The 57,302-nt window shown below is 36.6% G+C and carries 64 protein-coding genes (1 of these 64 running past the window's edge); 26 read left to right on the forward strand and 38 right to left on the reverse strand.

Translation table 11 applies throughout. The annotated features are described in order from the left end of the window. Positions 1-386 precede the first annotated feature (386 nt). Positions 387-1,286, reverse strand: coding sequence for a DMT family transporter (locus ACFQU5_RS18130; protein ID WP_390291088.1), 900 nt, complete (start codon positions 1,284-1,286; stop codon positions 387-389). Between the two features lie 106 nt (positions 1,287-1,392). Between ACFQU5_RS18130 and ACFQU5_RS18135 the strand changes: the two genes are divergently transcribed. Further along, complete coding sequence (locus ACFQU5_RS18135; RefSeq protein WP_390291090.1) at positions 1,393-2,118, forward strand: MgtC/SapB family protein; 726 nt, start codon at positions 1,393-1,395, stop codon at positions 2,116-2,118. A gap of 13 nt (positions 2,119-2,131) precedes the next feature. After that, positions 2,132-3,133 carry a cation diffusion facilitator family transporter gene (locus ACFQU5_RS18140; protein WP_390291093.1) on the forward strand — a complete coding sequence of 334 codons (1,002 nt, stop codon included), beginning with the start codon at positions 2,132-2,134 and terminating at the stop codon, positions 3,131-3,133. A 227-nt stretch (positions 3,134-3,360) separates the two neighbouring features. On the opposite strand, the gene ACFQU5_RS18145 is transcribed toward ACFQU5_RS18140, so the two are convergent. The 3 genes from ACFQU5_RS18145 to pruA form a co-directional block, all read right to left on the reverse strand. Further along, complete coding sequence (locus ACFQU5_RS18145) at positions 3,361-4,524, reverse strand: iron-containing alcohol dehydrogenase (RefSeq protein ID WP_390291096.1); 1,164 nt, start codon at positions 4,522-4,524, stop codon at positions 3,361-3,363. 128 nt (positions 4,525-4,652) lie between these two features. Next, entirely contained in the window at positions 4,653-5,897 is a 1,245-nt protein-coding gene (locus tag ACFQU5_RS18150) for a Glu/Leu/Phe/Val family dehydrogenase (protein ID WP_390291099.1), read from the reverse strand. Between the two features lie 240 nt (positions 5,898-6,137). Further along, positions 6,138-7,685, reverse strand: a complete 1,548-nt coding sequence (pruA, locus tag ACFQU5_RS18155; RefSeq protein ID WP_390291101.1) for an L-glutamate gamma-semialdehyde dehydrogenase — start codon at positions 7,683-7,685, stop codon at positions 6,138-6,140. A 58-nt stretch (positions 7,686-7,743) separates the two neighbouring features. On the opposite strand from pruA, the gene ACFQU5_RS18160 reads away from it, so the two are divergent. Further along, on the forward strand, positions 7,744-8,364 hold the full coding sequence (locus ACFQU5_RS18160) for an AAA-type ATPase lid domain-containing protein (RefSeq protein WP_390291103.1): 621 nt from the start codon (positions 7,744-7,746) through the stop codon (positions 8,362-8,364). Positions 8,365-8,890: 526 nt separating this feature from the next. Here ACFQU5_RS18160 and yugI read toward each other — a convergent pair. After that, the gene (gene yugI / locus ACFQU5_RS18165) at positions 8,891-9,262 is read right to left on the reverse strand and encodes a S1 domain-containing post-transcriptional regulator GSP13 (RefSeq protein WP_390291106.1); all 372 of its coding nucleotides are present in this window, start codon (positions 9,260-9,262) and stop codon (positions 8,891-8,893) included. Positions 9,263-9,498: 236 nt separating this feature from the next. Between yugI and ACFQU5_RS18170 the strand changes: the two genes are divergently transcribed. After that, complete coding sequence (locus ACFQU5_RS18170) at positions 9,499-9,711, forward strand: helix-turn-helix domain-containing protein (protein WP_390291110.1); 213 nt, start codon at positions 9,499-9,501, stop codon at positions 9,709-9,711. Between the two features lie 155 nt (positions 9,712-9,866). Here ACFQU5_RS18170 and ACFQU5_RS18175 read toward each other — a convergent pair whose 3' ends face one another. Beyond that, positions 9,867-10,127, reverse strand: coding sequence for a DUF1871 family protein (locus ACFQU5_RS18175; protein ID WP_390291113.1), 261 nt, complete (start codon positions 10,125-10,127; stop codon positions 9,867-9,869). Positions 10,128-10,201: 74 nt separating this feature from the next. On the opposite strand from ACFQU5_RS18175, the gene ACFQU5_RS18180 reads away from it, so the two are divergent. Continuing rightward, complete coding sequence (locus ACFQU5_RS18180; RefSeq protein ID WP_390291116.1) at positions 10,202-11,383, forward strand: MalY/PatB family protein; 1,182 nt, start codon at positions 10,202-10,204, stop codon at positions 11,381-11,383. A 113-nt stretch (positions 11,384-11,496) separates the two neighbouring features. Here ACFQU5_RS18180 and ACFQU5_RS18185 read toward each other — a convergent pair whose 3' ends face one another. Genes ACFQU5_RS18185 through ACFQU5_RS18220 form a run of 8 tightly spaced genes read right to left on the reverse strand, consistent with a single transcriptional unit; the run spans position 11,497 to position 18,647 of the window. Continuing rightward, positions 11,497-12,864 carry an MmgE/PrpD family protein gene (locus tag ACFQU5_RS18185; RefSeq protein WP_390291119.1) on the reverse strand — a complete coding sequence of 456 codons (1,368 nt, stop codon included), beginning with the start codon at positions 12,862-12,864 and terminating at the stop codon, positions 11,497-11,499. A 21-nt stretch (positions 12,865-12,885) separates the two neighbouring features. Further along, positions 12,886-14,061 (reverse strand): acyl-CoA dehydrogenase family protein, encoded by a 1,176-nt coding sequence (locus tag ACFQU5_RS18190; protein WP_390291122.1) that lies wholly within the window; start codon positions 14,059-14,061, stop codon positions 12,886-12,888. Between the two features lie 44 nt (positions 14,062-14,105). Next, positions 14,106-14,636 carry a MaoC family dehydratase gene (locus tag ACFQU5_RS18195; RefSeq protein WP_486395328.1) on the reverse strand — a complete coding sequence of 177 codons (531 nt, stop codon included), beginning with the start codon at positions 14,634-14,636 and terminating at the stop codon, positions 14,106-14,108. A gap of 20 nt (positions 14,637-14,656) precedes the next feature. Then, positions 14,657-15,805 (reverse strand): CaiB/BaiF CoA transferase family protein, encoded by a 1,149-nt coding sequence (locus tag ACFQU5_RS18200; protein WP_390291125.1) that lies wholly within the window; start codon positions 15,803-15,805, stop codon positions 14,657-14,659. Between the two features lie 18 nt (positions 15,806-15,823). Further along, entirely contained in the window at positions 15,824-16,300 is a 477-nt protein-coding gene (locus ACFQU5_RS18205; RefSeq protein ID WP_390291369.1) for a PaaI family thioesterase, read from the reverse strand. A gap of 54 nt (positions 16,301-16,354) precedes the next feature. Further along, complete coding sequence (locus ACFQU5_RS18210; protein ID WP_390291128.1) at positions 16,355-16,906, reverse strand: Fe-S-containing hydro-lyase; 552 nt, start codon at positions 16,904-16,906, stop codon at positions 16,355-16,357. Positions 16,907-16,918: 12 nt separating this feature from the next. Beyond that, positions 16,919-17,764: a fumarate hydratase gene (locus tag ACFQU5_RS18215; RefSeq protein WP_390291131.1), complete on the reverse strand. Its 846-nt coding sequence runs from the start codon at positions 17,762-17,764 to the stop codon at positions 16,919-16,921. A 34-nt stretch (positions 17,765-17,798) separates the two neighbouring features. Continuing rightward, the gene (locus tag ACFQU5_RS18220; protein WP_390291134.1) at positions 17,799-18,647 is read right to left on the reverse strand and encodes an HpcH/HpaI aldolase/citrate lyase family protein; all 849 of its coding nucleotides are present in this window, start codon (positions 18,645-18,647) and stop codon (positions 17,799-17,801) included. Between the two features lie 156 nt (positions 18,648-18,803). Here ACFQU5_RS18220 and ACFQU5_RS18225 point away from each other — a divergent pair, with 156 nt between their 5' ends. The 6 genes from ACFQU5_RS18225 (at position 18,804) to ACFQU5_RS18250 (ending at position 25,197) form a co-directional block, all read left to right on the forward strand. Then, on the forward strand, positions 18,804-19,463 hold the full coding sequence (locus tag ACFQU5_RS18225) for a GntR family transcriptional regulator (protein ID WP_390291137.1): 660 nt from the start codon (positions 18,804-18,806) through the stop codon (positions 19,461-19,463). Between the two features lie 418 nt (positions 19,464-19,881). Beyond that, positions 19,882-20,547: a response regulator transcription factor gene (locus ACFQU5_RS18230; RefSeq protein ID WP_390291140.1), complete on the forward strand. Its 666-nt coding sequence runs from the start codon at positions 19,882-19,884 to the stop codon at positions 20,545-20,547. 585 nt (positions 20,548-21,132) lie between these two features. After that, entirely contained in the window at positions 21,133-22,164 is a 1,032-nt protein-coding gene (locus ACFQU5_RS18235; RefSeq protein WP_390291143.1) for a DctP family TRAP transporter solute-binding subunit, read from the forward strand. Positions 22,165-22,227: 63 nt separating this feature from the next. After that, positions 22,228-22,725: a TRAP transporter small permease gene (locus ACFQU5_RS18240; RefSeq protein ID WP_390291146.1), complete on the forward strand. Its 498-nt coding sequence runs from the start codon at positions 22,228-22,230 to the stop codon at positions 22,723-22,725. Further along, entirely contained in the window at positions 22,706-23,977 is a 1,272-nt protein-coding gene (locus tag ACFQU5_RS18245) for a TRAP transporter large permease (protein WP_390291149.1), read from the forward strand. The genes ACFQU5_RS18240 and ACFQU5_RS18245 overlap by 20 nt, the downstream gene beginning before the upstream one ends. Positions 23,978-24,063: 86 nt before the next feature. Next, positions 24,064-25,197 (forward strand): MFS transporter, encoded by a 1,134-nt coding sequence (locus ACFQU5_RS18250; RefSeq protein ID WP_390291152.1) that lies wholly within the window; start codon positions 24,064-24,066, stop codon positions 25,195-25,197. Positions 25,198-25,310: 113 nt separating this feature from the next. On the opposite strand, the gene ACFQU5_RS18255 is transcribed toward ACFQU5_RS18250, so the two are convergent. Together ACFQU5_RS18255 and ACFQU5_RS18260 are read right to left on the reverse strand one after the other, a co-directional pair. Continuing rightward, positions 25,311-25,514, reverse strand: coding sequence for a hypothetical protein (locus tag ACFQU5_RS18255; RefSeq protein ID WP_390291155.1), 204 nt, complete (start codon positions 25,512-25,514; stop codon positions 25,311-25,313). A gap of 22 nt (positions 25,515-25,536) precedes the next feature. Continuing rightward, positions 25,537-26,124 (reverse strand): peptidylprolyl isomerase, encoded by a 588-nt coding sequence (locus ACFQU5_RS18260; RefSeq protein WP_390291157.1) that lies wholly within the window; start codon positions 26,122-26,124, stop codon positions 25,537-25,539. Positions 26,125-26,462: 338 nt separating this feature from the next. Here ACFQU5_RS18260 and ACFQU5_RS18265 point away from each other — a divergent pair, with 338 nt between their 5' ends. Together ACFQU5_RS18265 and ACFQU5_RS18270 are read left to right on the forward strand one after the other, a co-directional pair. Next, positions 26,463-27,680, forward strand: coding sequence for an MFS transporter (locus ACFQU5_RS18265; RefSeq protein WP_390291160.1), 1,218 nt, complete (start codon positions 26,463-26,465; stop codon positions 27,678-27,680). A gap of 105 nt (positions 27,681-27,785) precedes the next feature. Then, positions 27,786-29,633 carry a transglycosylase domain-containing protein gene (locus tag ACFQU5_RS18270; RefSeq protein WP_390291163.1) on the forward strand — a complete coding sequence of 616 codons (1,848 nt, stop codon included), beginning with the start codon at positions 27,786-27,788 and terminating at the stop codon, positions 29,631-29,633. A 36-nt stretch (positions 29,634-29,669) separates the two neighbouring features. On the opposite strand, the gene ACFQU5_RS18275 is transcribed toward ACFQU5_RS18270, so the two are convergent. Beyond that, on the reverse strand, positions 29,670-30,233 hold the full coding sequence (locus tag ACFQU5_RS18275; RefSeq protein WP_390291166.1) for a DUF5366 family protein: 564 nt from the start codon (positions 30,231-30,233) through the stop codon (positions 29,670-29,672). Between the two features lie 216 nt (positions 30,234-30,449). Here ACFQU5_RS18275 and ACFQU5_RS18280 point away from each other — a divergent pair, with 216 nt between their 5' ends. The 7 genes from ACFQU5_RS18280 to mnhG are packed head-to-tail and all read left to right on the forward strand — an operon-like array spanning position 30,450 to position 36,166. Further along, on the forward strand, positions 30,450-32,813 hold the full coding sequence (locus ACFQU5_RS18280) for a Na+/H+ antiporter subunit A (protein WP_390291371.1): 2,364 nt from the start codon (positions 30,450-30,452) through the stop codon (positions 32,811-32,813). Continuing rightward, positions 32,810-33,232, forward strand: coding sequence for a Na(+)/H(+) antiporter subunit B (locus ACFQU5_RS18285; RefSeq protein ID WP_390291169.1), 423 nt, complete (start codon positions 32,810-32,812; stop codon positions 33,230-33,232). Before ACFQU5_RS18280 ends, ACFQU5_RS18285 begins: the two co-directional genes overlap by 4 nt. Beyond that, complete coding sequence (locus tag ACFQU5_RS18290; RefSeq protein ID WP_390291172.1) at positions 33,232-33,573, forward strand: Na(+)/H(+) antiporter subunit C; 342 nt, start codon at positions 33,232-33,234, stop codon at positions 33,571-33,573. The genes ACFQU5_RS18285 and ACFQU5_RS18290 overlap by 1 nt, the downstream gene beginning before the upstream one ends. Further along, positions 33,566-35,056: a Na+/H+ antiporter subunit D gene (locus ACFQU5_RS18295; protein ID WP_390291175.1), complete on the forward strand. Its 1,491-nt coding sequence runs from the start codon at positions 33,566-33,568 to the stop codon at positions 35,054-35,056. Before ACFQU5_RS18290 ends, ACFQU5_RS18295 begins: the two co-directional genes overlap by 8 nt. Continuing rightward, positions 35,057-35,536: a Na+/H+ antiporter subunit E gene (locus ACFQU5_RS18300; protein ID WP_390291178.1), complete on the forward strand. Its 480-nt coding sequence runs from the start codon at positions 35,057-35,059 to the stop codon at positions 35,534-35,536. After that, a complete protein-coding gene (locus tag ACFQU5_RS18305; RefSeq protein WP_390291181.1) occupies positions 35,533-35,814 on the forward strand; it encodes a Na(+)/H(+) antiporter subunit F1 in 282 nt (93 codons plus the stop codon). Before ACFQU5_RS18300 ends, ACFQU5_RS18305 begins: the two co-directional genes overlap by 4 nt. Continuing rightward, a complete protein-coding gene (gene mnhG / locus ACFQU5_RS18310; RefSeq protein ID WP_390291184.1) occupies positions 35,798-36,166 on the forward strand; it encodes a monovalent cation/H(+) antiporter subunit G in 369 nt (122 codons plus the stop codon). Before ACFQU5_RS18305 ends, mnhG begins: the two co-directional genes overlap by 17 nt. 61 nt (positions 36,167-36,227) lie before the next feature. Here the strand turns inward: mnhG and ACFQU5_RS18315 are convergent, their stop codons facing one another. Both ACFQU5_RS18315 and ACFQU5_RS18320 read right to left on the reverse strand, forming a co-directional pair. Beyond that, positions 36,228-36,449, reverse strand: coding sequence for a hypothetical protein (locus tag ACFQU5_RS18315; protein ID WP_390291187.1), 222 nt, complete (start codon positions 36,447-36,449; stop codon positions 36,228-36,230). Positions 36,450-36,546: 97 nt separating this feature from the next. Further along, on the reverse strand, positions 36,547-38,055 hold the full coding sequence (locus ACFQU5_RS18320; protein WP_390291190.1) for a leucyl aminopeptidase: 1,509 nt from the start codon (positions 38,053-38,055) through the stop codon (positions 36,547-36,549). Positions 38,056-38,291: 236 nt separating this feature from the next. Between ACFQU5_RS18320 and ACFQU5_RS18325 the strand changes: the two genes are divergently transcribed. Beyond that, entirely contained in the window at positions 38,292-38,768 is a 477-nt protein-coding gene (locus ACFQU5_RS18325; protein ID WP_390291193.1) for a divergent PAP2 family protein, read from the forward strand. A gap of 162 nt (positions 38,769-38,930) precedes the next feature. On the opposite strand, the gene ACFQU5_RS18330 is transcribed toward ACFQU5_RS18325, so the two are convergent. From ACFQU5_RS18330 to ACFQU5_RS18340, 3 genes are all read right to left on the reverse strand, one after another. Next, positions 38,931-39,260, reverse strand: coding sequence for a YuiB family protein (locus tag ACFQU5_RS18330; protein ID WP_390291196.1), 330 nt, complete (start codon positions 39,258-39,260; stop codon positions 38,931-38,933). A gap of 182 nt (positions 39,261-39,442) precedes the next feature. Continuing rightward, on the reverse strand, positions 39,443-39,940 hold the full coding sequence (locus tag ACFQU5_RS18335) for an NUDIX domain-containing protein (protein ID WP_390291199.1): 498 nt from the start codon (positions 39,938-39,940) through the stop codon (positions 39,443-39,445). Positions 39,941-40,066: 126 nt separating this feature from the next. Further along, a complete protein-coding gene (locus tag ACFQU5_RS18340) occupies positions 40,067-40,441 on the reverse strand; it encodes a HesB/IscA family protein (protein ID WP_390291373.1) in 375 nt (124 codons plus the stop codon). Positions 40,442-40,658: 217 nt separating this feature from the next. Here ACFQU5_RS18340 and ACFQU5_RS18345 point away from each other — a divergent pair, with 217 nt between their 5' ends. Continuing rightward, a complete protein-coding gene (locus ACFQU5_RS18345; protein WP_390291202.1) occupies positions 40,659-41,360 on the forward strand; it encodes a DUF2225 domain-containing protein in 702 nt (233 codons plus the stop codon). A gap of 222 nt (positions 41,361-41,582) precedes the next feature. Here ACFQU5_RS18345 and ACFQU5_RS18350 read toward each other — a convergent pair whose 3' ends face one another. Further along, on the reverse strand, positions 41,583-41,819 hold the full coding sequence (locus ACFQU5_RS18350; protein ID WP_124765504.1) for a NifU family protein: 237 nt from the start codon (positions 41,817-41,819) through the stop codon (positions 41,583-41,585). Between the two features lie 83 nt (positions 41,820-41,902). Here ACFQU5_RS18350 and ACFQU5_RS18355 point away from each other — a divergent pair, with 83 nt between their 5' ends. Next, a complete protein-coding gene (locus ACFQU5_RS18355) occupies positions 41,903-42,232 on the forward strand; it encodes a YuzD family protein (RefSeq protein ID WP_390291206.1) in 330 nt (109 codons plus the stop codon). Positions 42,233-42,345: 113 nt separating this feature from the next. On the opposite strand, the gene ACFQU5_RS18360 is transcribed toward ACFQU5_RS18355, so the two are convergent. Beyond that, a complete protein-coding gene (locus ACFQU5_RS18360; RefSeq protein WP_390291209.1) occupies positions 42,346-43,419 on the reverse strand; it encodes an NAD(P)/FAD-dependent oxidoreductase in 1,074 nt (357 codons plus the stop codon). Positions 43,420-43,611: 192 nt separating this feature from the next. On the opposite strand from ACFQU5_RS18360, the gene ACFQU5_RS18365 reads away from it, so the two are divergent. Continuing rightward, positions 43,612-43,848: a YuzB family protein gene (locus ACFQU5_RS18365; protein ID WP_390291212.1), complete on the forward strand. Its 237-nt coding sequence runs from the start codon at positions 43,612-43,614 to the stop codon at positions 43,846-43,848. A 60-nt stretch (positions 43,849-43,908) separates the two neighbouring features. Here the strand turns inward: ACFQU5_RS18365 and ACFQU5_RS18370 are convergent, their stop codons facing one another. Further along, positions 43,909-44,676, reverse strand: a complete 768-nt coding sequence (locus tag ACFQU5_RS18370) for a TIGR01457 family HAD-type hydrolase (protein WP_390291215.1) — start codon at positions 44,674-44,676, stop codon at positions 43,909-43,911. Next, positions 44,673-45,125, reverse strand: a complete 453-nt coding sequence (locus ACFQU5_RS18375; protein ID WP_390291218.1) for a DUF86 domain-containing protein — start codon at positions 45,123-45,125, stop codon at positions 44,673-44,675. The genes ACFQU5_RS18370 and ACFQU5_RS18375 overlap by 4 nt, the downstream gene beginning before the upstream one ends. A gap of 83 nt (positions 45,126-45,208) precedes the next feature. Here ACFQU5_RS18375 and ACFQU5_RS18380 point away from each other — a divergent pair, with 83 nt between their 5' ends. Beyond that, the gene (locus ACFQU5_RS18380) at positions 45,209-45,475 is read left to right on the forward strand and encodes a DUF3055 domain-containing protein (protein WP_107936889.1); all 267 of its coding nucleotides are present in this window, start codon (positions 45,209-45,211) and stop codon (positions 45,473-45,475) included. Between the two features lie 258 nt (positions 45,476-45,733). Here ACFQU5_RS18380 and ACFQU5_RS18385 read toward each other — a convergent pair whose 3' ends face one another. The 12 genes from ACFQU5_RS18385 to ACFQU5_RS18440 all read right to left on the reverse strand — a co-directional run bounded on the left by ACFQU5_RS18385 (position 45,734) and on the right by ACFQU5_RS18440 (position 56,899). Beyond that, a complete protein-coding gene (locus tag ACFQU5_RS18385) occupies positions 45,734-46,084 on the reverse strand; it encodes a YutD family protein (protein WP_390291223.1) in 351 nt (116 codons plus the stop codon). Between the two features lie 44 nt (positions 46,085-46,128). After that, positions 46,129-47,049 carry a lipoyl synthase gene (gene lipA, locus ACFQU5_RS18390; protein ID WP_390291226.1) on the reverse strand — a complete coding sequence of 307 codons (921 nt, stop codon included), beginning with the start codon at positions 47,047-47,049 and terminating at the stop codon, positions 46,129-46,131. Positions 47,050-47,267: 218 nt separating this feature from the next. Continuing rightward, positions 47,268-48,029, reverse strand: coding sequence for a sporulation protein YunB (gene yunB / locus ACFQU5_RS18395; RefSeq protein WP_390291376.1), 762 nt, complete (start codon positions 48,027-48,029; stop codon positions 47,268-47,270). A 66-nt stretch (positions 48,030-48,095) separates the two neighbouring features. Further along, on the reverse strand, positions 48,096-49,199 hold the full coding sequence (locus ACFQU5_RS18400; protein ID WP_390291229.1) for an HD-GYP domain-containing protein: 1,104 nt from the start codon (positions 49,197-49,199) through the stop codon (positions 48,096-48,098). A gap of 57 nt (positions 49,200-49,256) precedes the next feature. Next, positions 49,257-50,618, reverse strand: coding sequence for a bifunctional metallophosphatase/5'-nucleotidase (locus ACFQU5_RS18405; protein WP_390291232.1), 1,362 nt, complete (start codon positions 50,616-50,618; stop codon positions 49,257-49,259). A gap of 77 nt (positions 50,619-50,695) precedes the next feature. Continuing rightward, the gene (locus ACFQU5_RS18410; RefSeq protein WP_390291235.1) at positions 50,696-51,517 is read right to left on the reverse strand and encodes a sulfite exporter TauE/SafE family protein; all 822 of its coding nucleotides are present in this window, start codon (positions 51,515-51,517) and stop codon (positions 50,696-50,698) included. Next, on the reverse strand, positions 51,517-52,374 hold the full coding sequence (locus ACFQU5_RS18415) for a DUF72 domain-containing protein (RefSeq protein ID WP_390291238.1): 858 nt from the start codon (positions 52,372-52,374) through the stop codon (positions 51,517-51,519). Before ACFQU5_RS18415 ends, ACFQU5_RS18410 begins: the two co-directional genes overlap by 1 nt. Positions 52,375-52,629: 255 nt before the next feature. Beyond that, entirely contained in the window at positions 52,630-52,905 is a 276-nt protein-coding gene (locus tag ACFQU5_RS18420) for a hypothetical protein (RefSeq protein ID WP_390291241.1), read from the reverse strand. Between the two features lie 32 nt (positions 52,906-52,937). Beyond that, positions 52,938-54,008 carry a sulfate/molybdate ABC transporter ATP-binding protein gene (locus tag ACFQU5_RS18425; RefSeq protein WP_390291243.1) on the reverse strand — a complete coding sequence of 357 codons (1,071 nt, stop codon included), beginning with the start codon at positions 54,006-54,008 and terminating at the stop codon, positions 52,938-52,940. Between the two features lie 12 nt (positions 54,009-54,020). Further along, positions 54,021-54,902, reverse strand: coding sequence for a sulfate ABC transporter permease subunit CysW (cysW, locus tag ACFQU5_RS18430; protein WP_390291245.1), 882 nt, complete (start codon positions 54,900-54,902; stop codon positions 54,021-54,023). A 14-nt stretch (positions 54,903-54,916) separates the two neighbouring features. Next, on the reverse strand, positions 54,917-55,753 hold the full coding sequence (cysT, locus tag ACFQU5_RS18435; RefSeq protein WP_390291248.1) for a sulfate ABC transporter permease subunit CysT: 837 nt from the start codon (positions 55,751-55,753) through the stop codon (positions 54,917-54,919). Positions 55,754-55,873: 120 nt separating this feature from the next. Further along, a complete protein-coding gene (locus ACFQU5_RS18440; RefSeq protein ID WP_390291251.1) occupies positions 55,874-56,899 on the reverse strand; it encodes a sulfate ABC transporter substrate-binding protein in 1,026 nt (341 codons plus the stop codon). A 385-nt stretch (positions 56,900-57,284) separates the two neighbouring features. On the opposite strand from ACFQU5_RS18440, the gene ACFQU5_RS18445 reads away from it, so the two are divergent. Next, positions 57,285-57,302, forward strand: the beginning of a protein-coding gene (locus ACFQU5_RS18445; protein ID WP_390291254.1) for a phosphoadenylyl-sulfate reductase. The gene runs 684 nt beyond the window's last position; 18 of the gene's 702 nt are visible here — the first part of the coding sequence; its start codon is at positions 57,285-57,287; its stop codon lies off the right edge, out of view.

Raw genomic sequence — 57,302 nt, forward strand, 5'->3', positions numbered from 1 at the left:
CCTGAGCCAGGATCAAACTCTCCATAAAAGAGAAAATTTGATAAAGCTCAAATTTTTGTCAGACATTAATACTAATGTCCGAAAAACATCTGCTGGCATCAATTTCGATGTCCAAAATTTTGTTTCTCTAAATTAATAGAAGAAACTAGTTTCATTAACGTTTTGTTGTTCAGTTTTCAAGGTTCATTTGTCTGTTGTTTTACAGCAACTTTTATATAATAACTCAAACGTTATTTTATGTCAAGTATTTTTTCGCGTTTTAACAACGACTTTTCATATTATAACTTATCCCTAACTCTTAGTCAATCAATATTTCGAAATACTTTTCTTTCAAAAAACGTTGTCGTTAAGGACAAGTAATAATATACTACAATTAATTTTACTAATCAAGTATTTTTCCAAAAAAACTTCTTAATAATTTTTATATCAATAACAAATAGCAAAATACCTACCATTACAATTAGTCCGCCAATAATCTGAGTCGTGATAAGTTTCTCGCTAAAAACAAGATAAGCTAATATCGCTGCTCCAATTGGTTCAAACAATACAGCTACTGAAATAACATTTGTACTTACCCACTTTACAGCCCAATTAAATAAGGTATGTCCTAATAAGTTTGGAATGATTGCTAGTAATAAGAACCAGATCCAAGTCATTGAAGAGTATGGTCCAAATGATTCCCCTTTTAATAGTACATAGAAAAATAAACAAATGGTACTGCTCGAATAAACTACCATTGTATAGGTAATTAAAGATATGCGTTTTCGGACATCTTGCCCGAACAGTAAATATCCCGTAATTAAGCCACATGCAATTAAAGCAAGTAAATCACCATAAAGGGCACTACCACTCACTTTAAAATCTCCCCAGCTTATTAAAAAACTTCCAGCTATTGCAATGATACCTGAAAGGATTGTCTTTGCTGAAAGCTTTTCCTTAAAGAAAAAATATGTTCCGATGAATGCAAATAGCGGTTGTAGGGTAACTAGTACTGTAGAACTTGCAACAGATGTGTAATTTAAAGACTCGAACCACAATATAAAATGAAAAGCTAAGAATACTCCTGCTATAGACGAAAAAATCCAATCCCTTTTTGTTAATTCTTTTAGTTCGTGTATGTATTTATAAAAGAATAAAGGACTCATGATTAATACGGAAAATAATAATCGATAAAATGCAATGACCCCGGAATCTGCTTTTGCTAACTTAACAAGAATTGCAGATAAAGAAATGGAAATAACACCTATTATGATAGGAATGTAAGGATGTATTTTTGGTTTCAACATTTTTTAAACCTCAAATCTTTCTTTTTATTATATTAATAAAACAGGAGACCACTTCATATTCTTTCATTTATAACCAATTTTATCAACAATAAAAGGAGAGGAAATATTGGATATCATTATTTTAAACGAAAGTCTTTCTTATGAAATTATTATTAAATTAATTATTGCAGCTACATTAAGTTTAATAATAGGTATTGAAAGGGAATTAAAAAAGAAACCAGTTGGATTGAAAACCAGTTTAGTCATCGCCACGTTTAGTTGCTTGTTAACTATTATTTCTGTTGAAGCTGCGTATAGTACACCTCCACGTGAGGATATTAATATTACAATGGATCCGCTTCGTTTAGCTGCGCAAATTGTCAGCGGTATAGGTTTTTTAGGTGCTGGTGTAATTTTGCGTAAGGGAAATGATAGTATAACAGGACTAACTACAGCTGCGATGATTTGGGGAGCAGCTGGAATTGGGATAGCTGTTGGTGCAGGGTTTTATATAGAGGCTTTTGTATCGGTTGTAATTGTTGTAGTTGGAATTGAGTTAATCGCTCCGTTCCTATTAAAAATTGGTCCTAAAAAAATACGCATGAAAGAGCTCGTACTGAAAGCACTTTTAAAGGATGAAGAAAACATACACAATTTACTAGCTTTTATGAAGGAAAATGATATGGAAATCGAAAATATTCGTATTCGAGATGTTCAGGTAGCGGCAGATGAATCGTTATTTGAAGTCGATATACGATTTTCAGCATTATTTAAGTCAGATACTATATCAATTTATCGTACTTTGCACACACTATCCTATGTACAAAAAATCGAGCTTGAAAGCTTAGGCTAATGGAGGAAATTTAATGGGCGAATTTTTCAAATTATTAAAAGGTGGAAATAAACCATCTCTAATAGCAGCACTAGTGAACTTATTTTTAGGTATTATTAAAGGAGCAGCTTATTTTTTTACAGGAAATGTCGCAATGTTTGCCGAAATGATGCACTCTCTTGGCGATGCAGCAAACCAATTTTTCGTGTTTATTGGTTCAGCACTTTCTAAAAAGGCACCAACTAAAAGATTTCCAAACGGCTTTGGTCGGGTAGTAAACTTGGTTTGTTTAGGAGCAGTATTGATTGTTGCCATTCTTTCTTACGAAACGATAAAAGAGGGTTGGCATCATTTTAGACACCCCGCCGAAGAATCTGAAGGTATACTAATTGCACTAGGAGTGCTACTAGTCGGATTTATTCTAGAAGCGTTTGTATTGCATAAGGCTGCAAAAGAAGTACTTCACGAGGCTGGTAAAGAAAAAGCAGGGATTATGGCAATTCCACAGTCAATTGCCTATTTAAATCGTGCCAAACCAGCAACAAAACTTGTTTGGATGGAGGATTTAGTTGCAACAGGCGGTAATCTGCTTGCATTCCTTGCAATTGTCATTGCCTATTTCACAGGATTTAATGCACTTGAAGGATTAGTATCAATGATTATCGGTATTATGATGTTCTATGTTGTCGGAAGAGTCTTTCTCGATAACGCTCGGGGAGCTATTGGTGAAACAGATGAAGAGATGCACGTTCATATTGGGAACCTGGTAATGGAGGATCCGCATGTTACAGATATAAGAAGCTTAGAAGTAGTAAAAGAAGGCGAATTTTTACACGTTGAACTGGTCGCTGAAACAGATCCAAATCAATCACTTGCCTATTTAGATGATGTTCGCGATCATTTGATTGAACTAATTATGAGTCAAAAGAATGTAACCAAGGTAACACTTTCCTTTGATGAAGAGGATGGTAAGACCGAGTGGAAACATCATCTGAAAGATAATAAGATTCTTAATGATGAAGTAAATAAACCATAAACATAAAAGAGGTAGAATTTATATTAAGTAATTTAACCCATATGAATTGATTGGAGTGGAGGGACGACCCTTGGGGGAAAAGCTCGAGAGAGACTACAGGGCTCGAGCCGTACACCCCTAAAAGCATCCCTGCAACAGAAATCAATTTAGTGAAAAAAATATCAAATTTCTCAAATGAGAAATTTGATATTTTTTGTTTTGTCCCAATCTCTTCCTTATTCCTTATTTTATAGGGACATTTCTAAAATTGTTCGTACATCTTCTGCTTGCAATGATTTAAATCTTCCAAAAGGTCCATTGATCATTGATTTTTCAACCAGAACATCTAACTGCGAATTATCAATGTTATAATCAGCTAATCGACTTGGAGCTCCAATTGAAGTCCAGAACTCTCTTAAGCGTTCGATTCCTTCTAATGCAACTTCCTCGACTGTTTTTCCTTCTGGGTTTACATTAAACACGCGAGTTGCTAAACCGGCAAATCGTTCAGGATTAACTGATAGGTTATGTTTCATCCAATTTGGGAAGATGATTGCTAATCCTCCGCCATGTGGAATATCATAAACAGCTGAAACGGAATGTTCGATATTATGTGTCGCCCAATCTCCACGCGAACCAATTGAAAGGAATCCATTTAAACCAACAGTACCCGCCAATAAAATGGTTTCACGAAGCTCGTAATTTTCTAAATCATTGAGCAGCTTCGAAGCTGTGTTGATGACCGTTCGCAGTACTCCCTCACACATCTCGTCCGTAATTGGTGTATTCGTAGCGTCATGGAAGTATTGCTCAAATACGTGAGACATGATATCAACCATTCCATATACAGTATGGTTTTTTGGAACAGTAAATGTATAGGTTGGATCAAGTATAGAGAATTTAGGAAATACTAAAGGATGTCCCCAACCGTATTTTTCTTGCGTTTCTTCATTGGAAATAACAGAACCCGAGTTCATTTCAGAACCTGTTGCTGCTAAGGTTAGAATCGTTCCCAAAGGCAGTGCATCTAATACACTTGTCTTCTTAATAACAATGTTCCAAGCATCTTCATCCACTTTCGCACCAGCTGCTATTAGTTTGGAACAGTCTATAACGGAACCTCCTCCAATAGCTAATACAAAATCAATGCCTTCTTCTTTACAAATTGCTATTCCTTTACGAGCTGTTTCTACTCTTGGGTTTGGCTCAACCCCACTAATTTCATAAACATTCATATTTAATTCTTTTAAAATTGACATTGCCTCTTCATAAAGACCACTTTGTTTAATACTGCCTCCGCCATAGACAATTAAGATATTCCGTCCATATTGAGGTAACTCCTGCTTTAATTGTTCTATTTGGCCTTTTCCAAAGTGCAAACGAACCGGGTTGTAAAACGTAAAATTATTCAAAAGATGACTCCCCTTTTTTAAAAAATGAAAAAGCTATGCAAAGAATATCTTTACATAGCCATTTTAGCAGATAGGAAAATATAATTCCTTTTATCTGCATTTGTGTCGATAAGCACTAATCTAAATGTTTATACCCACCCGCGGAAGCGAGATGCTTCAGCAGTACGTCGAACACCAACCATGTAAGCCGCTAAACGCATGTTAATGTTTCTTGTAGTTGAAGTAGTATATACATTTTCAAATGCATCTACCATTTTTCTATATAATTTCTCGCGTACTTCTTCTGCAGTCCAATAATAGCCTTGGTTGTTTTGTACCCATTCGAAGTAAGAAACTGTTACCCCACCAGCTGATGCCAATACATCAGGCACTAGTAAGATACCGCGATCTGTTAATATTTTAGTTGCTTCAGCTGTTGTAGGTCCATTTGCTGCTTCTACTACGATGCTCGCTTTAATATCATAAGCATTTTCTGCAGTAATTTGGTTTTCAATTGCAGCCGGAACTAAAATATCACAATCAAGTTCTAGTAATTCTTGGTTTGTAATTGTATTTTCAAAAAGAGTTGTGACTGTACCGAAGCTGTCGCGACGATCAAGTAAATAATCAATATCTAAACCGTTTGGATCTGTTAATGCCCCATAAGCATCGGAAATACCAATAACTTTTGCTCCAAGATCACTCATAAATTTCGCTAGGAAGCTACCTGCGTTACCAAAGCCTTGAATGACAACACGAGCACCCTTGATATCAATATTACGCTTTTTAGCAGCCTCTTGAATAACTATCGTTACACCCTCTGCTGTAGCACGATCTCTACCTTGAGAACCACCAAGCACGATAGGTTTACCAGTGATGAAACCTGGTGAATTGAATTCATCCATACGGCTGTATTCATCCATCATCCATGCCATAATTTGAGCATTTGTAAATACATCCGGTGCTGGAATATCCTTTGTTGGTCCAACGATTTGTGAAATAGCACGAACATAGCCACGACTTAAACGTTCAAGCTCACCCATTGACATTTGACGAGGATCACAAATGATACCGCCTTTACCGCCGCCATAAGGTAAATCAACAATTCCACATTTTAATGTCATCCACATTGAAAGCGCTTTAACTTCATCTTCACTTACCATCGGATGGAAACGAACTCCACCTTTAGTTGGCCCTACTGCATCATTATGTTGGGCACGATAGGCAGTAAATACTTTTGTTGTACCATCATCCATTTTTACCGGAATGCGAACATGCAGCATCCGAAGTGGTTCTTTTAACAATTCATACATCGCTTCATCATAACCAAGTTTATTCAACGCGTCTTTTATTACATCTTGGGTCGATGTAAAAAGATTTAAATTTTCAGCCATTATTTTCGCCTCTTTAGAAATAGTAATAATTGTTTATTCGCAAACATTGTAACATACTTTAAAACTCAATTGGTTAATAATATTGCCACATTTAAGATTGAATCTTTTTAATTAGATAAACCGAAAAATAATATTAAATTATTAGCATTTTCTATAAAAATATGCTGCATCTAGTTTAAAACTATGGGCTTTGTAAAAAAAGCAGACGCCAATAGTCGCCTGCTTTTATTTTTACTAAAATTATAGAGCTTCAGATACTGATTTTGCTTGCATATGAAGCGTTAGGTAGTCTGGACCCCCGGCTTTTGAATCTGTACCTGACATATTGAATCCACCGAATGGTTGGTAACCCACCGTTGCAGCAGTACATCCACGGTTAAAGTATAAGTTTCCTACATGGAATTCTTCACGAGCTTTTTCTAGGTGGAAACGGTTTGTCGATAATACCGCTCCTGTTAAGCCGTATACAGTATTGTTTGCAATATCGATTGCTTCGTCGAAATCTTTTGCTTTCGCGAACGCAAGAACTGGTCCGAAGATTTCTTCTTGCATGATGCGCGCTTGTGGATCAACGTCTGCAAAAATTGTCGGGCTGATGAAGTAACCTTTTGAATCATCAGCAGTACCGCCTGCAACCAAGCGACCTTCACCTTTACCAATCTCAATGTACTCCGTAATTTTCTTAAAGGCTCCAGCATCATTCACTGGACCGATGTATGTTTCTTCGTTTGTTGGATCACCAATCACTAATTCGTTAGTTAACTCAACAACACGATTCAATACAGTTTGGTAAGCTTCGTCACCCACGACAACTGCACGTGAACACGCAGAACATTTTTGACCACTGAAACCAAATGCACTTGTTACGATGGATTGGGCAGCTAATTCAAGATCGGCATTGTCATCAACTACTATTGTATCTTTACCCCCCATTTCAGCAATTACACGTTTAATCCAAATTTGTCCTTCATTTAATACAGAGGCACGTTGGTTAATGCGTAATCCTACATCACGAGAACCTGTGAAACTGATGAAACGAGTACGTGGATGATCAACTAAGTAGTCTCCAACTTCAGCACCTGAACCAGGAATATAGTTAATTACACCAGCTGGAAGACCCGCTTCTTCCATGATTTCCATGAATTTATAAGCAATTACTGGAGTTGTAGAAGCAGGTTTCAATAATACTGTGTTACCTGTAACAACTGCAGCTACCGTAGTTCCCAGCATGATTGCAAATGGGAAATTCCAAGGAGAAATTACAACGCCCACACCTAGTGGAATGTATGAATATTTATTAATTTGATTTTGATTTTGAGCTAAAGGTTTACCCTGTGCAAGCTCAAGCATTTGACGACCATAGAATTCTAAGAAGTCGATTCCTTCAGCGATATCTACATCAGCTTGCACCCAGTTTTTACCAGCCTCTTTTGTTAACCATGCAGAAAGTTCAAACTTACGGCGACGTACAATTGCAGCTGCTTTGAATAGAACTTCTGCACGCATAACAGGATTAACTTTCTTCCATGTAATAAATGTTGAATCAGCAATTTGCATCGCCTTTTCAGCTAATTCTTGATTTGCTTTCGAAACCGAACCAACTACTTCAATTGTATTTGAAGGGTTATAAGAAACGATTTTTTGTTCAGTTGTAACGCGTTCTCCACCAATAATTAATGGATACTCTTTACCAAGTTCACTTTCAACCTTTTTTAAAGCTTCTAAATAAGCTTGACGATTTTCTTCAACCGAGAAATCAGTTAGTGGCTCACTTTTGTACGGAATCATAAATAATCCTCCTTAAAATAATTATACTTATAGTGCGTGATTTGCTAGAAATACATAAGTGCAAAAAATATTTGCACTCCTTTCACAATCCCATGCTAGGGTACCTGTTTTATTGATTGGTGAATCCGGAACCGGGAAAAATTTAATTACAGAAAGTATTCATCATGGACTAAAACCTGCTAATGAACAATTTGTTACGTTACTTAGCCGAAGAACAAACCAATCCATATTAGAAAAATTCGATAACCTTTTAAAAACTAACAAAACGTACACATTCTTTTTTGAAAGAGTTGAATTCTTATCTATCCCTATGCAGCAGCAACTACTCCAAATTTTAAATAAGCTTTCTTTAGAGAGGCATATGTTTGTCGGAAGTATTGGAGATGATCCAATTGATTTAATAAGTAATGGACAACTACTAAAGGATTTATATTATTATTTTGCATCAATGACTATTTATATACCTCCATTAATAGCACGCAAGGAGGATATAATGCCTTTTGTGAATGATTACTTTAGCCGGCATCGTGAAAGGTTTGCATCAATTATTGATGGATTGTCAGAGGATGTAATTGCGTTATTCCTGCAATATAACTGGACAGGAAACTTAAAGGAATTGGAATTATTATTAGATGAAATTGCCTCTATGATCACGAACGAAAAAATTGTTACTTACTGAAATGCTTCCGCTACATTTCCGTTTTAAAGTGCAGCAGCTGGATGAGATAACTCGTAAACCCGATTTTTTCATCCTACAATCAAGCAAAGAACTGTTACGATTAGTTGATTACTTACAAGAAGCCGGGAAGTATTATTTACAAAACGTACTTAATAAATACGAGGAAATATTACGAAAACAGCTAATGCACTAGGTATGAGCAGACAAATCTACAGTATCGACTTCGAAAATTCAAAAAATAAGATGGTATCTATGAATACAAAAAAACAGAGAGCAACACCTGCCCTCTGTACTGAATGTAGCCAAAGCCGGTAATCGACTTTGGCTACTCGTATTTTAAGGTAATTCTTTAAAAGTAAAGGATACCCCACTTTCTTGAAAACGCTTGCCACAATAGGCGGGCAGGATTGCGAAGACCCGAATAGAACAATATGTTCGTGAGGGGGCGAGCTAACCAGCCAACGCAGTATGAAAGCGTTTTTCAACAGTCTGAACAGAGAGCAGTACTCGCCTGCCCTCTGTTTTTTTAATGTCCCGACTGTTCAATCCAATGTTGTAGTTTGTCTTTTAATGATTTAAAACCATCTGCATCACTTTCATCAACACGATCTTGTAAGGTTTTTCTTGGCTGGTCTTTTTTCTTTAGTGGCGGTGCATCTTGCAACGCACGAGTAGATAAGCTAATTTTATCCGATTTCTCATCGATATCTAAAATTTTAACCTGAATCTCTTCGCCCACTTTCAAGAAATCAGCAACATCCTTTACATATCCATACGTAATTTCAGAAATATGAACTAGACCTTGCGATTCTTCATCTAATGCAACAAACGCCCCATAAGGCTGTATGCCAGTTACCTTACCGGTTACAACTTCACCTACTTCGTATTTTTTTGTCATAAAACGGTTCCTACTTTCCTTATCTACGTAAATGTCATGTTAAATTATAACATATGTCCAGTTCGTGAACAAAGATTCACCTTAATGAATAAGAAATTAATTTCAAAACTATTCGAAAAATCATCTTAACAAAAAAGGGCTTTCCGATTAAAAAATTCATATTTCTGACAAATTATTAGCAGAAGTTATATAATAAAATATAATGTGTAGAACTAGTAATAAGAAAGGGCGTGTTTATGTTGCAACAGAAATTCCATGAACAATTAAAATTTTTAAGAGAAGAGAGAAATTGGTCCCTTGAAGAATTATCGAAGAAGGTGCAAGTTGGCGTTGAAAAATTAGCGCAATACGAAAAAGGTGAACTAATACCTTCTGTGCAAACAGTATTAAAGCTTTCCACTGCATTAGAGGTACCTGCTTCTAATTTAATGGATGGTATTCAAGCATAAGTAAAATGATGAATAGAATTCTAAACAAAATCAAAAAGGATTTCCTTTAAGTGATGTGCCCGCATACTGTAGATAAGCTATCTACAGTAGGTCAAATCATACATTAGAAGGAAATCCTTATTTCGTCTTGCGTACTATTTGAAGCTTCACCTTTCTTACACGATACACTTTGCTTCAAATTTAATTGCAATTAATTTATATGAAATTTCAACACATTTTTCAAAAGGTATCCATTGTTCAAATGAATGCTCGTAAACCTGCTGAATAACCTTTGCAAGATTACTAGGATCATCTATTCCCTGAAGCGCGGCCACTACGTCAGCTGTTTCAGTGTCGTAGCTTTCTTCACCGATATTAAATGGATCCCATTCTTCTAAAAGTTTAATTGCCGCTTTGTTCATTAAGATATTGTCCAAAGTTTTCACCCTATTTTTACGATTATGTATGCTATTATATAATACAGAATTAAAAAAAGAAATGAGGGATACGTTTGTTTAATTTTGATGAGCTTTTTGATCGTAAAAATACAAGCAGTTTAAAATGGGACCAATTCAAGGACCGTCTAAAAATGCAATATAATGTTGAAGATGCTTCAGATATTCTTCCTATGTGGGTTGCCGATATGGATTTTGCTATACCACAAGTTGTCTCAGACGCTATTAAAGAACGTCTTGATCATCCTATCTTTGGTTATTCATATGTAAGTGCTGAATGTAAAGATGCAATTGTTGGTTGGTATGAACGTCGCCATGATTGGCACATTGATCCAGATACATTAATGTTCCATCAAGGTGTTGTACCGGCTTTAGGAACAATTCTCGAAACATTTACACAACCTGGCGATAAAATTTGCATTTCGACACCAGTATATCCTGCATTTTTCCATATACCAAATGCCCAAAAACGCGAAGTTGTGGAATGTGAGTTAGTACTTACTGATAACACACTGAAATTTGATTTTACTGCTCTTGAGGATCAGTTCAAATCAGGCGTGAAGATTTATGTTCTTTGTAGTCCACATAATCCTGGCGGGATTGTTTGGACAAGAGAAGACCTGGAACAATTAGTTAAACTATGTATCGAATATGATGTACTATTAGTTTCAGATGAAATACATGCTGACATTGTTTTTGATGGTTATAAACACATCCCTACTTTAACAGTTAAGGATGCGGACAAAGCGAAAATCATTACTTGTATCGCTCCCACTAAAACATTTAATATTGCTGGTATTCATGCAGCTATTATGGTAGTGCCAGATCAAGAGCTCCGTGAAAAATTAAACGAAGATAAGCAAGCCCATGGTCGTGATGATTTAAACGTTCTAGCTGCTGCCGGTATTCAAGCTGCCTATGAAAAGGGCGATGACTGGGTTGATTCAATGATTGCATATGTATCTAGCAATATGGATTACGTTGTTGAAGAGTTAAATCAACTTGAAGGAATCAAAGTATCAAAACCGCAGTCTACCTACCTAATATGGATTGACTATCGAGAAACTGGATTTTCTGAGAGCGAGATAATGCATCGTCTATTAGAGAAAGGGAGACTTTCAATCGACCCTGGTACAAAATACAGCGAAGCAGGTAGAGGGTTCTTACGTATGAATGTTGCATGTCCTCTGGAAACAGTGAAAGATGGCGTTGAACGATTTAAAAAAGCTTTATTATGATAAATAAAAAGAATTTGGATACTTTGTAACATTAAAGACAAGTTATGTGTACACATATATTAACAGCTACCAAAACATCAATTTTTGGTAGCTGTTTTTTCAAATTACAATATCTAGCGTTTATGAATAACTAAGTTTTTTTTAGCAGTATAACTTTCAACTAGAATCTTGATGGTTGATACTGTTTCTAATGAATTAATTGATTCTGTTAAGTCATCAAAAACACCTATTTTTTCGGTGAGTTTTATAAATTTCTTTACATATTCTTGCTTTGTCAGTGGATTTTCGGGATCTCCTTTAGGAAAACTTGTTACTTTCGTAATTCGATTGCCACCTATCAGATCAATCTCAAGTTTCGCTCCCCATTGATGAGGATATGACTGATTAATAGTTGGCTCGACTATGACTTCAATTTTATTCATTAAATTTCTAATTTCAGGATTATTAAGAGTTTCCTCATTAAAATCATCCAAGCCGCCAGATTTTTTTACAAGTGCTAGAGCTGTACAAAATTGAATACTAAATTTAGCTGCATAGATAGACTGTGGGTCCATGTTATCCGTGATATCAAGTGCTACCTTATACGTTTCCACTTTTATTTTTTCTATGTCTTGAATATTTAATGGCTCATTTTCCATAAGGTCAATTGCTATATCCATAACGTGGTGGGTATGTCTACAAGACGCATGGACCTTGAATGAATTCTCCATTATTTTAAATCCAGCACCTAAACCTTCTGTCACTTTATTTAAATCGTATGCCTCACTCATTGCTTCAAAGAAACCTCTACGGCCTTCCAAGATTTTCGAAGCCCCCGTAAACCCTTTTTCAGCTAATAAGGCACTATAAACGCCATTCATTGCAGCTTTACCGGGGTGTAATTGCTTAGACATAGCGCCATCTTCAATAAACTCCCATAAACCGGCTGCTTGTGTTCCTGCACTACCTAATGCATGGACAATTTGATTTGCCGAAAGATTCAATAATTTGGAAGCAGCAACTGTCGCCCCAAAAGTTCCACAAGTGGCTGTATTATGCCAATAATAATAATGTGAAGAAGTTACAGCCTCACCAATTCGATAACATACCTCATATCCGAGAACTATCGCCAAAATCAAGTCTTTACCGCTTCTATTTTTCCACTCAGCAAGGGCGAGTGCAGCCGGGATTACCACAGTAGCCGCATGAATAATAGAGGCTTTATGAATATCATCCAACTCCACAATATGGCTAGTAGCACCATTAAAAAATGCCGCTTGTGCTACGGAAGTCTTACCGCCGGTTATAAGGGTTGCTTGTTCGTGGCCACCTAGTTCATCGATTAATTCTCTCAGCATTTGAATAGGTGCTTCATTCGAACCTGCAATCGCGGAAGCGAAATAATCTAAAATACAGTGTTTCGTAAACTCGACTACTTCATCAGGCAAATCTTCATATTTCGTCCTTACTACAAAATCTGCAATTATTCTACTAAGCTCCATTCATTCACACTCCCACTCAGATTAATAAGATTTTGGCATGCCCAGAACATTTTGACCTAAGAAAGCAAGAATCATATTGTTGTTTACAGGTGCTACTTGATACATACGAGTTTCGCGGAATTTACGCTCAATATGGTATTCATCTAGAAATCCATAGCCACCAAACGTATTTAAACAAACGTTTGCTGCTTCCCAGCTTGCCTCTGATGTAAGTAGTTTAGCCATATTTGCTTCTTCTCCACATTTCTCATTAGCATCAAATTTACGGGCTGCTTCATAACGTAATGCATCTGCTGCTTTTGCAGAAGCATAGGCATGAGCGATTGGGAATTGAACACCTTGATTTTGGCCGATTGGACGGTTAAATACTACTCGCTCATTTGCATAACGCACTGCTTGATCTATAAAGAAGTAAGCATCTCCAATGGCTTCGGCTGATAGTAAAATACGCTCGGCATTCATTCCATCCAATACATATTTGAAACCTTTTCCTTCTTCTCCTATTAGGCTTTCAAAAGGAACTTTCATATTTTCATACCATACTTGATTGGTTGCATAGTTAAACATTGCACGTACCTTTTCTGACTTGAATGCACCAGGTTGTTTCTCGCGGATTTCACGTAAGTCAATTAAAAACAAGCTTAATCCTTGCGATTTTTTTTCACCTACTTGGTCAATTGGTGTCGTACGTGCCAATAACATTAGTAAATCTGTTTGTAAGACGCGACTAGTCCAGTTTTTATGACCATTAATGATATAGCCATCTTTCGTTTTCTCGGCATATGTTTCAATGGCAGATGTATTCGATCCTGCTTGTGACTCTGTCACTGAAAAAGCTTGGAAACGAATTTCACCGGCAGCAATCCCTGGTAGATATCTTCGTTTTTGTTCCTCAGAACCGTGTTTTAATAACGCTCCCATCGTATACATTTGTGCATGGCAAGCTGCCGCGTGACCACCTGAACGATGTATCTCTTCCAAAATTATACTTGCTTGTGTAATGCCATAGCCTTTTCCACCATACTCTTCGGGAATAAGTACAGATAAATAGCCAGCTTTTGTTAGAGCATCTACAAACTCGTATGGATATTCACGTTCTATATCAAGCTGTTTCCAGTAATCATTAGGGAATGTAGCACATAACTCTCTAACTTCTTTACGTAAAGTTTCAGAATTCACTTTAATTTTAGTGACCATATTTAGCATCCTCCAACTTTATACATTTGATATTGTATCCAATTTTATTTTTTAGAATCTAATACTTTCTTTAAAAGTTCGTTTGTTGCATCAGGCGCATGTTCACGTTTATACACCATCATCGTTCTTAGGAACTCAATTACAATTTTCCCTTCTTGATTATAGCCATAAGTTTTAACCTTGATAATTCCAACATTCGGTCGGGAATTTGATTCACGCTTTTCTAATAGCTCACTGTATGAATAGATTGTGTCCCCTTCAAATACTGGATTCGGTAATCGAATTTCATCCCAGCCAAGATTCGCCATCACGTTTTGCGAAATGTCTGTTACTGATTGTCCAGTTACCAATGCAACCGTAAACGTTGAATCAACTAATGGTTTACCGAATTCCGTTTGAGCTGAGTAAAATTCATCAAAATGAATCGGGTTTGTATTTTGTGTTAATAATGTAAACCAAATATTATCAACTTGTGTGACTGTTCTACCAAGTGGATGCGGATAGATGTCACCTATTTCAAAATCCTCATAAAAACGACCTTTCCAACCTGGTTTAATTTGCATACTATTATTCATATTAATACACCCCTTGTAATTTATTGTTTAATAGTAATATTTAATTCTTCTAAAATCTTTTCTGTATGTTCTCCTACTCGTGGTACACTTCCCATCACAGGCTCTACGCCAGCAATTGTTGCTGGAGGCAGTAATGCTCTGATCTGGCCATTAGGTGTTTCTATATCTCTCCATCGATCACGGGAATTTAATTGTGGATGATTGAAGAATGACCGCATATCATTTAGCCGGGCATTCGCAATTTGTGCTTTGTCTAAACGTGAAGTTAAGATTTCCGAAGTGATGTTGTTAAATTCATTTTCTATTAAGCTTTTCAACTCTTCTTTGTGCTGGTTGCGTTTAAAGTTACTATTATATTTTTCGTTGCCAGCCAAAGAAGGACTCTCTAAGACCTCATTGCAAAATCTATTCCATTCTCTTTCATTCTGAATTCCTAAGAAGACTGATTTCCCGTCTCCACACATGAAAGGACCATAAGGATAAATCGTTGCATGGCTCGCACCTGTACGAGGCGGTTCTTCACCACCATATGCTGCATAATACATAGGATAGCCCATCCATTCTCCCAGCGCTTCTAGCATAGAGATATTTAAAATGGATCCTTTACCCGTATTTTGACGTTGGATCAATGCTGTCAAAATTCCACTATATGCATACATTCCCGCGCTAATATCTGCAATGGATATACCTGCTTTTGAAGGATTATCTTCTGTTCCCGTAATTGACACCAGGCCTGCTTCGCATTGAATTAGTAGATCATAAGCCTTCTTGTCTCGATAAGGTCCACTATCTCCATAACCTGAAATACTACAAATAATTAGTTGAGGAAACTCCCTAGTTAACTCTTCAGGATTGAATCCCAGTCGTTCAATAGCCCCGGGTGCTAAATTTTGAATGAAAACATCAGCTTTTTGTAATAACTTTTTTAAAATCTCTTTCCCTTGTTCTGATTTCAAATCTACTTCGACCGATTCTTTTGATCGATTAATCCAAACAAAATGACTTGATTGTCCATGAACCGTCGTGTCATAATTTCTTGCAAAATCACCAACTTCGGGTCTCTCTACTTTTATCACTCTCGCACCTAAATCTGCTAATTGCCTACTTGCAAACGGTGCCGCGACTGCTTGTTCCAAACTTACAACTGTAATACCTTCCAAAGGTAACATTCGCATCCCTCCAACCTCTTATTTAGAATCGATAAAAAATGTTCCAAAAGCTTTTGCCACTAATTCATCTTCTTCGTTATAAATCGAGCATTCCGCCACTGCTGTCCGATTGCCTAGGTGTAAAATCTCAGATTTTCCGATAACAAAAGGTCCTTTAGCTTTGCGAATATAGTTCATTTTCAGTTCAAGGGTATAGACATCCCGTTTTTCCTCTAACCGATGCATGATATCTTCTGCAATTACTAAATCTGCAAGTGTGTAGAGCGCCCCTCCATGGGCATTTCCATAACGATTACTATTGTTTGTTCCTAAAAACATTTTTGCGCTATTCTCGTTCAGCCAACTAATCTGTAGAAAGTGCCCTAATAAATGAAATGGTCTCTTTTTGATATTTTTATATGCTGCCAACCAACTTTCTAGATTTGCATAGTCTAAATCATTAAAGGTTTCGGTAATTTCATCTATGATACTTTCATTTAATTTTCGAATAAACATCACCTTTTTGACTTATCTAAATTCTTTTTAACTAAACATTAGTTTCTTCAGCTGCTATGCTTCCCTGAATGCGGCAACACCTAATTCATAGTAGTCTTGGCCATTTGCGTCATTAATGACGATTAAAGGCATATTTTCTACTTCTAATTTACGAATTGCTTCAGTTCCTAAATCTTCATATGCAATAACCTCAACGCATTTGATGCATTGGGCAATTAGTGCAGCCGATCCCCCAATGGCTGCAAAGTACACGGCTTTATTATTTATAATGGACTTCTTTACTTCTTCGTTTCGATATCCCTTACCAATCATTCCCTTCAATCCTAAGTCAAGTAAGGATGGCGTATATTTATCCATTCTTTCACTTGTTGTTGGCCCAGCCGAGCCAATGACTTGATTGTCTTTTGCTGGTGTCGGACCTACGTAATAAATTACCTGATCAGTTAATTCAAAAGGTAATGCTTCTCCCGCTAGACAGGCTTCATACATTCTTTTATGTGCTGCATCTCGAGCAGTATAAATTGTTCCACTTAATAAAACGGCATCTCCAGCTTTTAAATTTTCTATCGTTGCTTCATTAAGTGGTGAAGTGATATGAATTGGCAATCGTAGTCCCCCCTATAGAACTGCTTCTTTATGTCTACTAGCATGACAATTTAAGTTTACGGCTACAGGCAATGCTGCAATATGACACGGTTCAATCTCAATCTTTACATCTAAGGCTGTTGTAGAACCGCCCATTCCTTGTGGTCCGATTCCCAACCTATTAATCTCTTGCATAAGTTCTTCCTCTAACTGTGCAATGTCTGGCAATTGACTTCGAACACCCAGAGGTCTAAAAAGAGACTTTTTCGCTAAATAGGCACAACGTTCAAAATTCCCGCCTATTCCAATACCTACAACGAGGGGAGGACAAGCATTGGGACCGGCTACTTTAACAGTGTCAAGAATGAATTGCTTCACGCCATCTACTCCATCGGATGGCTTTAACATTTTGAGTGTACTCATATTTTCAGCCCCACCACCTTTTGCACTCATATGCAAAACTAACTGGTCTCCAGGAACTACTTCGATATGGACAACTGAAGGGGCATTATACTGTTCCGTTTTTTGTCTTGTTAAGGGATGATTTATAATTGAACTTCTTAGAAAACCTGTTTGATACCCTTCTGCTACGCCTTCATTAATGGCATCTATCAAACTACCATCAACAATGTGGCAATCTTGGCCCAATTCCACTATAAATACTGCAACACCAGTATCCTGACACATTGGCACTCGAGTTTTTGTGGCTAATGCTGCATTATCTAATAATTGATTGATGATCATCTTACCTGTTTCGGATTTCTCAGTTTGCTGTGCGTTTTGGAAAGCCTTGATTACATCTTCTCCCAAATCGTAATTAGCGGCCTGACACATATCAGCAACCTTACTAACAATGTCTCGATAATGAATTAATCTCATTGCAAGTCCCCTTTGAACATTAAATATGAACCAATTATTCTATCCCGATTGTACTTTGTCTTGAAATGATTCTTTTAGCTTGTTCATAGACCGGGTAATCAATCATTCTCCCATGATAGGCTACCGCTGCCTTGCCATTTGATAAGGCTTCTTCAAACGATTGAACAATAGCCTTGGACAGCTCAATTTCTTCTTCTGATGGCATATATAATTTATGCAATAATTCAATTTGCTTTGGATGAATTAATAGCTTTGCCTGCATACCCAAAGTTTTGGCATTTTTCACTGACTCAATAAATCCTTCTTCGTTATTAAAATCAATATAAGGACAATCGATTGGACTTTCGATTCCAGCAGCAGCTGAAGAATTAATTAACATTGATTTTGCAAATAAAAGTTCCGTTTCTTTTTTTGAAGGTGTTGCACCAATATCCAATGAATAATCAACAGCTCCAAAAGCTAAACGTTGAATAGATTCATGAGATGCAGCGATTTCATAGGCATTCAAAACACCTTTAGCGCTTTCAATTAATGGAATAATCAAATAATTTTTAATGGAATTTTGCTCAATAAAATGAACTAATTGTTTAATGTCTTCTGCAGATTCACATTTAGGTAACATAATATTTTTAAAATTAGATTTACACACCGCTTCCAGATCATATCTCCAATGTACTGTATCAATTGAATTGATTCGTACACATACTGATTTTTGCAGAAGATCAGCTTCTTTGCCCATAGTAGATAATAATTGCCGTGCATTTTCTTTTTCCTTCTCGGCAACTGCATCTTCTAAATCAATAATAACAATATCCGCATCAGATGTAAGCGCTTTTTTAATAATGCGTTCATTAGACCCTGGTACAAACAAATAAGATTGCATTGTATAAACACCCCCTATATTTACCAAACATTATATATTGTATCCAATATTCAATTCAATAGTTTTTTATATTTTTTTTATAAACTTGATGGTAAAATGAAATTTAATTAAACATTTTATCCAATATCCCACTATTTTTTTGGAGGCAGTGAAGAGATGTCAATGAATATAAAGTTAAATACACAGGATTTAGAAACTATACCAGTAAAAATCTGTCGCGTACTTCGAGAAGCGATTATTAAAGGTGAATTCCTGCCCGGTGAACGTTTAATTCAAGATGAATTGGCAAAATCCCTGGGAGTAAGCCGCATGCCCATTCGTGAAGCGATCAAGCAATTGGAGGCTGAAGGTTATGTCACTTTAGAACCCCATAAAGGAGCTATAGTTAGAGAATTCTCAGTGAAGGAAATTGAAGAACTTTACTTCCTTCGTTCAAAGTTTGAACCCCTAGCTATAAAAGAAAGCTTAAAATTTATCAATTCAAATACAATACAACAATTAGAAAACTTAAATGATGAAATGAACCTTTCAAAAGAAGTAAGTAAATTTATTGAGTTAAATATTTTATTCCACAATCTATTAATAAAAGATTGCCCGTGGGAAAAATTAAATTCATTTATCAAGAACTTATGGACGGGATTCCCCCAACAGACGCCACACTTACTTCCAGACCAGATTGAAGTGTCAAAACAAGAGCATAAAGATATGGTTGAAGCGATTAAAAATAATAATCATCAATTAGTTTGCGATATAATGGAAAAACATATTATTCGCGCTGGTAATCAAGTCATAGAAAATATAAAAAATAATAAATAATAAAAAAAGCAAGGTTTGTAGCCAACAAGTCTTGCTCTTTTACTATTGATCCATGCAAATACTTGTCCTCTGCCACACCCTCTTTTTCTTTAAAGAAGACTTGTAGGACAGGTTAGCATTAGAATTATTCCGAGAACAGCTAGGACCGCTTCTGCATTAAGCCTAGTAATTATAACCGCTTTCTGGAACATTTTTTGTATGTTCATAACTAAAGAAGAAAGGTCATGGATTTTTTCCACTTTTTGCAACTCCCTTCCCTTCCCCCTCTCCTTTCTTTATAATAGGTGAAAATACTAAATATACAAAAATCTAAACAAAGCAAATAATAATATATTTATAGAATTAAATAATAGGACAATTAGCATATCAACTGATTAACAGCGGCACAAATAATTTTAAAAGTCGGGGTGATGGGTATATGACTTTAAAAGTTTTCATAGTAGAGGATGATCCAATGGTTCTTGAAGTGAACAAAAGCTTCTTAAATAGAATAACCGGTTTTAGTGTAACTGGTGAAGCACAAAGTGGTAATGAGGCTTATAAAAAGATCTCTAAAATGAAACCAAATTTGATTCTTTTAGATATGTATTTACCTGATATGTCAGGTATAGAGCTACTTCAAAAAATTCGGAATGAATCTATTCCATCTGACGTTATCATGGTTACTGCAGCAAGTGATGCAAAAACAATCCAGCAAGTTGTTCGTATGGGGGCTTTTGATTATTTAGTAAAACCCTTCCGTTTCGAAAGATTTCAAGAAGCATTACAAAAATATCAACGTACAACGAAGCGAATTCCAAATTCTCAAATCCTGAAACAGGAAGAAATTGATATGTGGTTGGGACATAAAATAAGAGAAGAGATTACCTTGCCAAAGGGATTAAATGAAATAACAATGAAACAAATACTCGATGCATTAATGGAACATAACGAACCAATTACCTCTGAGCAACTTGCACAGAATGTTGGCATGGCACGTGTAACCGTTCGAAGGTATTTAGACTTTTTAGCTAAAAATGAAAAAGTGTTCATTAATTTAAAATATGGAACAGTTGGCAGACCAACAAAGTTCTATTCAAATTAATAGTCTGTAAAAAAGCTTGTGAACAATGTTTACAAGCTTTTTTTAATACAGCAAACATTAATAATCCCACATAGACCATAAAAACCAAAATGTCCAATATGACCATAATATTGTATATTCTTTTCATTCTATTATCATCTAATTAATCTAAATTTTCTGCATTTTGTCGAATATTTAAAACATCTTAAAGTAAATTCTGAATTTGATTGTATCCATTATCCATTTGATTGTATCCATTATCCTAAATACTCTTGTTGTCTCAGCTTAAAATGTGACTACTGGTCCAAGAAAAAATGATAAGGTACCTTTTGCTTTACACCTGTTTGAAAAGATAGCATTTTCAAAGTTCAATTGTAATCCGGTAACTCCTTTTAAAAAGACAGCAAAGAAATGAATGCGCTTTCTTGTTTTGATATCCAAGTTAATGCCTAAGTAATAGCAGAGTCGGTTGTAGCCTTAACTGCTTATGACTTGACATAGCAATCTAGGCTAATACGCTGCAAAAAGATTAACAAATAATTTTGGTTATAAAGAGAGAGTCTCTCTTTTAACAATAAATACTAAATTTTCTAAGGGGGAAAACAAATGAATAAATGGCTTTTACTAACAGTCATTAGCTTACTCTCACTATTATTGGCAGCATGTGGGGGTGCTGCAAGTGGGGAAAAATCAAGCGAAGATTACACTGCGGAAAATCCTTTAATCATCAAATTTTCGCACGTTACAGCGATAGATAGTGTAAAGGGTCAAGCAGCGGATCACTTCGCTCAATTAGTTGATGAAAAAACAGAAGGAAAAGTTAAAGTGGAAGTTTATCCTTCTTCTCAATTATACGGAGACAATGACGAACTAGATGCATTGGCATCTGGAAATGTGCACATGATTGCTCCATCTGCAACAAAAATGGTGAAAATTGACCGACGTTGGCAATTTACTGACATGCCTTATTTATTTGAAGACGAAGAGCATGTTCAAGAATTCTTTGAATCAGAAGCTGCACACGATTTATTGAACTCTGATCAATTATCTGCCAACGATATTAAAGGTCTGACATTTTGGCCGAATGGCTTCAAACATATGTCGAACAACAAACGTCCTTTAGTAACTGTCGAAGACTTTAAAGGATTAAAATTCCGCGCCCAGGCAGGACAAGTGTTAGAAGCACAATTCGAATCTTTAGGTGCTGGTTCAGCAACAATTGCATTTGGTGAAACTTATGCAGCACTTCAACAAGGTACTGTAGATGGTGCTGAAAACCCATATAACAACTTTGATACGATGAAGTTTTACGAAGTTCAACCATATTTATCTTCTACCCAACATGGTCGTGTTGATTATGTAATCTTTGTAAATAAAACTTTCTGGGAATCGATTCCTGAAGATTTGCTAGCACCAGTTGAAGAAGCGCTTGCTGAATCTACAACTTATGCAACGGAATTAGCGGAAGAAGAAAATGAAAAATCATTAGAAAACATAAAAACTTCAGGAGTTGTGGAATTTTATGAAATGACACAAGAAGAACGAGATGCTTTAAAAGAAGCATTACAACCTGTATATGATGAATTTACTGAAGCAATTACACCAGAATTAATTGAAAGTATACAGTCATTAAAGTAGATCTTTAAACGAGTGCCGAAGAGTCGGCACTCCCATTTACCTGATTATAAAGGAGTGAAGTGATTGAATATTCTAATGAAAATTTGGACGTTCCTTGAAGAGGTTTTGGCAGTTATTTTCTTTTCTTTAGGTATTGTATTAATTTTTTACGGAGTGGTTATGCGTTATGTATTAAATGACCCCCAAGCATGGGTTGAAGAAGTTGCCCGCTATGCAATTATTTGGGGCACTTTCTTAGGTTTTGGATTAGCATTAAAGCACAATCAACATATTCAAGTAGATATCCTATATGACAATTTGAGTAAACCACTTCAATTTATGATGAATATTCTAGCGACTTCATTAAGCATCGTCTTCTGCTTAATCTATACATTTTATGGATTCATACTCGTGGAAAATCGTTATTCTTCGGGAATGATCTCACTCGACGTTGGAATCCCTATGTGGATTGTTTACTTAATATTACCAATTTCAGGCATACTTTTCTCACTCCGTTTCGTTGAGAGATTAGTAAACATTCTACGTAGAAAGGGTGAAGAATATGCTAACCCTCTTAATTAGTTTCTTCGTATTATTGTTTTTACGTGTACCAGTCGCGGTAAGTTTAGCGTTATCAACTATTTTTGTATTATTTTTGTCAGATTTTAATATGAATATGATGCCTCAACGAATTTTTACGGCTCTTGATTCCTTCCCTATGATGGCAATTCCCGGGTTCGTATTGGCAGGTGTCATTATGGCTCGAGGTGGTATTTCTAAATATCTAATTGAAGCATTACGCTCATGGGTTGGACATTTACCTGGGGGTTTATCGGTAGTAACAATCCTTGCTTGTGCCATTTTTGCTGCGATTTCCGGATCTTCTCCAGCCACTGCTGCAGCCATTGGGTCAATTATGATACCCGCGATGCTTTCAGCAGGATATGATAAAAAGTATTCTCTAGGTCTTGTTGCTGCTGGGGGTACTTTAGGGATTCTGATTCCGCCTAGTGTTCCGTTGATTATTTACGGTATTACTGCTGAAGAATCAATCGGCCAATTATTTATGGCGGGAGTTATCCCAGGTCTAGGTTTAACTGCACTTTTAATTATTTCAGCAATCTATTATGCGAAAAGAAATGGCTTTAAAGGGGATGAACCCCATACCTGGAGTGAGCGGGGTCGTAAATCATTGAAAGCAATATGGGGAGCTTTTTTACCGATATTAATACTTGGTTCTATTTATTCCGGGGCCGTTACGCCTACCGAATCGGCTGTAGTAGCAATCTTCTACGGACTGGTCGTTTCTGCATTTGTATATCGCGAATTAAAATGGCGAGATTTACGTCCGATTGTTGTTGAGTCTATTAACGTTACGGCGATGATTTTCTTAATTATTGGTGCAGCATCATTATTCGGACTTTATTTAACAAATGAACAAATTCCTCAACAAGTGGGACAATGGATATCTGAAAGCGGGATGAACGAATGGACATTCTTGATTATTGTTAATATCCTATTCTTCATTTTAGGTATGTTTTTGGAAGCAGTGTCTATCATTTTGATTGTTTTACCGATCTTGTTACCAATCCTAGCTCACTTTGATATTAACTTATATCATTTTGCAATTATTATGGTAATCAACTTAGAGTTAGGAATGATTACACCGCCTGTTGGTTTAAACTTATTCGTCGTAAGTGGGATTGCTAAAGAAAAGCTTGGTGTCGTTGTTAGAGGGGTAATTCCATTTATTATACTGATGATTGTGTTTCTAGCTTTAGTTATTATTTTCCCTCAACTATCTCTATGGTTACCTTCCATTACCGGGAAATAAAGTAGGTGTTTCTCCTGTTTACAAAGAAGTCTTCAATACAAAATCGGCAGTTTTGGAAAATTGTACTGAGCCTCGGATTGTCGTCAATGTTTATATTTGCAACATTGTATTCGTTTCAGCCTCTCCTCCCATTACTTACGGAGGAGTTTTCCATTTCTGTTACATACGCAAGTATGACTATGTCGCTTACCTCGTTATCTCTAATAGCGGGCTTAATCGTTTTGGGATTTCTTTCTGATCGAAAAGGACGAGTTTTATTTATAAAGCTGTCCATTTTACTTTCTTTATTATCTATTCTTCTTATTCCTTTTGTTGATTCTTATTTTACGATTCTTCTGTTAAGGATTATTCAAGGGTTTACACTTGCAGGGGTTCCAGCGGCAGCATTAGCTTATATTGCAGAAGAAATTGAAACGGAATCAAGACAACTTGCTACCGCGTTATATATCTCTACGAATGCACTAGGTGGAATGATTGGCCGAATTGTCACTGGTTACCTTTCTGAGCAATATAACTGGCAAGGAGCATTAATTATTTTTGCTATTTTTGGGGCATTTGTTTTCATATTTGTTTTATTTACTCTACCTAAATCAAATAACTTCCAGCCGAGTGTGATGAGTTTTAAGGAAGATTTAAAAGGATTTAGTTATCACTTAATTAACCCTTCCCTTCTTTTAATGTTTGGTCTTGGTGTGATATTACAAATTACATTTACGGGGATGTGGACTTATTTGCCCCTTCACTTATCTTCCCCTCCCTTTTCTTTATCTATGGAATCAATCTCGCTTACCTATTTTGCATATAGTTTTGGAATTATAGGAGCACCTTTAGCTAGTTGGCTTTCAAAACGTTACCAATTAGAAAAGATTCGTATAATAGCTATACTCATTTTAGTAACGGGCATTATTTGTACACTATTTGATGCATTATTCGTTGTTTTATTTGGGCTATGCATTACTTGTTTTGGATTTTTTACTGCCCACTCCTTAACAGCAGCATCAGTCGGTCAAACTGCTATCCATTTAAAAGGAAGTGCTTCCAGCCTTTACCTAGTATCTTATTATATTGGAATAGCATCGGGCAGCACCCTGATTTATCCCTTGTGGGAAGTTTGGAATTGGAACGGAATGAATGTTGTCACAATTACATTATTAATTCTTTATTTAGCATTTTTCTATTACGCCTTACTAAAGCTCAATAGAAAATCTAGAAAAGAATAAAACTAACTTTCCTCAACTTCTTTGACATTCCTATAAATAAAAAATCCAAATCCTGTTTCTGTTGCGCATTTTTAGAAGCAAAAAAGGTCGTCTAGTTAGACGACCCCTTTTTGCTATTTATCTTCCTTGTTATGTTGTTTACTTAAAACATATTCTTCCAATGCTTTTGTTTTAAGCGCTTCTTTTTTTGATACACGTTTCACTACCATGAACACCAACAAACACAAGATAAGAACTGCTAAAAACTCTAATGCTGCGGGAATATATGACGACTTATCCTCTGGAAAATATAGAAATCCTGCATAAAGGATACTCATTTTTCACTCTTCTTTCTAATCGTTAATCGATAATAGTAATCGACTCTATTTTAACATCTTCCAACGGTTTATCGCGCATATCTTTGTCAACGTTCGCAATTTTGTCAACAATGTCCATACCTTCAACAACATGTCCAAATACTGTGTGCTTAAAGTCTAACCAAGGCGTTCCACCATTTTGAGCATATGCCTCGATAACTTCTTTTGGATATTTAGCTTGCTCCAATTGAGCAATCATATTATTTGGTGTATGTTCCATTTGAACGATGAAAAATTGTGAACCGTTCGTATTTGGACCAGCGTTCGCCATTGAAAGAGCTCCACGCAGATTAAATAGACTTTCATTGAATTCATCTTCAAAAGAGTCGCCCCAGATTGATTGGCCGCCCATACCAGTACCAGTTGGGTCTCCACCTTGGATCATGAAATCAGTAATAACACGATGGAAGATGATTCCATTATAGTAACCTGATTTTGCATGTCCTAAAAAGTTTTCTACAGTTTTTGGCGCATGCTCAGGGAATAGCTTAATTTTAACTGCCCCTAGAGTTGTATTCATTTCAACCAATACTTCACCTGGGTTTAATTCTTTTGTCAATTGTGGAAACATTAACTGATCGCTCCTTTTAAAAAATGTTATTTTGGGTATATCTTTAGATAGAAGATTACCATTTGACACCTCGTTACAGTTTAACATAGAACTTTTAAATTTTCCGCTAATATACTTTATAGACTTTCTTCGGGTTTCGAAATAAGTTATACTTGGCAACAATAACAAATTGGAAACAGCCTGTTGCAAATACAGGCTAACTTGACGCTCCGAAGCGAATGTAGCTTTACTGCTTTAAACCGAGGGACAGACCGCAACCTCGAGGGGCTTTGGACTTAACTAAATGAAAAATTATTTATTCGAATTCTAAAACAACTGTTAGGAAGAATGTGATTGAAGTGAGTAACCGAAAGCACAATTTTATTATTATTTTAGTTTCAAATTTTATCGTCGCGAGTTCTATGACGATGATTATGCCCTTTTTATCCCTTTACATTGAAACCTTTGGTGATTTCTCTGAAAGCTACGTCCAAAAATGGGCTGGTTTAATATTTGCTGCCACATTTGTGACAGCATTTATCATGTCTCCAATATGGGGGCGCATTGCCGATAAGTACGGATATAAACCGATTATGATTATTAACTGTTTCGGCATTGCGCTCAGCATCTTTTTGATGGGTCATGTGGAGAATGTCACCCAATTATTCATCTTGCGTATTTTGATGGGGATTGTAACTGGTTTTATTCCTACCTCAATGGCATTTATCAGCAAACATACACCAAAAAATATTGCTGGTAAAACTCTTGGAACCTTACAAATCGGGAGTGTTGGAGGTTCCCTGTTCGGTCCTGTAATCGGGGGATCTTTAGCCGATGCTATTGGATTTAACTTTACTTTTATCTATACTTCTATTGCCATTACTATTGCGGCGATTATTATTATCTTCGGTATCCATGAACCTGAAATTATTCGAAAAGAAAAAAGTACGCTTTATTCTAGAAAGAATATCCTTTGGGCATTGTTTCATCATCCACTTATTTTAAGCACTATGTTGGTAGCATCCTTGATCCAAATCGGAAACTTTAGTATTCAGCCATTATTGTCCCTGTACGTCTCCCATTTAACAACCTCTGAACAGGTTGCCATGCTTGCTGGAATCACCTTTAGTGCAGCAGGAGTTGGGAATATCTTAATCGGCCGATTTTTCGGGAAACTCGCCGATAATATCGGCTACGAAAAGGTCCTAATGTCATTGCTGTTCATTAGTGTTTTCTTTATTGTTCCTCAAGCCTTTGTGACTTCCCTTTGGCAACTAATTGCCTTGAGATTTTTACTTGGCATCTTTTCAGGGGGCTTGATTCCCATTGTGACGGCCCTGATTCGCCGTGAAGCACCAGTAGAAATTCAAGGTGAAGTGATGGGCTATAACCAATCTTTCCGTTTTCTAGGGAATATCATTGGCCCTGTACTAGGTGGATTTATAAGTGGATTTGCAACAATTTCCGCGGTCTTTTACTCAACTGGGCTACTATTTCTTATTGCTGCAATTACTATTTTCATCATCCAAAGATTACCGAAAAAATATTTCGAGGATGTATTAAAAAGCCATATTTAAATCCTGTATAATGAAGTGGAGGTCCTACTAGCGATAGTAGCCTCCTTTTTTATTTGAAATTATGATATTCTTTTGGAGTGTTTGCATTAAGTAGGAGGAATCTAAATGAGACAAATAGTAGGTTTCTTACTAATCCTTTGTTGTTTCCCTTTACTATTTCTTTTTGGCAATAAAATTCTGGCCGAATTCACAGTAGCAAAAGGACATGAGGAAACCATTCAGCACAATATTCAAATACCGGATGAGAAAAGCCAGCTCCCTGTTACAATGGTCGATCGAAACGGAAACGTATTTAGTGAAGAATATGTGGAATGGCGACAACCTGTTGAATTAAAAGATGTTCCGGAAATTATTAAACAAATCTACCTTTTAAGTGAAGATAAAGAGTTTTATACTCATATCGGGTTTAATGTAAGTGCACTTACCCGTGCAGTTGTTGCAAACTCTCAAGGTTCCATTGAACAAGGGGGCAGCACGATTACCCAGCAGCTTGTAAGGATGCGCTATTTATCTGTGGAACAAACCTATGAACGTAAATTAACCGAACTATTTTACGCGTACGAGCTTGAGCAAATGTACGATAAAGAAGAAATTTTTGAAATGTATTTAAATGAAATCTTTTTTAGCAATCAAGTTTATGGAATAAGCGCAGCCGCAACCTTTTATTTTCAAAAGCCTTTAGCAGAATTAAGCATCCCACAGATGGCATTTATTGCGGCCATTCCAAATAATCCATCTTTATACGATCCTATAAAAAACTTTGCGAAAACAAAAGCGAGGCAGGAACGTCTATTAGATATTTTAGCTGATAATAGTATTATAACCTTGGAAGAGGCCTCCATTTATAAACAAGAAGAGATCAGCTTGAATTTGAAGGTAAAAAAACAACAGCAGCCCGCCTACAGTACGTTTGTGCTGGCTGAATTAGAGGAACTTGTTGCAACTGTTGAAGGCTATAAGGAACAGCTCAACACAGCACAAAAAGAAGAGGAAAAAAATAGGATTCAAGAGAAAATTGATTCTCAAATTCAACAATTGCTTCTCTCAGGCATCACTATACATACTGCACTAGACCCTGAAAAACAACAGCAGGATGAACAAATAATTGATGCTATTCTGGGTAATGGCAAATTACAGAGCAGCTCCGTCGTCATCGATAATCAAGCAAGAGAAATAGTGAGTGTTTATGGAGGCAAAGGCTATAAAAAATTCGACTTTCATCGAGCGTATCAAGCCATTCGCCAACCTGGCTCTTCTTTTAAACCTTTGATTGTTTATGGACCGCTTTTTGAAACAACCAACTATTCACCCAGTTCCCTTGTAAGTGGCGGTGAATTCTGTGTGGATCATTTCTGTCCACAAAATTATGGTGGCGGTATTTACGGCAATGTCTCAATTGCTACTGCATTCAAACATAGCTATAACACTTCTGCACTGCGCTTATTAAATGACATTGGTCTTGATGCCGCCTTTTCGTATATCGAAAAATTCAACTTTCAATCGCTGGTACCTTCAGACAAAACCTACGCAGCAGGATTAGGCGGACTCTCATATGGCGTTACAACTCTTGAAATGGCCGATGCTTATACAAGTTTTATAGATGGTACTTATGCTAAAGCAAGAAGTATTCGGAGTGTTACTGATGCAAGCGGCAATGTTCTATATAGTTGGCCGACTAAAAGAGAAACAATCTGGTCTTTGCAAACCGTAAAATATATAAGGTCCTTGCTGCATGATGTAGTTACAAGCGGGACTGGAAAAGGGATCTCTTCCACTTCATCGTATATTGGTGCAAAAACAGGAACAACCAATGATTATAAAGACTTTTGGGTAGCAGGAATGACGGATGAATATACGAGCGCTGTTTGGATTGGCTATGATCAACCTTCCTCCATGCAATCCCTTCAGGATGATAAAATTCATTTTAAAATATTTAATACAATCATGAATTAAAAAAGGCGTGACTTGTACTAGTCACGCCTCTCATTTTTAATTTGCAAATGGTAAACTTGCTAATATACCGTTATAAAGCTTTAATACAACATAACAAATGAATGTAATGAAAATGGTCCAGAAGAGAATTTCAAAGAAAATCAGTCCTACCGTTCCAGGTAATGAGAGGTACTGACTCATCTTATATATGTTATAAATAAAATAACTAAAAATGGTTAGCGCAAATACACAAAGTAAAATGGAAATTGATTGTATACCAAACACTGAAAGTAATGCTCCGAAGAAGAAAATGAGATAACCACCTCTGGCAACACTAATCATCTCTCCATTATTGTTCTTTGAAAATAATAGCATTCCTACTTCATGAATCGTTTCTCCTATCAATTTCAAGGCTGAAAATAGCATAAAAAAACACAGTGCAAATACACTTAATAACAGCAGGCGCAATTCAATATCCGTCAAAAATTCACGTATTCCTGTATAAACGCCAATTGAAGTTAGTAAATCTAATGATTCAGTAACTAAGTAAATTCCGAAGGACAAACTAAATAAGATAACAGAAAATAACGGCAAATAACCATACAAATATGGATTTTTCATGACAAATTCCTCAAAACATATTTTTTCTACCTATTTATAATATCGGCTAAATATTTAATAGTTCAAGTTCATCTCACTTTCATTCAAGTGAAAACACGTATAATAAATGATATAATATTGATTATTCGAGAAATTCAATAAATAATATTTTTAAAGGAGGGATCATTCTTGTTTCAAGTACTTTGTATTTTCATTCCATTAATAGCGGCGCTCTTCATGCCTTTCTTCTTTAAGAAAATCACTTCGATACATACTGGTTGGTTCGTTTTACTAGTACCACTCTTTCTTGTTAGTTACTATTCAATTTTTTTATCGACTATCTCTAAGGGAAATTCAGTTGTTGCGCAGTTAGATTGGATTCCTTCACTTGGAATATCATTCGTATCCTATCTTGATGGGCTAAGTTTGTTATTCTCTCTACTAATCTCAGGAATAGGAGCGCTTGTCGTTCTGTATTCGATTTTCTATTTGGATCGCACAAAAGAACAGCTGCATAACTTTTATATTTATTTATTAATGTTTATGTGTGCGATGCTTGGTGTCGTTCAATCAGATAATATGATGACGCTGTATCTATTTTGGGAATTAACTTCTATATCGTCCTTTTTATTGATTGGGTATTGGTACAACCGTGACAAGTCTCGTTTTGGTGCACTGAAGTCAATGATGATTACAGTAGCAGGCGGAATGATGATGCTAGGAGGATTTGTATTACTATCCATTATGGGTGACACATTCTCTATTAGAGAACTAGTAGCTCAAGCACCTGAACTTGCAACAAACGATTTATTTGTAGTGGCACTTGTTTTGATTTTACTGGGGGCGTTTACAAAATCTGCTCAATTCCCATTTTACATCTGGTTACCAGATGCAATGGAGGCACCTACACCTGTGAGTGCATATCTTCACTCTGCCACAATGGTTAAAGCTGGGCTCTATCTAGTAGCACGTTTCACACCAATCTTTGCCGTGTCGGAGATTTGGATTTGGTTAGTAACTGGTATTGGTTTATTAACATTATTATGGGGTTCTTTCTTTGCACTAAAACAATGGGATTTAAAAGGAATTCTTGCCTTTTCAACTGTCAGTCAACTTGGCCTCATAATGTCTTTACTTGGTGTTGGAGCCATTGCTTTCCACGTAGATGGCGCCCAGGAGACTATTTTTAAATATGCGGCATTTGCTGCGATTTTCCATCTCATAAACCACGCTACATTTAAAGGGAGCTTGTTCATGATAGCAGGGATTGTCGATCATGAAACGGGGACTCGTGATATTCGGAAACTTGGCGGCCTGATGAGCATAATGCCAATAAGCTTTTCAGTGGCTTTAATCGGAAGTTTCTCCATGGCTGGATTGCCTCCCTTTAACGGCTTCTTAAGTAAGGAAATGTTCTTAACAGCAATGCTGTCTATTACAGAATTCGATTTATTCAATTTCTCAACATGGGGAATTTTATTCCCTGTCATCGCTTGGATTGCTAGCGTATTCACATTTATTTATAGTTTTTACTTTGTATTTAGAACATTTACTGGAAAAGGAAAAGTGGAAGAATTACCACATAAACCACATGAAGCACCAGTGGGTATGCTAATCTCTCCAATAATTTTGGCAGTATTCGTTATTACTATATTCTTTATACCTAATGTAATCGCTGATACCTTCATCAAACCTGCTGTTATGGCCATTCAACCGTTCCTTTACAGCAGTCCAGATCAGATTGATATCCACGTTTCGGCATGGCATGGCCATATTACACCTGAATTATGGATGACTCTAGGTATTATAGTACTTGGACTTGTTTTATTCTTAACGTTATCAAAATGGCAAAAGCTGTACGGCTTCTTCCCTTCAAAATTAACGTTAAATAATTTATATGATTTTATCATCTATGAATTATCTGATCGATGGGTTGGAAGATTTTCAGGGCTGTATATGACTGGTTCTATTCGTCGCTATCTAAGTTACATGCTTGGGGCAATTTCAATCATTGTTATCACAACATTATTTATGCAAGATGCGTTTAAGGTAACTCTCGAAGGTGCAACACCAATTCGTGCATACCAGATAATTTTAATAATTGTGTTAGTGATTGGAACGATTACAACTGTTTTTGCAAAATCGAGGATTACTTCCATTGTGGCATTAGGATTAGTGGGATACACAGTATCCTTGTTCTTTGTCATGTTTAACGCACCTGATTTAGCTCTTACGCAGTTGGTCATAGAAACCATTTCTGTTGCATTATTCTTACTTGCGTTTTATCACTTGCCTAAATATAAAAAAGAAGAAGAACGCACTCGTTTTAGATTTGGAAGAGCTTTTGTTTCTATAGCAGTTGGTGCCATGGTGACACTTGTTGCTCTTTCAGCCCATTCACAAAAATTAGTAGACTCCATTTCTGAGTACTACAAGGAAACAGTGTATTCATTAGCTGGTGGAGGAAATATTGTAAACGTTATTTTAGTAGATTACCGCGGATTTGATACATTGTTCGAAATCGCCGTATTATCCATTGCCGGGATTGCCATTTTCGGGATGATTAAGCTACGCTTGAGCAGAAAAGGAGAAAAGCTATGAAAACAAATGATGTCATTATCCAGTTTACTGCGAAAATCGTCTTTTTCATGATTTTCTTCTACGCTGTTCATATTTTCTTCGCAGGTCACTACACACCCGGTGGAGGATTTGTAGGAGGCTTAGTAACAGCGAGTGCAATTGTACTGCTTATCATTGCATTCGATTTAAAAACGGTTCAAACGATTCTTCCGATTAATTATATTTATATGGTAGCAATCGGCTTAATCCTAGCTTTAGGGACAGCTGCAATCTCTATGTTTACTGGCAAACCGTTTTTCACACATTTCTTTGATTATTTCAATTTACCTATCTTGGGCAAAACATCTCTTCATACTGCAGCATTATTTGACTTAGGTGTTTATTTGGTTGTTGTCGGTGTAACGATGACCATTATTCAAACAATTGGGGAGGATGAATAATGGAAATAGTAATGGCATTTGTTTGTGGCTTTCTATTTATGGCTGCAATTTACTTAATTTTATCTCGTAGTCTTCTCCGAATAATTATTGGCACAGGTTTACTGAGTCACGGAGCACATTTGCTGATTTTAACGATGGGAAGCTTTAAGGGCAGCGCCCCTCCTGTTTTAAGTGATGGTGTGACTGATTATGTCGATCCACTACCACAAGCTTTAATCTTGACAGCAATTGTAATTAGTTTTGGTGTAACAGCCTTTTTCCTAGTACTTGCTTACCGTGCATACCAAGAACTAAAAACTGATGACATGACGTTAATGAAAGGAAGTGAGGATCATGAATAACTTTCTTTTATTACCGATTATCATCCCATTTTTCTTCGCGATGATTCTAATGTTTGGACAGAGGAAAATTGCTTACCAGCGCATTACTACCCTTCTTGGGCTTGTGCTTTCGATCATCTGTGCTGCGGGGCTTGTCTTGAATGTATATGAAGATGGTCCGCAAATCGTTACTTTCGGTAATTGGCCAGTACCATTCGGCATTACAATGGTTTCTGATATGGTATCTGCACTTCTCGTGTTAACCACTTTAATACTTGCCTTGTTTATCGTCTGGTATGGTTTTGGATCGATCGGGAAAGAACGCGAACAATTCTTCTATTATTCCGGGATTATGTTTATTCTTACTGGAGTCAATGGAGCCTTTACAACGGGTGATATTTTTAACCTATTTGTATTCTTCGAAGTATTATTAATGTCTTCTTATCTATTGATTGTACTTGGTGGGGAAAAAGCACAATTACGTGAATCAATTAAGTATATCTTAGTGAATGTTATTTCTTCTGCTCTTTTTGTTATAACAGTAGCTTATCTTTATTCTGTTGTCGGGACTTTAAATATGGCCGATATTTCACTGAAGATTGCAGAACTCAATCAACCAGGTATCCTTACAGTGATTGCAGTTTTATTCCTATTGGTGTTTGGAATGAAAGCAGCGATTTTCCCAATCTATTTCTGGTTGCCTAGTGCTTATTCAGCACCACCCATTCCTGTACTTGCCCTATTTGGTGCTCTACTAACTAAAGTCGGTGTTTATGCTATTACACGTACATACACGTTATTCTTTACACATGACTTATCCTTTACACATGAGTTGCTGCTCATCCTAGCAATTCTTACAATTGTGGCTGGATGCATTGGAGCACTTGCTCATTTTGATGTGAAACAGATTATTATTTATAATATCGTAATAGCTGTCGGTGTTATCTTATTTGGGGTTGCACAAATGAATGAAGCAGGTTTAGAAGGATCTATGTTCTATCTAATCCATGACATGATCATTAAAGCAGCGTTATTTATGTTAATCGGGGTTGTGATCTATGTAACGGGGACTACTAATTTGCGAAAAATGGGCGGTCTCATGAAAACCTATCCCGCTCTTGGCTGGTTCTACTTGATTGCTGCTCTTGGACTGGTTGGGGTTCCACCATTAAGCGGATTTATAGGGAAACTATTGATTGTACAAGGCGGTTTTGAAGCTGGCAATACATGGTCAACTATCTTGGTACTTGCGTCGAGTATCGTTGTTCTATTGTCCGCGATGCGAATTTTTATTTATGCATTCTGGGGAGAGGAAGGACAACTTTCAACCAATGTAGAGAAAGCCAAATACAATCGTCTCTTCATTCCAACGGTACTATTAGTTGTACTATCCATTTTCTACGGTATAGGTACAGAATGGCTGACACCATTTATGGGGGATGCTGCCAAAATCTTATTTGACCCTTCTATCTATACGGATGCGGTTATGAAAGGAGGAAACTAAATGTCCTTTCAAATCTTATTAAATCTATTTTTAGCCTTTTTGTGGATGTTTTTGTCCTCTAATTATTCCGTATCCCGTTTTATAATCGGTTATCTATTAGGCCTTATAGTTATAATCGCTTTACGGAAATTCTTTAAGTCCAGGCTCTATATTGATCGTGTTTGGGCAGTGATTAAACTAACAATCCTCTTTATTAAAGAGCTGATTTTGGCGAATGTGTCTGTGTTAACCCTAGTAATTAAACCTAAACTTGAATTGCAGCCAGCCTTTTTTAAATACGATACACAATTAACGGAGGAATGGGAAATTACACTTCTATCAAGTTTAATTACTCTGACTCCAGGTACAGTTGTTGTTCATGTCTCAGACGATTCAAAATCACTATTTATCCATGTTATTGATAGCAATGATATCGATGATACAATTGATTCTATTAAAAATTCATTCGAAAAAGCGATTTTGGAGGTGAGCCGCTCATGACTTATTTTCTCTGGGCAGCAATCATTATTGTAGCCTTATCCATCGTTGCCCTTGTCTTTCGTCTTGTTAAGGGCCCCCATCCTTCTGATCGAGTTGTCGCATTAGATACGATAGGCGTTGCTCTTATTTGCTTGGTAGGTTTATTTTCAATGCTTATAGATACTAGTTTCTTTTTAGAGATTATTTTATTATTGGCGATCCTATCTTTCATTGGTACAATTGCCTTCTCTAAATTTATAGAGAAAGGAGATATTATTACCCGTGACAATTCTCGCTAACGTTTTAGTTATTTTCTTTATTGCAGCAGGGTTGTTATTCCTTGTTGTGGCGGCAATTGGCGTACTCCGCCTACCTGATCTTTATACACGGGCACATGCCGCGTCAAAAAGCTCTACATTAGGTGTGATGTGTATATTGCTCGGTGTGTTTTTTCACTTCTGGCTGAATGAGGATCATATTAACCCAACAATTCTATTAGGTGTCTTATTCCTATTCATAACTGGTCCGGTTGGTGCACATATCATGAGTCGTTCTTCGTATATAGCAGGTGTTAAACCTTGGTCTGGCACAGGACGAGACGATTTAAAAGTGGAAATTGAACGCATGAAAAAAGAACAAAATCTCAAGTAAATTAAATTCAGTAGAATGTAAAAAAGAAGTGCGAATTATTAAATTCGCACTTCTTTTCAGTTTACCAATATCTTCTGTGATGACGTCTATGTGGGTATCTTGGGTATGAATAGTATGGATAAGGCTGATACGGATAAGGATACGGATAAGGTCTACCGTAACCTCTATTATCGGGATAGATTACGTTTCCAAGTAGACCGCCTAAAAATCCGCCGATAAATGGAGGTCCAAAATTAGAAAATCCACCGCCATATCCACCATAACCACCATAATAATTTACCAATAAAATCTACCTCCTTTTCATTAATAACGTATGTTAGAAATGAAAAGACAGTTATGCTATATGCCCACTAGACTTAAAGTTCTTAAAACCAATATATTTACTTGCTTTCTTCGCCTAATCTTTCTACAAACGTTGCGAGAGTTCTAACCATGACACCTGTCGCACCTTTTGGCCCCAAATCATGAGCGCTGGATGCATTGGAAGTTCCCGCAATATCCAAATGAATCCATGGTGTTCCCTCAACAAACTCTCCGACAAAGCCTCCACCAAAAATCATATGTCCATCACTGCCAGGTGAATTATTTAAATCAGCGACATCTGATTTGCGAATTCTTTTTTTATCCTTTTCAGTTAATGGCATTCCCCAAACAAATTCACCTGTTTCAATGCTAGATTCAATAAATGCATCGAAGAACTCTTGATTATTTGTTAAGGAACCTGTTTTGTCAAAGCCAAGTGCTGTAATCACACCACCAGTCAAAGTAGCTACATCAATTAGGTAATTCGCTCCTTGTTGCTTTGCATAAGTTACAGCATCAGCAAGTACAAGGCGCCCTTCTGCATCTGTATTTAATACTTCAACCGTTTTTCCGTTGTACATTGTAATGACATCATCCGGTTTAAAAGCCTCACCTGAGATCATGTTATCAGTCGATCCGATTACAGCCACAACATTTTTATTTGGCCGCACTTCACCGATGATTTTCATCGCTCCCAGGACAGCTGCTGCCCCACCCATATCGCCTTTCATACCAACCATGCCCGTTTTCGTTTTAATCGAATAACCACCTGTATCGTAAGTTACCCCTTTACCAACTAGGCCTATTACATCTTCCCATTTTTCAGTAGCTTGATATTTAATCGTAATTAATCGAGGTTCCTCAACAGAACCCTTATTAACACTTAAAATGCCGCCCATTCCTAGCTCTTCCAACTCAGTTTTTGTTAAAATTTCAATTTCGAAATCATATTGCTTTGCTAATTTTTCCGCATAGTTGCCAAGTTCTGTTGCAGTTAATAAGTTTGGAGGTAAATTTACTAGGTTACGAGCTTCATTTACCGAATCGGCATAGATTTTTCCTACTTCATAGCCTGCTGCAATCTCATCGATATCTGCATTTGTTACAAAATGAACTGCATCCATATACACATCAATTTCATTTGACGTTGTTTTATAGTTTGGTGTTTGATAGAATCCAAGTCCGGCACCTTCTGCAAATAAAAAGGCAATTGTCTGTTCATCAATCGGGCTTGCCGTAAATGATTCTAACCAAATAGAAAATTCATTTACTTTTAAAGCTCGCAATTGCTTCCCAACTACACCGAATGTCTCTCTTAATTCATTTTCAGTTAAAGTTTTTGCATCCCCTAAACCTACGAACAATACACGCTTCAACTGTTTGTTTTGCCCAGTAAAGGGAAGTTTCGTTAATTTTTTTCGATCCGTATCTATATCACAAGAACGAATCCAATCTTCAATACTTTCCCCGAAGAACGCAACGAAATCATTCCATCCATTTATATGGTCACAATTTTTTTGAACACCTACAATTAATAGTTCAGTATTCACTTGATCAAAAGTTTTTGGTTCTTTTATTATTTTCATTTCAAAATCCCTCCATCAAATCGATTACATAGCTTATGTACTTGCATCTCAAGTTAGATCATCATTTTTGTCATTTAGTTTAGTGACAAACTTTTCGAATGAGTATACATATATTATAGTAAAGATATACCTATTTATCGAATATTTCAAATTACCAATCGATTATAAATTGAATTCACGTAGTTCGGATATGCTATACTTTAGACAAAGCTTATGAAAGGTAGGGATTGTTTGTTTTGGCACTCCTTCAGAATACACCAATACTTTTATCCATTTTTTCAATTCTTTTTGCACAATTTGTAAAAGTGCCTATTCATTTAATTGCTACAAAGAAATTAGATTGGTCTTTAATGACTTCAACGGGTGGTATGCCAAGTTCTCATTCAGCCGCAGTGACCAGTCTGGCTACAGCAGTAGGATTTGAAACAGGCCTCGATTCTCCTACCTTCGCAGTTGCAGCAATGTTTGCAAGTATAGTGATGTATGATGCCACTGGTGTTCGGTATCAAGCTGGGCAACACGCCTTGTTCATCAATCGTATGCGCAGTGAATTGACTGTCTTTTTCCGTGAAGTCAAGCATTGGCCGGAAAAGAACGAAGATGAAAAAATCAAAGAGTTAAAAACATTATTAGGACATAAGCCAAGTGAAGTATTCATGGGGGCTTTAACGGGAATTATTATATCTGTTTTATTTTATAACCTGTTTGTATAAGGATTTAATATAGAGTCGTCAAGGGCTCTATCGACACAAAAAAACTGACCCGCTACAGGAGTCAGTTTTTTTAGCAGATTGAAAGTATACGGCAAGAAGGATATGCGCCAATAGAAAAGACTGCTTACCTCGACCAATATTGGTCAAGATGTGTCTCTCTAATTAGAACATACGGTATCCTGCTTTTCGAAGATAGATCATCACAATACCAGCAACAATTGCCCCTGCAAATCCACCTATAAGAATCGAGATATCTACAACCTGCAATGATTGCAGCTTATCTATAAGTGCCGGAAAAGCAGTATTTGCTTTGAAAATATAGTCTAGGAAACTCACTTCATCAATAATAAAGATAACCACGATTGGGTAAACTATTGCCATTAACCAAGTCATACGCAGCAACATGTTTAATAAGAAACCGATTCCAAAAAACATGACGAAGAAAAGTACGACTGAGATGATTAATTGCACTACCGAAACTGAACCACTCATCTTATGTATAACCTCCGTTTTCCTCTCACTAGTTTACATGATAAAAGGACTCCTTTCAAATATAAATGCAGTCGATAAAGTGCATGATAATACATTTCGCATGAATGAGATAGGAGGATTTTTTTATAAGTAATCTTTCTGTCTATATGGTTTCGGGCAATATTGAACTAGTCCCTTGAATTTCATTTATTATAAAATAATTTATATGCTGAATATTCGAAGACATCTCCTGGGTTTATGCCCTCTTTTTTATAGAGTTGATGATGGACCAGCTCATGGCATGCCATTTCATCTAGCATCACCGAAGATTCACCGCTCCCTACAATCTCCTCAACAGTTAACCACCTGGCATCTGATAATTCCGTTTCTTGTATCTGGATGTTTTGTTCTTCATCCTTCAGCTGGCAATAGAATATGGCCATATTATCACTAATTTCTTCGCGAATGACACCTGTACGGAAGCCGATTAAGCCTGATACTTCACACTGGAGACCTGTTTCTTCTTGTACCTCTCTTACCACGGCCTCATCTGCTGTTTCTCCCATCTGTACGAAGCCAGCTGGCAATGACCAGACCCCTTTTAGGCCGCTATATTTCTTTTTCACCACAAGCCATTTTCCTTCAGAATTAATGACAACCCCCGCTACCCCGAGCCAAACTTTCCCACGGTCCTTTTTCATTCTTTTTCCCCCTTACACCTATTGCTTATAAAACTTAGTAATAGTATACGCTATCTTCTTTAAGAAAAAGAAAAAACCTTCCAAAAGGAACTGAATCCTTTCAAAAGGTCTTAGTATAATAGATTGTTATTCACAAACTTCAGGCGTACCTTCAACTTTAGCCGTTCTGAATGAAGTACCGCAGCCGCATGAAGCGATGGCGTTTGGATTGTCGATGGTGAAACCACCGCCCATTAGTGATTGTTTGTAGTCAATTTTCGTTCCCATTAAGATTGGTGCGTCTTCACGGGAAACAAGAATTCTCAAACCGTGTTGCTCATCTATATAATCGTCTTCACCTTGATTTTGTTCAAAATTCATCCCATATGAAAGACCGCTGCAACCACCACCATGAATCGTTACACGCAAAAAAGAGCCTTCTTCTTCGTTATGCTTTTGCATTTCTTTTACACGAATGGAAGCCGCTTCAGTTAAATCAATTACTTTCTTTTCACTTGTCATCCCATTCACCTGCCTTCTTCCTATATCATATCAAGGTACATAACAAAAAGAAAGATATGTGCACTTGCGAGGTTTATATTTGCACAGTAATTTCAAATAAACAGACATAGTAAAAATAGTTACCCCACTCAATAAATAGGAAAATTTATTCACTACTTTCGAAAAACGGAGTGATATAATAGTCTTAAAAATACGATTTTGAAAGGGGTCTAATTATATGGAATTATCACCTTTCTATGAGAAAAAAGTTGAATGTCTATGCTGCAATAAAACTTTTCCAACAACAAAAATTCGTACAAAACTAGTTAAAATCGAAAGTACAGATACGGATTTTTGCCCAACATATTCTGAATCTTCAGTGTCTGCATTATACTATAATGTTTTTGTGTGTGAGCATTGCGGCTTCTCATTCACTGAGGACTTTACAAAATATTTTGCTCCTGGTGTTAAGGAACAAATTTTACAACAGATTTCAAAAAAATGGGTACAAAGAAGTTACCATCATGAACGCTCACTTTCGCAAGCATTGGAAACTTATAAATTAGCCTTTGTTTGTGGAACGATTAAAAAAGAAAAATTTGTTACGCTTGCTGGGCTTGCCTTACGAGTTGCGTGGATTTATCGAAGACTTCAAAATGATAACCAAGAACAAAGATTTCTTAAAATCGCACGTGATCAATATATTGAATCTTATTCAACTGAAGATTATGCGTCCACTCAAATGTCTAGTACGCGTGTAATCTACATGGTTGCAGAACTTTCAAGACGCATTGGCGATATAGAGCTAGCCACACGCTACTATTCTAAAATCATTGAAAATCAACGGATTGGCGGAGAAGCAAAGGTTATTGAAATGGCGAAAGAACAATGGCAACTCGTACGTGAGGAAAGAGAAAAAGTTCGAGCAGCAGCTGTATAGAAAAAATGTCCTAAAAGCGAGTTATGCTATTGGGACATTTTTTTCATTCTATGAAGCCCTTTTTGAACGCCGATCGTGCTGACATTGCGATTACCGAACATTACTTTTCTTAAAAGCTATCAAATTCTTAACTCCAATTGCTTGCTCCTTCAATCTAAAAAAGCCCGATCCGGAGAACAACATATTGTTGTTTTCCAAATCCAGCTTTATCGGCATAATTTATTAGAATACTTGTTCTACTTCTATAATACCTGGTACTTCTTCTAATAGAGCACGTTCAATACCTGCTTTTAGAGTGATAGTAGAACTTGGGCAGCTACCGCAAGCACCTAAAAGGCGTAAACGGACAATTCCATCTTCTACATCAACTAATTCACAGTCTCCTCCATCGCGAAGTAAAAAAGGACGCAATTTATCTAAAACTTCTTGTACTTGTTCTTTTTGTTCTAATTCTGTCATTTCCCTCGACTCCTTTCATTAAAATAATTATAATGTGAAGAAAGAAAAAAATCCATAATTTGAGTTTAAGAAAGGTTGATAGTATGAAAGAAAATAATCCCATTATCGAAGTATATGGCGCTGAAGTAATTTGTGCCAGCTGTGTCAATGCACCATCCTCCAAGGATACATATGAATGGTTACAGGCTGCAATCAATCGAAAATTCCCAAAAGACTCCTTTTCAATTCGCTATATTGATATTGAGCAGCCTTTAGAAAACGAACTTGACAAGGATTGGGCAGAACGTATTCAGAATGATGAGTTCTTTTATCCATTGGTGCTGATCAACGGTAATGTCATTGGTGAAGGCTATATTCAAATTCAACCGATTTTCTCTACATTAGAAAAACTTGGATTCGTTGCAGCTGAATAAAATCATTCAGTTTTTAACAAAATCTCTATATACACGTTTAGGGTCAAACCCAACAAGTTTATAGAGATTTTGTATTTTTTATTATGCTTCAGTTAATTGAAAATTATTTGTTCTTATTGAGAATCATTTTGGCGTTTGTACATCCAGAGCAGACCAGATTTCATTAAACGTGCGATACGTCCTGTTACTGTTGTATCCGCTAAATGAACAAAGCCTTGCTTCTTCCCTAAAGAACCCATGAATCCTTTTAACTTGATCGGAGGCATTTTTTCTGGAAGTGGCTCGTTTCTCCAACGCTTGCTTAATACTTTTACGATGCGTTCAGCTTGTTCTTCAGCTAGCTGTGCACTTGCAGGTAGATCCGATGAAGCACAATCGCCAACTACAAAAACACTTTCATCGTCAATCAGATGGAAGTACTGGTTGACAATCGGACGACCTTTTTTATCTTTTTCTGTATCCATATCACGAACAATTTTTACTGGTTGTACGCCAGCTGTCCAAACTACTGCATCCACCTCAATCACTTCTTCATGATTGTGAAGCTTCGTTGGTTCTACTTTTGTAATGTTTGATTTTGCAATCACTTCAACATTATGTTTTATAAACCAATCTTTTACATAGTTACTTAATTTCTCAGGGAAATCACGTAAAATACGTTCAGAGCGGTCAAATAATTTTATGTTTAAATCAGAACGACTTTCACGCAATTCACTTGCCAGCTCAATTCCACTTAATCCAGCTCCGACGATTCCAACAACAGAACCCGGTGGCAGACCTAAAAGCTTCTCGAATGTAGTTCGTGATTTTGCGATTGTTTGAATACTAAAACTGTTCTCTTCAGCTCCTGGTACATTGTGATAGTCATCTTCACAACCAAGACCAATGACTAAGTCATCATAAGAAATTGTTTGGCCATCTTCTAAATGGACGACTTTTTCTTTTCGATCGATTTTGGTAATTTCACCATATACTCTTTTTAAGCGCTCATGCTCCGGGAATTTAACACGTACATTTTTATCTGTTGTTGTGCCAGCTGCCAGTGCATAGAATTCAGTTTTCAAGCTATGGTGCGGCGTTCTATCAACTAAAGTAACTAATGTGTCTTCTGGAAAGTTATTTGGCAATAAGCGTAATAAAACACGCATATTTCCGTAACCTCCACCTAGTAAAACTAGTTTTCTCATATAATACTCCCCTATATCTAGTGTCGATTTGTGTCAGTTCTAATCGTTCACAATTTATCCATAAAGAGTATAACTTATTGTGAGATGTTTCACAATATCTTTCCTTATTTTTTTGTGAAAAGTTTCACAAAAACTCATTCATTGACGAAAACTTAAAAACAGAGTAGCATGTCATTGTGAGGTGACAACGGCGTGAATCCATTAGTAGAGTTTTGCATTAGTAATCTGGCAAATGGCGCTCAAGAAACTTATGATATCCTAGAAAACGATCCTGACATCGATGTTCTTGAATATGGGTGCCTAAGCTACTGTTCATTATGCGACCAAAATTTATATGCACTTGTTAATGGTGATATCGTACAAGCCGATACACCTGAAGAGCTAACAAAAAAAATCTATCAATATATTGAAGAAAATCCCCTTTTCTAATAATAAGGGAAGATCATAAAAAAACTCCGCTTACAATTTTGTACGCGGAATTTTTTTATTTTACAAAGTATTGAGCTCTTCGATACAATATGTAGGTTTTTTGTCCTTTTGTAGAACAATGTCTGTGCTTACTACCCCAGTATTTACATGAATCGTATCACAGCCAAATCGGATTCCACATAATATATCGGTGTCATAGTTGTCGCCAATCATGACCATTTCTTCCTTTTGGAATCCATACTCCTGCTGAATTACTTCTAACATGACAGGCGAAGGTTTTCCTATAAAAGTCGGCTCAACTTGTGCTACATTTGCTACAAGTTGCACAAAAGAACCGTTTCCTGGCAGAAAACCTAGTTCAAATGGAAACCGAATATCTTCATTTGTACCGATTAGTTGCGCGCCATCCTGAACAGCTATGGAAGCCTTGACCAATTTCATATAGTCAATTGTTCGGTCGATTCCCATTACAACTACATCAGGGCGTGCTTCATCCGTATCAACCAGATTTAGCCCTTCTGCTTCAAGAGCAGAACGAATTCCGTCTGAACCAATCATAAAAATGCTAGCTTCCTTAAAGTGCTGTGTAACATACTTGGCAGTTGCTAAAGCACTGGAATAGATTCGATTTGTAGGGGTATCAATCCCTATATCGGCCAGCACCTCTTGGAGTTGCTCCGGTGTTTTTGACGAGTTGTTGGTTACGAAAAAATACTCAAGCTGTTCATTCTGAAGTTGGTGAATAAAACGGACAGCTGAATCTATCCCCTTTTTCCCACGATAAACGGTTCCGTCTAAATCAAAACAATAGGCTTTATACTTCTTCATTCAGCATTCTCCGGCAAAAAGGCTGAAACCGGACCAAGCTCGTTTTCTAAATAATTTGCAACAAGAGGCGAGAACTGTTTAATGGCCCCCAGATTGTTTGTAAGCACTTTCAAAACAACTTCGTTATCTACCTGGACAAACTCTCTTACTAACATTTTACGCAAGCCTACAACCTCTTTAAAAGGCTTGTCCATCTCTGCAGTAATTACTTTTTCATCAACTAGGATATCGATAATATCTTCATAGCTACCTGGGTCGCGCATAATGAAGCCATCAATGATCAAGTTTCCAACATCCATCAAGGCTTCCATTGTATTATGACCAATCCGTTGTAAAGCAAGGGCTGTAATATCATTTTGTAACCAATTTTCCTCTTTTTCAAAAATTGAAATCAGCTCGTCTAGATGTTTTAAAGTTACTGAAATTTTATTACGATCTACAAAATACATAAATGGTTCCCCCATTATTAGTTGATAGTTATTTCTCTTATATAGTAACATATTCTATAGAATTGGAAGGAGTCTTATACAATATGGAGCGTTTTTTCTTATATGATGATGTAGAAGAGTCAAAAACTAGATTTGTCAGCTTTACTGGCAAAAAGTTGCGATATGATTTAGCTATTATGCAATCCTCTCGTTTTTTTGGAAAAGTATTAGTTTTAGATATGCAAATGGGTCGCTTTGCAATTATCGGTCCGGATGATGTAGAGGAGCCTGGATACTTGGAGCATGTCTTTAACAAGACCGAAGAAGAAGCTGAAGATTTACGAGAATACTTAAACGAATTATTGGCATAGAAAAATGACACTTGATGTAATTCATCGAGTGTCATTTTTTATTTACCCTATTCATGTTCAGCTGTTTTTTAAAGAAAACTATATAATTTTATAGTGGAATTCTCAAGCACGACGGGATAAGAAATTGTTTCAAAAGATATAATTGTTGCAAAAAAAACACGAACTTTAAATATAAAGAAAAACCACCGCGTCCATTTTCTCGCAGTGGTTATATATGGCCATCTCTGTTGAAATCTATTTTAGTATTATAAACTAAAATCAGTTCTCGATTTCCTCAAGGGTTTCTGGTAATTCCTCAATAACAAGATTAGATGTGGATTCTAATTGTTTCGGCGCTTTCCCTGTTTTTCTTAAAATGAAATAGGCACAGCCAAAATTGCAATATTCGTACAAATAATCTTCAAACGTACTTATTCTCGTATCAAAAGTTGCTTTTTGATTTTTGTCTTCAAAAAACCCTTTTAGACGAAGCTGACCGTATCCCCAGTCACCAACGATATAATCGTACTTTGTTAGGATATCTGAATATCTAGCTAAGAAAGCATCCTCTTTAAAACCCTCTCGGACATTTTCGATAATTTCATAGGTATATCCCTCAGCTATAATCATCGAAACTCCTCCTATCTTACATCCTCATAAATTGGTCGACTATTTTATACTTCTTCAGCTTGAAGTTGTCTTGTTTTTGTTGCTTCATTGACTTGCTCGTCCGCATGATAGCTACTGCGAACTAACGGCCCGGCCTGACAATGTTTAAAGCCTTTTTCCATCGCAATTTTACGGAGTTTTCCGAATTCTATTGGTGTATAATATTTTTTCACTGGTAAATGTTTTTTCGACGGTTGCAAATATTGGCCAATTGTCATGATATCAACATTGTTCGCTCTTAAATCATCCATTACTTCCAAGATTTCATCCCATTCTTCCCCTAAACCAATCATAAGCGATGATTTTGTAGGAATATCCGGCTGCATTTCTTTCGCTCTTCTTAAAAACTCTAATGAGCGTTCATATTTTGCACGGGCACGAACTCTTGGCGTTAAACGACGAACCGTTTCGATATTATGATTTAAAATGTCTGGTTTTGCATCCATTAACATTTTTAGGTTTTCTTCCAGTCCACCTAAATCAGAAGGTAGTACTTCAACGGAGGTTTGAGGTGTTTTGCGTCGAATTGCTCGAACCGTTTCAGCTAGGACACCTGCACCGCCGTCTTTTAGATCGTCACGTGCAACCATTGTAATGACAACATGTTTTAAATTCATAATTTCAACTGAATCAGCAACACGTTCTGGTTCTGCTAGATCCAATTCATTTGGAAGGCCTGTCTTAACCGCACAAAAGCGACATGCACGTGTACAAACATCTCCAAGAATCATCATTGTTGCCGTTCTTCTTTCACCCCAGCATTCGTGGATATTCGGACAACGTGCTTCCTCGCAAACTGTGTGCAAGTTTTTCTCACGCATTAATTTTTTTAAGCCTTTATATTCATCGTTCGTATTTAATTTTATTTTTAACCATTCGGGTTTTCGTAAGATTTGCTCTTTCTCGTTGGCAGGTTTACTTGTCATTACTATTCATCCCCTATCAATATTAGAAAATTCGGCTTATCGAAATAACCGGAAGCGATTAGCCTTCGTGCACTTATGCAAAACTAGGAAGGTTTTATTCTTTCTAATTATGCACAAAAATTACACATACTGTTGTCAATGTAACATACTATTACAATCGAAAACAACTAACTTTCGCTAAGTTTACATATAATCCGCTATTTAAATGCACTGGACCATCAATTCATTGGTACTGGAACCTCGATAGAAGGCTGTGCCCCATCTGCTCCATTCGTATAGATATGCGGGACTTGGCCACGAACTAAACCGATTGCCACTGGAATTGTTTGCTCTACTGTGGATTGTTGACTCGCAAATGGAATAATAATTTGAACATTTACTTTCAAATCAATATTTACCTCCACCTTGGCATTGTTTATGCCAAATTCTGAAATGGACGTTGCAACATCACTCGCTACATTTCCGATGATGTGAAAACGGATTGGCACTCTCGGACCTAAGTTTCCGAGTAAAGGAAGGTTGAGGGCTTGGGCAATTGGAACGAAAAAGACAATGCCATCCCCTTTTTGAATTTCCCTCACATCATATTCCACATTTTCTAGATCCGGTAATTGCGATAAATCTCCCTGTTCTGCTAATTCTAAATGTTCCTTTACTAAAGCCGTTGTTTCTGCTCGAACTTGGTTGATAATTTCGGTATTGAATTTTGTTGTCACCATATAATCCGACTCGGAAGGTAAATCTTCTATGATTTCATTTACGTCTAATACGCTGGATGTTCGCGAATTAATTGCTTTGCTCACTACATGTGCAGCAATTTTTTCCGTTTGGACCTCTGCATATTGAACATAAGTTGGCATTAAACGATCATTCAATATGTATAGGAAGAACGAAATCCCGATTGCAAAACTAACCGCGAATAGCGTAAACCTATTGGACATTTTTCGCTTTTTACCCTTCTTCACTACTGAAAACATCATTCTCCTTGGACGACGAGAAAACAAAAAAATCTCCTCCTGCTCCAATTTATGAACAGGAGAAGAGAACTATTCAACCTCCAAGATAAATTCAGTATCCACTTTTTCAATCGATACATTTGGTTCTTCAATCAAATTCAAAAGATATGTAGTTTTTAATAATTGATTATTTTCTTCAAAAATACGCAAACACGGCAAAGCTGAGTTTTGAGCATTTTGCTTGGCAACAATCCCACGCCGACCGTCTCCTAATACTAAGATGGTTCCGTTCGGATAATGGACAACACTCTTTTTCAATGCATCAACTACATTCGCATCAAACATTGTCCCTCTCCCGGCTTCGATAATGGCTATTCCCTGGGAGGGAATCATTTTTTCGCGATATACACGGTTTGAAGTAACTGCATCAAATACATCAGCCACTGCTATTATTTTCGCATATGGATGAATCTCATAATCTACCAGTGCTCGCGGATATCCACTTCCATCCATTCGTTCGTGATGCTGGAATGCACAGTGAGCAACAAGGAGAGAAACAGTATGTAAATTTCTTAGAATATCAAAACCTGACCTTGCGTGTTGTTTCATCATTTCAAACTCTTCTTTTGTCAAGCGGCCCGGTTTAAACAAAACTTCTGCCGGCGTCACCATTTTACCAACATCATGCAATATCGCGCCCATGCCAATTGTTCTTAGATCGTTCTCCGAATAGCCCATTTCTATTGCAATAGCTAGGGAATACAGCGTCACTTGGAATGAGTGCTGGTAAATATATTCATCGTATAACAAAGTATCTGACAAGATCATTAATATTTCTTTACTATTAATTATGGAACTTAATAGTTCATCCACTAACTTACCTATTTCTTTTGTTTGCTTTTCGATAACCAGAGAGGCAGCTTTGTTATCCAAGCCTTTTAATTTATGGAATGCATCCGTGATTTGCCTAACTGCTTTTTTCCGTACAGCAAAAGGTACTGTTTCTTCGACTTCAATACCTTCCGAAATTTTGTCTTCGATATACACATATTGGATGCCTAATTGTTTTAATCTACTAATTAGCCCTTCTGTGACAACAACATCATTTTGTATTAAAGGAAGCCCCGCCTCGTTCCAAATCGTTCTCCCGATTACCATTCCTGTTTTTAGCACATTGATTGATATTAAACGCATTTAATTTTACCTCAATTCCTGTGTTGAAATACATCCTCTTTCGATGATTACTATGAATTAAACTAAACTTTTACCATATTCGATTAATATATCTCTTAAAAATAGTGGTAAATAGTACTTTTTCTTTGCATATTTAAAGTTCGGAAAGAAGTATCCGAAGGTAAACATATCTAAAGTTGCCAGTTTATAAAGCCGATCTAATTCAACTACTTCACCGCCTACTAAAAGCTCTCTTTGCTTGTTCATTGAAAATTGATAAGTAAGCATTTTACCAAAAATAGAACCTCTAAATCCCAGACCTTTCAATTCAAAGTTCGGCCATTGTTCATTTTGGGCTTGTAAATATACTTCTTTTAATTCTGTTCCAGATAATTCGATAACACATATATTTATCGGATGAGGTAGTATTTTATGAATATCATAATTGGTAATTGTTCCTTTTTTTAAACGATCAAGGAAGATTCCCGCATTAAACATCGTACAATCCGCATTTGTAAAATCAAGGACAGCCTCCGCAAAAAGTTTTGATAGCTGTGAATGATGGAACCACTCTTTATTGTAGCTTCTGTTCGTTTGAAAAATTGGCTTTTGCAAGAGCTGTTTACCTTGTTCCGTCAATTTCGCTAAAAATAATGATTCCCCTTCTGTTTCAGGGAGAATTGCATTTTCAATAACCTCTTCTTTTTTGATTACTAAATTTCGGGTAATATGGTCAAATTGCAGTGTTAGATGGCCTGTATAAACTCCAAATTTGCCACATCCTGTTAAGAGTACATTATTTACTAGTTTCCCCTCTTCCAATAAATGATGTGTATGCGATCCAAAAATGACGTCTATACTTGGACATTCATTTGCTAATAGTTCATCTTCCGAGATGCCAAGATGAGATAAGCATACAAGAATATCTACTTCTTCTTTTAATTGATTGGCTAATTGCACGATTACTTGCCTCGGATCAGTAATGTGCCAATTTAACTCCTTATAAAACACTTCATAAATAGCCGTTGCCCCAATAACCCCAATTTTCGTTCCAGATTTTGTTTGTAAAATCGTATAAGGCTTTAACCATTTCGGTTTACTTCCTTCAACAGGCTCAATATTACCGACAACCACCTCAAACTTGGCCTCATCGTAAAGAGATTGTAATTCTTCAAAGGATAAAGTAATCCCTTCGTTGTTTCCAATTGTCACAACATCATATTGTGCTTCGTTTAATAATTGGACATTCCCCTTACCAAGTGTCGCTTCTGTATAAATATTTGAACGGTCGAGATGATCTCCGATATCAAATAAAAAGCTCGGTTCTCCTAATTTTGCATATTCCAATCGTTGTGTTTTAATGAAGTTTTGCATTCGTTGCCAATATTCAAAATGGCTATGTATATCATTTGTATGAAAAATATGAATGGTCTCAAGCAAATGGATCACCTCTTTCAAATATAATGTTAAAATATCGAATATACCTACTTGAATTCGTCGGTACACTACAGGATAAATTAAAATAGCCCCTCTAAGATCGAGCGGATACCTATTAACAACATAACAATCTGCAATACGAAAACAATGGTTTTTGACTGCATTCGTTTATTTAAAGCGGCACCAACTTTTGCTCCGATGTATGCCCCGATAATAACAGGGATTGTAAAGATCCAAGGGACATTACCTAAATAAATATGGCTTGCTGAATTGACCATTGAAGATAAAAACACATTGAACATCGATGTTGCTACGGCGATATGTGGTGGGAATAAGAATAGCAGGACCATTGCTGGCACAAGTAAGGAGCCCCCACCAATACCGAATAGACCAGACACCATCCCCACTATAAAGGTAAAAACAATCGCAAACCAGATAGGATAGCCATAAACAAACTCCCTACCCTCTTGGTCGGTAAAATGCGTCTTCTTCCCATGTTTCACAAACCATTGTATTGGTTTTAATTTATCTCGAATAAATAATAATATTGATAATAAAACTAAAAATATACCAAAGTATAAATTAAATGAAGGTAAATCCAATCCTTTATTTAGCCATGCACCTACCATCGTCCCAGGGATACTACCTATAAAAAAGATAAAGCCGCTTTTAAAGTCAACCTGTTTATTTTTCATATAGGAAAGTGTTGAAGACAGTCCGATAAAGATCATCATAATAACAGATAGCCCTACAACTCTTTGAGGCGTAATTTCCGGAAAAAAACCAAGATTAATGCCGACGAATAAGGTCGCAGGGATCAAAATAACCCCACCACCCAAACCTACGAGGGATCCTAAAATGCCAGATGCCAAGGCAATGATTGCTAATAATATGTACTCCATCAGAACCCTCCTTCAAAGAAATCGAGTTGCTTTGGAGCAAGACCATCAAAGTCAAGATTCAACATTCGCTGTAAGGTTTTCGCATTATCTGCTGCATGGTGCCCAGAATTATTATTGAATAGGATGTATACCTCTTTACAAAGTTTCTCAAGAATTCTTATTTTATTTGCTAGCTCTGTTAGTTCTTCTTCATTATAATCATAAAGAAAACGAACCTCTCTCCAATTTTCCGTCGATCCTGAATTTCGCCACCCATAAACATTTCTGCCATGGATCCTGACAAGTGCCTTTTCATTCGTTGCTTCTACAACAAAAGGGACCGATCCTACGCCTGCCTGTGGCTCATCACACACGGTATGAATAAACCCGAGTTCTCTTAAGAAACGAATCGTTTCCTGCAATCTATCCGGGCTATACCAAGTTCGATTTCGAAATTCGATGGCAACAGGGAAATTCTCCAACTGTTGTTTGACATAACGGATATAGTTTACATTTTTCACTGAACAATCAAACCAAGGTGGAAACTGAACTAAAATCATTGCCAATTTTTTTTCATTTCGAAAAGCATCTGCACATTGTCTAAAAGCTTCAAACATTTCATGACGTGTTTCATAAGGATTGTCATCTCTTAAATGACCTGTCATCCCTTGATAGGCTTTCACGATAAATTGAAATGGGTCGGGTGTTTCATTTACCCATTTCTCGATATTTTGCTGTGATGGAATCGCATAAAAAGACGTATCTAATTCCACTATAGGAAAATGGCTGCTATAATCGAAAAGCTTATCTCGTCTTGTTGAATTTGAACGATAAATCGAAGGATGATCTCCCCATCCTGTTAATCCAATTTTTATCATATTTTATTCCTCTATTTTACCTTATTTTCACTTTTTTTATGTAATATCCATTTAACCTTTATATAAAAGTATAAACGATTTAACTTAGAAAAACACAACTAGATCCATAAGGTTTTATCGACTACTTCACTTTTATAAATCACTTGATGTTCAACTTTTGTTATTAGAAAAAAGTTCGGATACGCGACAGTGCGTAAACCGAACTTTTTTCTATACTTCCATAAGTTTTATTTCTTCTTGTTATTTCAATTTCTTTCAATGAAATTGCATACAGCTAATCGCATCGATCCAAAATTCCTCTAATTTTTTCGATAATCCACCTGGTCCAAATTTCACATCTGTCTCATTTGAATTAGTAAACGACATAAACTGTAATATTCTCATTCTTCGATCTAAAATATTGATGATCCCATTATCGAAAAACCAACTATCAATTGTATTAAAGTTTCCTTTATTAATGGAAAATTGCTTTTGGCAATATTGGGCAAATTGCAAATCAGGTAAGTTCAATATATGCATAAATCTATCCACACTGATTCCTCCTAAGTAGTTATCGACTTTTTTTATATCGAAAAGTCCTCTGGAATAAACACTCTCAATTGTTTTGGTCGGATATAAACTGTATCTCCATTTTTGATATCCAATTCTTTATAATGTTCTTTTGGTATTTCTGCTTCCAAGTATTCGTCAACATCTTCTCGCTTCAGTTCAAGTTGGACAATTGGCCCCACCATATGAATATGGACAATTTTTGCAGCGACGCTTTCATTATTTAACTGTGCTTTTTCAATTTGGATATCATGAGGTCGTACATATCCAATAGCATCATCATAAGAATCCAAATAAGTTGGAACATCAATTTCAAATTGACCTTGAGTAAGCTTCCCTTTATGCAAACGTCCTCTAAACAAATTGACATTCCCTAAGAAATCGTACACAAAAGGACTATTTGGGTGTTCATAAACTTCTTCGGGAGTACCAATCTGCTCGATTTTTCCGTTATTCATAACGATAATTCGGTTGGCAACATCAAGTGCCTCTTCCTGATCATGTGTCACAAAAATACTTGTTACATGGAATTCATTGTGTAGTTTTCGCAGCCAGCGACGCAGCTCTTTTCGAACCTTTGCATCCAGGGCACCAAATGGCTCATCTAATAATAAAACTTTTGGTTCTACTGCCAAGGCTCGAGCCAATGCAACTCGTTGGCGTTGACCTCCAGAAAGTTGAGAGGGATAACGGTCTGCAAAATTATCTAACTTCACCAGTGCCAAAAGATCAGTTACTTTCTTATTAATCTCATCTTTTGATGGGCGCGTCTTACGTGGACGAACTTTTAAGCCATATGCCACATTATCAAACACCGTCATATGTCTAAACAAAGCATAATGCTGGAATACGAATCCTACTTTTCTTTCCTTCGGGCTTACATTTGTAATATTCTGTCCATCAAATAAAATCGCCCCTTCATCTAAACCTTCTAAACCAGCTAAGATACGTAATAGGGTTGTTTTTCCCGAACCCGATGGACCTAATAGTGCAATCAGTTCCCCCGATTCGATATCAATTGATATATCCTGTAACGCTTGAAATGAACCGAAAGTCTTTGAAACATTTTGAATATGAATGCTCATTTTGAAACCTCCCTATACGTCTTTTGCTTTCCACTCAATAATATTTTTAATAATGATTGTAATGATTGCTAGGATGGACATGAGTGAAGCAACAGCAAATGCTGCCGTAAATTGATATTCGTTATATAAAATTTCAATATGCAATGGCATTGTATTTGTCATCCCTCGAATATGGCCAGATACGACAGACACGGCCCCAAATTCCCCAATTGTCCGCGCATTGCATAAAATTAATCCATATAATAAACCCCATTTAATATTTGGCAATGTCACCAGGAAAAAGGTCTTCCAGCCGCTTGCACCTAAAGAAATTGATGCTTCTTCCTCCGTGATTCCCTGCATCTGCATTAATGGAATAAGCTCTCTTGCAACGAAAGGGAATGTAACAAACATTGTTGCGATCACGATGCCAGGTAATGCGAATACAATTTTTATATCATTTTGGAATAGCCATTCACCAAATAGACCTTGAGCACCAAATAACAAAATAAACACTAACCCTGCTATGACCGGCGAGACTGCAAACGGTAAATCTATTAATGTTATTAATACGTTTTTTCCTTTAAAGGAGAATTTCGTAATTGCCCATGCTGCCACGATTCCAAAAATTGCGTTTAAAGGAACAACGATTAATACTACTGTTAATGTTAGTTTTATAGCTGCTAAAGCATCTGGATCTGTAATGGAAGCTACATAAGTTGCCCACCCTTTTTCTAAGGCTGTGACAAAAATTGAAACCAAAGGCAAAATTAAAAATAGTGCTAGAAAAACAAGTGAAATCGTAATCAACGACCATTTTACAAGTGCTGATTCCTGTAGAGCATATGACTTAGTTGCTCCACGAGGACTAACGGTTAAAGGAGCTTCATGTTCAGCTTCATAAGGTTTTGTCATAACTATCCCCCTCCTTATTGCAGATTAAATTTCCGGTTTGTATACCATTGAATAATATTGATCAGCAACAATAAGACAAAGGATGTAACAAGCATTACCGTTGCAATTGCTGTAGCGCCCACATAATCGTACTGTTCTAGTTTCGTCATAATGATTAGTGGCGTAATTTCAGTTTTCATCGGCATATTACCCGCTATAAATACCACTGATCCATATTCGCCAAGAGAACGAGCAAAAGCTAATGAAAACCCCGTAATAATAGCTGGAAGCAACTCTGGAAAAATTACCTTAGTAAAGGTTTGAAGCCGTGTTGCACCCAGGCTTGCAGATGCTTCTTCAATTTCACTGCTAAGATTTTGCAACACTGGCTGTACAGTTCTCACTACAAACGGCAATCCAATAAAAGTAAGTGCAATAATAATCCCAAGTGGCGTGAATGCAACTTTAAAATCAAAAAACTGGCCAACCCATCCATTTGGCGAATATAAAGTTGCAAGGGCAATACCTGCAACTGCAGTTGGCAAAGCAAATGGAAGATCTACTAAACCATCTACTATCCTCTTCCCGGGGAACTCATAACGAACTAAAACCCATGCAATAATCGTTCCGAAAATTACATTGATAAGACCTGCAGCCAATGCAGTTCCAAAACTTAACTTATAGGATGCAACTGCACGAGGATGTGCAATGGTTTCCCAAAATTCACTCCAGCTCATTGACAAAGTATTGAAGAAAACCATTGATAACGGAAGTAGCACAATAATACTTAAATAGATCATCGTGTACCCCAGTGTTAAGGTGAATCCAGGTATAATTGTATTCTTTTTACGCTTTTTTAAGGTTAATTCCATATGTACCTCCTTTAAACTTTATTGAATCATTTCAAATAATTTAAAGTGTATGTAAGAAGGTTCCAAAATCGGAAGCCTCCTTTTGGCTGATAAAATCAAGAAGTTTATGCCTCTTTTAAACTATTGATAGATTTCGTCAAACGTACCACCATCTGCAAAATGCGTCTTTTGAGCTTCTTGCCAGCCACCAAAGTCTTCTATAGTTATTAAATCTAAAGATTGGAATTGATCACTATATTTCTCTAAAATTTCTTCATTTCGAGGGCGGTAATAATTCTTGGCCGCAATTTCCTGACCTTCATCAGAATATAAATACTCCAGATAACTTTCCGCTACTTCACGCGTACCTTTTTTATCTACGATTTTGTCAACAACTGCAACAGGAGGCTCCGCTAAAATACTTAAAGAAGGTGTAACAATTTCAAACTCATCCACACCTAATTCATTGATAGAGAGATAAGCTTCATTTTCCCAAGCGATTAATACGTCGCCGATTTCTCGTTCAACAAATGTAGTTGTTGAACCACGGGCACCTGAATCCAGAACTTCCACGTTTCCAAATAATTGTTTTATAAAGTCCTTAATCTGCTTTTCATCACCATTGAATTTTTTATCTGCATAGCCCCATGCAGCTAAGTAATTCCAACGTGCCCCGCCACTTGTTTTTGGGTTTGGTGTAATAACCGACACATCATCTCGTATTAAATCATCCCAGTCTTTAATTCCTTTAGGATTACCTTTACGAACTAGAAAAACCATTGTAGAAGTATATGGAGAAGAATTATGTTCGAATTCTGTTTGCCAATCCTTATCTAATAATTCCCGGGTTTGAGCAATTTCATCAATATCGTAAGCAAGTGCTAGCGTTACAACATCTGCTTCAAGTCCATCAATGACAGCACGACCTTGTTTACCCGAACCGCCATGTGATTGCTGGAATGTTACATCTTGACCCGTTTGTTCTTTCCAATGGCTTGCAAAAGCTTCATTGAATTCAACATATAATTCACGTGTTGGATCATATGAAACATTTAAAATCTCGACTTTTCCCTCACTATTTGCCTGTGAGTCATCGCCACAAGCAGCTAAAAGTAAAGCTGTCGTAATAACACCAGCGAGTAATACAGATTTCTTTTTTTTCCTCATCTTCTATCTCCCCCTTTTAAAATTAAAAAGGTTGCATTCATTCCCTTTGAAAAGGAAATGTTGCAACCTTCAGTGTGTCTGATCGGCATATATTTTGTGTGCATGGAAATAAAATGCATACTGTATTTGAAATATACACTAATAAAACTTTTCCGATAAGTCAACAAGGAATTATAAAGTTTTCTAAAAATTTCTATTACTTAAAATTTAATTTGACTATTTCTACAAAAATAGTATACTTTAAATCAAAGTTATACATTCCTTGGAAATTTATTCGTATAGAATATTATTAAAGCTGACTAGACACACTAGAGGCGTTTTAATGTAACCCTTCATTTTGGAGGAGCATTAAAGCGCCTTATTTTATTTTTTAAGGAGGTACTATATGTTAACTTACGCTAGT

The sequence above is a fragment of the Ureibacillus sp. GCM10028918 genome (assembly GCF_042666115.1).
Classification (GTDB): Bacteria; Bacillota; Bacilli; order Bacillales_A; family Planococcaceae; genus Ureibacillus.

Excerpts from the sequence above, each read along its gene's own strand:
- ACFQU5_RS18130 (WP_390291088.1), bottom strand. The coding sequence starts at position 1,286 with ATGTTGAAACCAAAAATACATCCTTACATTCCTATCATAATAGGTGTT.
- ACFQU5_RS18140 (WP_390291093.1), top strand. The coding sequence starts at position 2,132 with ATGGGCGAATTTTTCAAATTATTAAAAGGTGGAAATAAACCATCTCTA.
- ACFQU5_RS18150 (WP_390291099.1), bottom strand. The coding sequence starts at position 5,897 with ATGGCTGAAAATTTAAATCTTTTTACATCGACCCAAGATGTAATAAAA.
- pruA (WP_390291101.1), bottom strand. The coding sequence starts at position 7,685 with ATGATTCCGTACAAAAGTGAGCCACTAACTGATTTCTCGGTTGAAGAA.
- yugI (WP_390291106.1), bottom strand. The coding sequence starts at position 9,262 with ATGACAAAAAAATACGAAGTAGGTGAAGTTGTAACCGGTAAGGTAACT.
- ACFQU5_RS18170 (WP_390291110.1), top strand. The coding sequence starts at position 9,499 with ATGTTGCAACAGAAATTCCATGAACAATTAAAATTTTTAAGAGAAGAG.
- ACFQU5_RS18185 (WP_390291119.1), bottom strand. The coding sequence starts at position 12,864 with ATGGAGCTTAGTAGAATAATTGCAGATTTTGTAGTAAGGACGAAATAT.
- ACFQU5_RS18190 (WP_390291122.1), bottom strand. The coding sequence starts at position 14,061 with ATGGTCACTAAAATTAAAGTGAATTCTGAAACTTTACGTAAAGAAGTT.
- ACFQU5_RS18195 (WP_486395328.1), bottom strand. The coding sequence starts at position 14,636 with ATGAATAATAGTATGCAAATTAAACCAGGTTGGAAAGGTCGTTTTTAT.
- ACFQU5_RS18200 (WP_390291125.1), bottom strand. The coding sequence starts at position 15,805 with ATGTTACCTTTGGAAGGTATTACAGTTGTAAGTTTGGAACAAGCAGTC.
- ACFQU5_RS18205 (WP_390291369.1), bottom strand. The coding sequence starts at position 16,300 with ATGTTTATTCGAAAATTAAATGAAAGTATCATAGATGAAATTACCGAA.
- ACFQU5_RS18215 (WP_390291131.1), bottom strand. The coding sequence starts at position 17,764 with ATGAGATTAATTCATTATCGAGACATTGTTAGTAAGGTTGCTGATATG.
- ACFQU5_RS18220 (WP_390291134.1), bottom strand. The coding sequence starts at position 18,647 with ATGCAATCTTATTTGTTTGTACCAGGGTCTAATGAACGCATTATTAAA.
- ACFQU5_RS18225 (WP_390291137.1), top strand. The coding sequence starts at position 18,804 with ATGTCAATGAATATAAAGTTAAATACACAGGATTTAGAAACTATACCA.
- ACFQU5_RS18230 (WP_390291140.1), top strand. The coding sequence starts at position 19,882 with ATGACTTTAAAAGTTTTCATAGTAGAGGATGATCCAATGGTTCTTGAA.
- ACFQU5_RS18235 (WP_390291143.1), top strand. The coding sequence starts at position 21,133 with ATGAATAAATGGCTTTTACTAACAGTCATTAGCTTACTCTCACTATTA.
- ACFQU5_RS18245 (WP_390291149.1), top strand. The coding sequence starts at position 22,706 with ATGCTAACCCTCTTAATTAGTTTCTTCGTATTATTGTTTTTACGTGTA.
- ACFQU5_RS18250 (WP_390291152.1), top strand. The coding sequence starts at position 24,064 with ATGTTTATATTTGCAACATTGTATTCGTTTCAGCCTCTCCTCCCATTA.
- ACFQU5_RS18255 (WP_390291155.1), bottom strand. The coding sequence starts at position 25,514 with ATGAGTATCCTTTATGCAGGATTTCTATATTTTCCAGAGGATAAGTCG.
- ACFQU5_RS18260 (WP_390291157.1), bottom strand. The coding sequence starts at position 26,124 with ATGTTTCCACAATTGACAAAAGAATTAAACCCAGGTGAAGTATTGGTT.
- ACFQU5_RS18270 (WP_390291163.1), top strand. The coding sequence starts at position 27,786 with ATGAGACAAATAGTAGGTTTCTTACTAATCCTTTGTTGTTTCCCTTTA.
- ACFQU5_RS18275 (WP_390291166.1), bottom strand. The coding sequence starts at position 30,233 with ATGAAAAATCCATATTTGTATGGTTATTTGCCGTTATTTTCTGTTATC.
- ACFQU5_RS18280 (WP_390291371.1), top strand. The coding sequence starts at position 30,450 with ATGCCTTTCTTCTTTAAGAAAATCACTTCGATACATACTGGTTGGTTC.
- ACFQU5_RS18285 (WP_390291169.1), top strand. The coding sequence starts at position 32,810 with ATGAAAACAAATGATGTCATTATCCAGTTTACTGCGAAAATCGTCTTT.
- ACFQU5_RS18290 (WP_390291172.1), top strand. The coding sequence starts at position 33,232 with ATGGAAATAGTAATGGCATTTGTTTGTGGCTTTCTATTTATGGCTGCA.
- ACFQU5_RS18295 (WP_390291175.1), top strand. The coding sequence starts at position 33,566 with ATGAATAACTTTCTTTTATTACCGATTATCATCCCATTTTTCTTCGCG.
- ACFQU5_RS18300 (WP_390291178.1), top strand. The coding sequence starts at position 35,057 with ATGTCCTTTCAAATCTTATTAAATCTATTTTTAGCCTTTTTGTGGATG.
- ACFQU5_RS18305 (WP_390291181.1), top strand. The coding sequence starts at position 35,533 with ATGACTTATTTTCTCTGGGCAGCAATCATTATTGTAGCCTTATCCATC.
- ACFQU5_RS18320 (WP_390291190.1), bottom strand. The coding sequence starts at position 38,055 with ATGAAAATAATAAAAGAACCAAAAACTTTTGATCAAGTGAATACTGAA.
- ACFQU5_RS18330 (WP_390291196.1), bottom strand. The coding sequence starts at position 39,260 with ATGAGTGGTTCAGTTTCGGTAGTGCAATTAATCATCTCAGTCGTACTT.
- ACFQU5_RS18335 (WP_390291199.1), bottom strand. The coding sequence starts at position 39,940 with ATGAAAAAGGACCGTGGGAAAGTTTGGCTCGGGGTAGCGGGGGTTGTC.
- ACFQU5_RS18340 (WP_390291373.1), bottom strand. The coding sequence starts at position 40,441 with ATGACAAGTGAAAAGAAAGTAATTGATTTAACTGAAGCGGCTTCCATT.
- ACFQU5_RS18345 (WP_390291202.1), top strand. The coding sequence starts at position 40,659 with ATGGAATTATCACCTTTCTATGAGAAAAAAGTTGAATGTCTATGCTGC.
- ACFQU5_RS18350 (WP_124765504.1), bottom strand. The coding sequence starts at position 41,819 with ATGACAGAATTAGAACAAAAAGAACAAGTACAAGAAGTTTTAGATAAA.
- ACFQU5_RS18355 (WP_390291206.1), top strand. The coding sequence starts at position 41,903 with ATGAAAGAAAATAATCCCATTATCGAAGTATATGGCGCTGAAGTAATT.
- ACFQU5_RS18360 (WP_390291209.1), bottom strand. The coding sequence starts at position 43,419 with ATGAGAAAACTAGTTTTACTAGGTGGAGGTTACGGAAATATGCGTGTT.
- ACFQU5_RS18370 (WP_390291215.1), bottom strand. The coding sequence starts at position 44,676 with ATGAAGAAGTATAAAGCCTATTGTTTTGATTTAGACGGAACCGTTTAT.
- ACFQU5_RS18375 (WP_390291218.1), bottom strand. The coding sequence starts at position 45,125 with ATGTATTTTGTAGATCGTAATAAAATTTCAGTAACTTTAAAACATCTA.
- ACFQU5_RS18380 (WP_107936889.1), top strand. The coding sequence starts at position 45,209 with ATGGAGCGTTTTTTCTTATATGATGATGTAGAAGAGTCAAAAACTAGA.
- ACFQU5_RS18385 (WP_390291223.1), bottom strand. The coding sequence starts at position 46,084 with ATGATTATAGCTGAGGGATATACCTATGAAATTATCGAAAATGTCCGA.
- lipA (WP_390291226.1), bottom strand. The coding sequence starts at position 47,049 with ATGACAAGTAAACCTGCCAACGAGAAAGAGCAAATCTTACGAAAACCC.
- yunB (WP_390291376.1), bottom strand. The coding sequence starts at position 48,029 with ATGATGTTTTCAGTAGTGAAGAAGGGTAAAAAGCGAAAAATGTCCAAT.
- ACFQU5_RS18400 (WP_390291229.1), bottom strand. The coding sequence starts at position 49,199 with ATGCGTTTAATATCAATCAATGTGCTAAAAACAGGAATGGTAATCGGG.
- ACFQU5_RS18410 (WP_390291235.1), bottom strand. The coding sequence starts at position 51,517 with ATGGAGTACATATTATTAGCAATCATTGCCTTGGCATCTGGCATTTTA.
- ACFQU5_RS18415 (WP_390291238.1), bottom strand. The coding sequence starts at position 52,374 with ATGATAAAAATTGGATTAACAGGATGGGGAGATCATCCTTCGATTTAT.
- ACFQU5_RS18425 (WP_390291243.1), bottom strand. The coding sequence starts at position 54,008 with ATGAGCATTCATATTCAAAATGTTTCAAAGACTTTCGGTTCATTTCAA.
- cysW (WP_390291245.1), bottom strand. The coding sequence starts at position 54,902 with ATGACAAAACCTTATGAAGCTGAACATGAAGCTCCTTTAACCGTTAGT.
- cysT (WP_390291248.1), bottom strand. The coding sequence starts at position 55,753 with ATGGAATTAACCTTAAAAAAGCGTAAAAAGAATACAATTATACCTGGA.
- ACFQU5_RS18440 (WP_390291251.1), bottom strand. The coding sequence starts at position 56,899 with ATGAGGAAAAAAAAGAAATCTGTATTACTCGCTGGTGTTATTACGACA.